General features: G+C 72.4%; 52 protein-coding genes and 1 pseudogene. 29 read left to right on the top strand and 24 right to left on the bottom strand.

Translation table 11 applies throughout. The features are described from left to right. Positions 1 to 63 precede the first annotated feature (63 nt). A complete protein-coding gene (locus tag ACZ7OY_RS20740; protein ID WP_471912709.1) occupies positions 64 to 798 on the bottom strand; it encodes a GNAT family N-acetyltransferase in 735 nt (244 codons plus the stop codon). 250 nt (positions 799 to 1,048) lie between these two features. Here ACZ7OY_RS20740 and ACZ7OY_RS20735 point away from each other — a divergent pair, with 250 nt between their 5' ends. Both ACZ7OY_RS20735 and ACZ7OY_RS20730 read left to right on the top strand, forming a co-directional pair. Beyond that, positions 1,049 to 1,366, top strand: a complete 318-nt coding sequence (locus ACZ7OY_RS20735; RefSeq protein WP_471912708.1) for a hypothetical protein — start codon at positions 1,049 to 1,051, stop codon at positions 1,364 to 1,366. Between the two features lie 81 nt (positions 1,367 to 1,447). Next, positions 1,448 to 1,921 carry a hypothetical protein gene (locus tag ACZ7OY_RS20730; RefSeq protein WP_471912707.1) on the top strand — a complete coding sequence of 158 codons (474 nt, stop codon included), beginning with the start codon at positions 1,448 to 1,450 and terminating at the stop codon, positions 1,919 to 1,921. Between the two features lie 90 nt (positions 1,922 to 2,011). On the opposite strand, the gene ACZ7OY_RS20725 is transcribed toward ACZ7OY_RS20730, so the two are convergent. From ACZ7OY_RS20725 to ACZ7OY_RS20710, 4 genes are all read right to left on the bottom strand, one after another. Continuing rightward, a complete protein-coding gene (locus ACZ7OY_RS20725; RefSeq protein ID WP_471912706.1) occupies positions 2,012 to 2,350 on the bottom strand; it encodes a hypothetical protein in 339 nt (112 codons plus the stop codon). A gap of 176 nt (positions 2,351 to 2,526) precedes the next feature. After that, a complete protein-coding gene (locus ACZ7OY_RS20720; protein ID WP_471912705.1) occupies positions 2,527 to 3,051 on the bottom strand; it encodes a hypothetical protein in 525 nt (174 codons plus the stop codon). 306 nt (positions 3,052 to 3,357) lie between these two features. Continuing rightward, positions 3,358 to 4,803, bottom strand: coding sequence for a glyceraldehyde-3-phosphate dehydrogenase (locus ACZ7OY_RS20715; RefSeq protein WP_471912704.1), 1,446 nt, complete (start codon positions 4,801 to 4,803; stop codon positions 3,358 to 3,360). An 81-nt stretch (positions 4,804 to 4,884) separates the two neighbouring features. Then, positions 4,885 to 5,793, bottom strand: a complete 909-nt coding sequence (locus ACZ7OY_RS20710) for an EamA family transporter (RefSeq protein ID WP_471912703.1) — start codon at positions 5,791 to 5,793, stop codon at positions 4,885 to 4,887. A 68-nt stretch (positions 5,794 to 5,861) separates the two neighbouring features. Here ACZ7OY_RS20710 and ACZ7OY_RS20705 point away from each other — a divergent pair, with 68 nt between their 5' ends. Both ACZ7OY_RS20705 and ACZ7OY_RS20700 read left to right on the top strand, forming a co-directional pair. Further along, entirely contained in the window at positions 5,862 to 6,725 is an 864-nt protein-coding gene (locus tag ACZ7OY_RS20705) for a LysR family transcriptional regulator (RefSeq protein WP_375971777.1), read from the top strand. Between the two features lie 128 nt (positions 6,726 to 6,853). Next, the gene (locus ACZ7OY_RS20700) at positions 6,854 to 7,261 is read left to right on the top strand and encodes an SseB family protein (RefSeq protein WP_471912702.1); all 408 of its coding nucleotides are present in this window, start codon (positions 6,854 to 6,856) and stop codon (positions 7,259 to 7,261) included. 267 nt (positions 7,262 to 7,528) lie between these two features. On the opposite strand, the gene ACZ7OY_RS20695 is transcribed toward ACZ7OY_RS20700, so the two are convergent. Continuing rightward, the gene (locus ACZ7OY_RS20695; RefSeq protein ID WP_471912701.1) at positions 7,529 to 8,512 is read right to left on the bottom strand and encodes an AraC family transcriptional regulator; all 984 of its coding nucleotides are present in this window, start codon (positions 8,510 to 8,512) and stop codon (positions 7,529 to 7,531) included. Between the two features lie 127 nt (positions 8,513 to 8,639). Between ACZ7OY_RS20695 and ACZ7OY_RS20690 the strand changes: the two genes are divergently transcribed. Together ACZ7OY_RS20690 and ACZ7OY_RS20685 are read left to right on the top strand one after the other, a co-directional pair. Further along, on the top strand, positions 8,640 to 9,734 hold the full coding sequence (locus tag ACZ7OY_RS20690) for a hypothetical protein (protein ID WP_471912700.1): 1,095 nt from the start codon (positions 8,640 to 8,642) through the stop codon (positions 9,732 to 9,734). Between the two features lie 593 nt (positions 9,735 to 10,327). Then, the gene (locus ACZ7OY_RS20685) at positions 10,328 to 10,729 is read left to right on the top strand and encodes a PQQ-binding-like beta-propeller repeat protein (RefSeq protein WP_471912699.1); all 402 of its coding nucleotides are present in this window, start codon (positions 10,328 to 10,330) and stop codon (positions 10,727 to 10,729) included. Here ACZ7OY_RS20685 and ACZ7OY_RS20680 read toward each other — a convergent pair. From ACZ7OY_RS20680 to ACZ7OY_RS20655, 6 genes are all read right to left on the bottom strand, one after another. After that, entirely contained in the window at positions 10,719 to 11,138 is a 420-nt protein-coding gene (locus tag ACZ7OY_RS20680) for a MarR family winged helix-turn-helix transcriptional regulator (RefSeq protein ID WP_471912698.1), read from the bottom strand. The genes ACZ7OY_RS20685 and ACZ7OY_RS20680 overlap by 11 nt on opposite strands. A gap of 92 nt (positions 11,139 to 11,230) precedes the next feature. After that, entirely contained in the window at positions 11,231 to 11,581 is a 351-nt protein-coding gene (locus tag ACZ7OY_RS20675) for a VOC family protein (protein ID WP_471912697.1), read from the bottom strand. A 285-nt stretch (positions 11,582 to 11,866) separates the two neighbouring features. Then, positions 11,867 to 12,898 carry a LacI family DNA-binding transcriptional regulator gene (locus ACZ7OY_RS20670; protein ID WP_471912696.1) on the bottom strand — a complete coding sequence of 344 codons (1,032 nt, stop codon included), beginning with the start codon at positions 12,896 to 12,898 and terminating at the stop codon, positions 11,867 to 11,869. Next, entirely contained in the window at positions 12,895 to 13,800 is a 906-nt protein-coding gene (locus tag ACZ7OY_RS20665) for a carbohydrate ABC transporter permease (protein WP_471912695.1), read from the bottom strand. Before ACZ7OY_RS20665 ends, ACZ7OY_RS20670 begins: the two co-directional genes overlap by 4 nt. Beyond that, positions 13,797 to 14,723 (bottom strand): carbohydrate ABC transporter permease, encoded by a 927-nt coding sequence (locus ACZ7OY_RS20660; protein ID WP_471912694.1) that lies wholly within the window; start codon positions 14,721 to 14,723, stop codon positions 13,797 to 13,799. The genes ACZ7OY_RS20665 and ACZ7OY_RS20660 overlap by 4 nt, the downstream gene beginning before the upstream one ends. Then, positions 14,720 to 16,039, bottom strand: coding sequence for an ABC transporter substrate-binding protein (locus ACZ7OY_RS20655; RefSeq protein WP_471912693.1), 1,320 nt, complete (start codon positions 16,037 to 16,039; stop codon positions 14,720 to 14,722). The genes ACZ7OY_RS20660 and ACZ7OY_RS20655 overlap by 4 nt, the downstream gene beginning before the upstream one ends. Before the next feature lie 251 nt (positions 16,040 to 16,290). On the opposite strand from ACZ7OY_RS20655, the gene ACZ7OY_RS20650 reads away from it, so the two are divergent. The 14 genes from ACZ7OY_RS20650 to ACZ7OY_RS20585 all read left to right on the top strand — a co-directional run bounded on the left by ACZ7OY_RS20650 (position 16,291) and on the right by ACZ7OY_RS20585 (position 31,688). Continuing rightward, positions 16,291 to 18,312, top strand: coding sequence for a beta-galactosidase (locus ACZ7OY_RS20650; protein ID WP_471912692.1), 2,022 nt, complete (start codon positions 16,291 to 16,293; stop codon positions 18,310 to 18,312). A 119-nt stretch (positions 18,313 to 18,431) separates the two neighbouring features. Next, complete coding sequence (locus ACZ7OY_RS20645; RefSeq protein ID WP_471912691.1) at positions 18,432 to 19,991, top strand: glycosyl hydrolase 53 family protein; 1,560 nt, start codon at positions 18,432 to 18,434, stop codon at positions 19,989 to 19,991. A 191-nt stretch (positions 19,992 to 20,182) separates the two neighbouring features. Next, entirely contained in the window at positions 20,183 to 20,470 is a 288-nt protein-coding gene (locus ACZ7OY_RS20640; protein WP_471912690.1) for an ArsR family transcriptional regulator, read from the top strand. Between the two features lie 174 nt (positions 20,471 to 20,644). Then, positions 20,645 to 21,607, top strand: a complete 963-nt coding sequence (locus ACZ7OY_RS20635) for an SMP-30/gluconolactonase/LRE family protein (RefSeq protein WP_471912689.1) — start codon at positions 20,645 to 20,647, stop codon at positions 21,605 to 21,607. Positions 21,608 to 21,788: 181 nt separating this feature from the next. Beyond that, complete coding sequence (gene crcB / locus ACZ7OY_RS20630; protein WP_471912688.1) at positions 21,789 to 22,244, top strand: fluoride efflux transporter CrcB; 456 nt, start codon at positions 21,789 to 21,791, stop codon at positions 22,242 to 22,244. Then, positions 22,241 to 22,633 (top strand): DUF190 domain-containing protein, encoded by a 393-nt coding sequence (locus ACZ7OY_RS20625; protein ID WP_471912687.1) that lies wholly within the window; start codon positions 22,241 to 22,243, stop codon positions 22,631 to 22,633. The genes crcB (ACZ7OY_RS20630) and ACZ7OY_RS20625 overlap by 4 nt, the downstream gene beginning before the upstream one ends. Beyond that, positions 22,630 to 23,004, top strand: a complete 375-nt coding sequence (crcB, locus tag ACZ7OY_RS20620) for a fluoride efflux transporter CrcB (RefSeq protein ID WP_471912686.1) — start codon at positions 22,630 to 22,632, stop codon at positions 23,002 to 23,004. Before ACZ7OY_RS20625 ends, crcB (ACZ7OY_RS20620) begins: the two co-directional genes overlap by 4 nt. 73 nt (positions 23,005 to 23,077) lie before the next feature. Continuing rightward, complete coding sequence (locus tag ACZ7OY_RS20615) at positions 23,078 to 23,914, top strand: undecaprenyl-diphosphate phosphatase (RefSeq protein ID WP_471912685.1); 837 nt, start codon at positions 23,078 to 23,080, stop codon at positions 23,912 to 23,914. Positions 23,915 to 24,118: 204 nt separating this feature from the next. Beyond that, on the top strand, positions 24,119 to 24,829 hold the full coding sequence (locus ACZ7OY_RS20610) for a FadR/GntR family transcriptional regulator (RefSeq protein ID WP_471912806.1): 711 nt from the start codon (positions 24,119 to 24,121) through the stop codon (positions 24,827 to 24,829). Positions 24,830 to 24,840: 11 nt separating this feature from the next. Continuing rightward, positions 24,841 to 25,857 (top strand): asparaginase, encoded by a 1,017-nt coding sequence (locus ACZ7OY_RS20605; protein ID WP_471912684.1) that lies wholly within the window; start codon positions 24,841 to 24,843, stop codon positions 25,855 to 25,857. Positions 25,858 to 26,044: 187 nt separating this feature from the next. After that, positions 26,045 to 26,980 (top strand): glutaminase, encoded by a 936-nt coding sequence (locus ACZ7OY_RS20600; RefSeq protein WP_351607512.1) that lies wholly within the window; start codon positions 26,045 to 26,047, stop codon positions 26,978 to 26,980. Between the two features lie 74 nt (positions 26,981 to 27,054). After that, positions 27,055 to 28,395 carry a hypothetical protein gene (locus tag ACZ7OY_RS20595; protein WP_471912683.1) on the top strand — a complete coding sequence of 447 codons (1,341 nt, stop codon included), beginning with the start codon at positions 27,055 to 27,057 and terminating at the stop codon, positions 28,393 to 28,395. A 390-nt stretch (positions 28,396 to 28,785) separates the two neighbouring features. Next, the gene (mptB, locus tag ACZ7OY_RS20590) at positions 28,786 to 30,180 is read left to right on the top strand and encodes a polyprenol phosphomannose-dependent alpha 1,6 mannosyltransferase MptB (protein WP_471912682.1); all 1,395 of its coding nucleotides are present in this window, start codon (positions 28,786 to 28,788) and stop codon (positions 30,178 to 30,180) included. Further along, positions 30,177 to 31,688: a glycosyltransferase 87 family protein gene (locus tag ACZ7OY_RS20585; protein WP_471912681.1), complete on the top strand. Its 1,512-nt coding sequence runs from the start codon at positions 30,177 to 30,179 to the stop codon at positions 31,686 to 31,688. The genes mptB and ACZ7OY_RS20585 overlap by 4 nt, the downstream gene beginning before the upstream one ends. An 11-nt stretch (positions 31,689 to 31,699) precedes the next feature. Here the strand turns inward: ACZ7OY_RS20585 and ACZ7OY_RS20580 are convergent. Together ACZ7OY_RS20580 and rho are read right to left on the bottom strand one after the other, a co-directional pair. After that, positions 31,700 to 32,680, bottom strand: a pseudogene (locus ACZ7OY_RS20580) (D-alanyl-D-alanine carboxypeptidase family protein); the annotation flags it as partial. 99 nt (positions 32,681 to 32,779) lie between these two features. After that, entirely contained in the window at positions 32,780 to 33,925 is a 1,146-nt protein-coding gene (gene rho / locus ACZ7OY_RS20575; protein WP_471912680.1) for a transcription termination factor Rho, read from the bottom strand. Between the two features lie 534 nt (positions 33,926 to 34,459). Here rho and ACZ7OY_RS20570 point away from each other — a divergent pair. Together ACZ7OY_RS20570 and ACZ7OY_RS20565 are read left to right on the top strand one after the other, a co-directional pair. Further along, entirely contained in the window at positions 34,460 to 38,287 is a 3,828-nt protein-coding gene (locus tag ACZ7OY_RS20570; protein ID WP_471912679.1) for a S8 family serine peptidase, read from the top strand. Between the two features lie 114 nt (positions 38,288 to 38,401). Beyond that, entirely contained in the window at positions 38,402 to 39,406 is a 1,005-nt protein-coding gene (locus ACZ7OY_RS20565; RefSeq protein ID WP_471912678.1) for a helix-turn-helix domain-containing protein, read from the top strand. A 75-nt stretch (positions 39,407 to 39,481) separates the two neighbouring features. On the opposite strand, the gene ACZ7OY_RS20560 is transcribed toward ACZ7OY_RS20565, so the two are convergent. Then, the gene (locus ACZ7OY_RS20560) at positions 39,482 to 39,931 is read right to left on the bottom strand and encodes a MarR family winged helix-turn-helix transcriptional regulator (protein ID WP_471912677.1); all 450 of its coding nucleotides are present in this window, start codon (positions 39,929 to 39,931) and stop codon (positions 39,482 to 39,484) included. Between the two features lie 126 nt (positions 39,932 to 40,057). On the opposite strand from ACZ7OY_RS20560, the gene ACZ7OY_RS20555 reads away from it, so the two are divergent. The 4 genes from ACZ7OY_RS20555 to ACZ7OY_RS20540 all read left to right on the top strand — a co-directional run bounded on the left by ACZ7OY_RS20555 (position 40,058) and on the right by ACZ7OY_RS20540 (position 43,295). After that, a complete protein-coding gene (locus tag ACZ7OY_RS20555; RefSeq protein WP_471912676.1) occupies positions 40,058 to 40,891 on the top strand; it encodes an alpha/beta fold hydrolase in 834 nt (277 codons plus the stop codon). Between the two features lie 105 nt (positions 40,892 to 40,996). After that, entirely contained in the window at positions 40,997 to 41,719 is a 723-nt protein-coding gene (locus ACZ7OY_RS20550) for a YciI family protein (protein ID WP_471912675.1), read from the top strand. Next, complete coding sequence (locus ACZ7OY_RS20545) at positions 41,716 to 42,042, top strand: YciI family protein (RefSeq protein WP_471912674.1); 327 nt, start codon at positions 41,716 to 41,718, stop codon at positions 42,040 to 42,042. The genes ACZ7OY_RS20550 and ACZ7OY_RS20545 overlap by 4 nt, the downstream gene beginning before the upstream one ends. Beyond that, positions 42,033 to 43,295, top strand: coding sequence for an RNA polymerase sigma factor (locus ACZ7OY_RS20540; RefSeq protein WP_471912673.1), 1,263 nt, complete (start codon positions 42,033 to 42,035; stop codon positions 43,293 to 43,295). Before ACZ7OY_RS20545 ends, ACZ7OY_RS20540 begins: the two co-directional genes overlap by 10 nt. 71 nt (positions 43,296 to 43,366) lie before the next feature. On the opposite strand, the gene ACZ7OY_RS20535 is transcribed toward ACZ7OY_RS20540, so the two are convergent. Continuing rightward, positions 43,367 to 43,765: a nuclear transport factor 2 family protein gene (locus tag ACZ7OY_RS20535; RefSeq protein WP_471912672.1), complete on the bottom strand. Its 399-nt coding sequence runs from the start codon at positions 43,763 to 43,765 to the stop codon at positions 43,367 to 43,369. 96 nt (positions 43,766 to 43,861) lie between these two features. Here ACZ7OY_RS20535 and ACZ7OY_RS20530 point away from each other — a divergent pair, with 96 nt between their 5' ends. After that, complete coding sequence (locus tag ACZ7OY_RS20530; protein WP_471912671.1) at positions 43,862 to 44,608, top strand: class I SAM-dependent methyltransferase; 747 nt, start codon at positions 43,862 to 43,864, stop codon at positions 44,606 to 44,608. Positions 44,609 to 44,665: 57 nt separating this feature from the next. Here the strand turns inward: ACZ7OY_RS20530 and ACZ7OY_RS20525 are convergent, their stop codons facing one another. The 6 genes from ACZ7OY_RS20525 to ACZ7OY_RS20500 form a co-directional block, all read right to left on the bottom strand. After that, a complete protein-coding gene (locus ACZ7OY_RS20525) occupies positions 44,666 to 45,541 on the bottom strand; it encodes a GntR family transcriptional regulator (RefSeq protein ID WP_471912670.1) in 876 nt (291 codons plus the stop codon). A 231-nt stretch (positions 45,542 to 45,772) separates the two neighbouring features. Continuing rightward, on the bottom strand, positions 45,773 to 46,942 hold the full coding sequence (locus ACZ7OY_RS20520) for a serine hydrolase domain-containing protein (RefSeq protein WP_471912669.1): 1,170 nt from the start codon (positions 46,940 to 46,942) through the stop codon (positions 45,773 to 45,775). 122 nt (positions 46,943 to 47,064) lie between these two features. After that, positions 47,065 to 48,033: an acetylxylan esterase gene (locus ACZ7OY_RS20515; RefSeq protein ID WP_471912668.1), complete on the bottom strand. Its 969-nt coding sequence runs from the start codon at positions 48,031 to 48,033 to the stop codon at positions 47,065 to 47,067. A 109-nt stretch (positions 48,034 to 48,142) separates the two neighbouring features. Further along, positions 48,143 to 48,730 carry an Rv1733c family protein gene (locus tag ACZ7OY_RS20510; RefSeq protein WP_471912667.1) on the bottom strand — a complete coding sequence of 196 codons (588 nt, stop codon included), beginning with the start codon at positions 48,728 to 48,730 and terminating at the stop codon, positions 48,143 to 48,145. 275 nt (positions 48,731 to 49,005) lie between these two features. Beyond that, positions 49,006 to 49,770, bottom strand: a complete 765-nt coding sequence (locus ACZ7OY_RS20505; RefSeq protein ID WP_471912666.1) for a ferredoxin reductase — start codon at positions 49,768 to 49,770, stop codon at positions 49,006 to 49,008. Next, on the bottom strand, positions 49,763 to 50,368 hold the full coding sequence (locus ACZ7OY_RS20500) for a sulfite oxidase-like oxidoreductase (protein ID WP_471912665.1): 606 nt from the start codon (positions 50,366 to 50,368) through the stop codon (positions 49,763 to 49,765). Before ACZ7OY_RS20500 ends, ACZ7OY_RS20505 begins: the two co-directional genes overlap by 8 nt. A gap of 351 nt (positions 50,369 to 50,719) precedes the next feature. Here ACZ7OY_RS20500 and ACZ7OY_RS20495 point away from each other — a divergent pair, with 351 nt between their 5' ends. Further along, positions 50,720 to 51,469, top strand: coding sequence for a GNAT family N-acetyltransferase (locus ACZ7OY_RS20495; RefSeq protein ID WP_471912664.1), 750 nt, complete (start codon positions 50,720 to 50,722; stop codon positions 51,467 to 51,469). 71 nt (positions 51,470 to 51,540) lie between these two features. Here the strand turns inward: ACZ7OY_RS20495 and ACZ7OY_RS20490 are convergent, their stop codons facing one another. After that, a complete protein-coding gene (locus ACZ7OY_RS20490) occupies positions 51,541 to 51,984 on the bottom strand; it encodes a MarR family winged helix-turn-helix transcriptional regulator (protein ID WP_471912663.1) in 444 nt (147 codons plus the stop codon). 292 nt (positions 51,985 to 52,276) lie between these two features. Here ACZ7OY_RS20490 and ACZ7OY_RS20485 point away from each other — a divergent pair, with 292 nt between their 5' ends. Further along, complete coding sequence (locus tag ACZ7OY_RS20485; protein ID WP_471912662.1) at positions 52,277 to 53,074, top strand: putative protein N(5)-glutamine methyltransferase; 798 nt, start codon at positions 52,277 to 52,279, stop codon at positions 53,072 to 53,074. Positions 53,075 to 53,098: 24 nt separating this feature from the next. Here ACZ7OY_RS20485 and ACZ7OY_RS20480 read toward each other — a convergent pair whose 3' ends face one another. After that, positions 53,099 to 55,177, bottom strand: coding sequence for a SpoIIE family protein phosphatase (locus ACZ7OY_RS20480; protein ID WP_471912661.1), 2,079 nt, complete (start codon positions 55,175 to 55,177; stop codon positions 53,099 to 53,101). Positions 55,178 to 55,449: the final 272 nt, after the last annotated feature.

The following is a 55,449-nucleotide window of genomic DNA, read 5'->3' as shown; positions in this document are numbered from 1 at the left end:
TTGGACAGTCCGTGGGCGTGTTGCATGTAGGCAAGCATTTCCATGCTTATTCGAACAGCAAGCTCACAGGTGACGCATCCAGACGTTCGGCTCGACATAGATACCGAGGTCGGCACGCCGATCGATGTCGAGTAGGGACAGCCCGTCGGGAATCACGTACGTGCCGGAGGCGGGGAAGCTCAGTCGCGTCCACTCCTCCCACTCCTGGACGGTCCCGGTCATCGTCTGTGAAGCGGGCGCCGGGGTAAGGATGGTGGCCCCCAGACGCTGGTGGGTGCGGATCCACGGGTCGAAGGAGGTGCCGTCCGGACGGGTCCAGGTGGCGTACTCAGTGATCGAGGTAAGTGGGTAACGGTGCTTGGCGGTGGGTCGCACGGGGGCGATCACCTGCGAGAGCCCCCGCTCGGCAGCCAGATCGCGCAGAGCTGTGAGCACCTCGCTGGCCAAGCCGCGCCCGGCGTGTTCCGGAGCGACGATGGCGCCGCAGATCACCAGGGTGTTGGGGGCAGTCCCCTGCTCGCGTCCCTCCACTGCGCGTGCAAGGGATGCTGTATAGCCGTCGGGCAGGCTCGCGGTCTTTCCGTCCCAAGCGAGAGGCACCCCCCAACCGGTGGCGACGGGCGTCCCGTCGTCGAGGACCATGACGTCGAAGTCGGCGAACCATGCCCGTATCCGACCCAGGAGCGGCTTAACGGCGTGGTCGGCAGTGATGAACGGCGGGAACCCCTCGGCAAAGAGAGCATCGAGCTGATGCTGGGGCCAATCGCGGGAGTAGGTGGGGACACGCATCAATGTCATAGCAACTGTGTACACCGAGGCGTTCAGCCCGCCGCGGACGGGATCGCTGTTGGCGCGAGCACGCTGCACTACGCGCTGATGGGCAACACGCGCTTCCGCTCTGCGTAACAGGCACTCACAGTTCTGGTCACCTGCCACCCGATCTGGCGCGGTTGTGGCATGAATGCTCCTCGATGCGATCTATGGGCGGGACGGTCGCTCGGGTCTGCCCTGCTGGCCGGACGGTCATACGGGGCAGCTGGGATACGCCTTGACCGGGCTGCGCAACCGCCCTGAAGGCTTCTGGATCGCGGGGCCCGATCCGCGGGCGGCCCATCACACCTTCACGGGCTCCGTGCCGCTGGAGTCCCTGGCTGCCGTTGCGCTGATGAGCGACGGGGCGATGCGCCTGGTAGACCGGTTCGAACTCGTCACGTGGGACGCCTTGTTCGTAACCCTTGCCGTCTTCGGTCCGGCTGAGGTGATCCGCCAGGTGCGGGAAGCGGAAGCCGGCGACCCCCAGGGCCAGCGGTGGTCACGCGGCAAGGCGCGTGGCGACGCGACCGTTCTGCACTGGCCGTTGGGGTAGGCCGAAGGTCATCGGCGAGTCGGCCTTGCGGCTGCGGTAATGCGGTCGCTGATGGTCTGAAGCGCACGTACATTCACTCCGGTGACTTACGACATCTCGTTCGTACGGGTGCGGCCGGGCCTGTCTCTTCAGGAGACACTCGACCTCCTCAACGCCGACTTCGACTACGACGCCGAGCTGCCCGTGTACCGGCCCTCCGCCGAGGAGCGGGCCGAGTGGAACCGCATCCTGGATCGGGTCTCGCGGGACATCGGATCGGTTGAGTCCGCGGAGTACCTGTACGGCCTGACCCTTGAGACGGTCGGCCCGCCGGGGCGGGTACAGCTCGAATACTGCGGAGACACAGCCCACATCGAGGTGGCATACGGCCGCTCGGGTCCGGAAGCGCTGGCACTCATGGAGCAGGCCTACCGTGTCGCTCGCATCGTCGAGGCGGAGAGCGGCCTGACCGGCCACGACTTCGAAGTGGATCAGTCCACCCGAACGGGCGATCCCGCCAAGGCTGCCGGCCGGCTGAGCCGCGTTACCGACTGGATGCAGAGCCAGTTCGGCTAGCTCCCAAGGTTTTTACAGAGACTCGCCGTTCACCGCCGAGATAGTGATGAAGCGGTGCGAATCCTCCTCAGGCGGTGCCCCTGTCGGCCTCTAGGAGGGCTCCTGCCATACCTCACTCACTGCGGCGATGAAATCAGCCTGGATGTCACGCTGCCACCACGTGTACACAATCGTCTGAGGGTTGACGCCGACTTTGGTCTTCGGGGGATCGGCCCAGCAGCCGAGATGCGCCGGGTCTGCATCCGTGGCGAGGTAGACCCAGCCGTTGAGCCGGAGTGTGGGCGTCCTCGATATGACCTTGACGAGTCGAGGGAACGGAATGCCGCTGCTCTTCGCGCCGCCGATCCTCGGGCCGAGCGCTCGCTTGATCTCGACTCGATCGGGATAGAGCACGGCTCTGCCGTTGAATCCCCTGAAGGTTCGCGGCATCGGCAGTTCCTCCTGAGTGAGGGTGGACCGCCAGGAACCTGGCCACCGCCCGGTCACACCGACAGCATGCACACTGCGGGGTTTCGTCGGCAGGCCCCGGATCGGAACATCGCGTACCTGGAACGAGCCTGCTCGCCGTCCGCCTGCACCTCTACGCCTGCAACCTCGGCAGGCGCTCACTCCCCGTCGGCCAGCGCCGGCACCTCATGTTCAGGGAACAGGCCGCTGGCTCGCATCGCCTCGGCCGCTCGCGGGTCCATCAGGAGGGCGAGTCCCTCGTTCCCGCCCGTGTAGAGGGTGTGGGCACGCAGCGGGCTGCGCCCGGTGGCGAGCAACTGGTTGACGACGGTCAGGGGGCGGACGGTCGACGAGGCCCAGGGATCCCCGCCCTCCCAGTCGTCGGGCCTCACCACCACGCAGCGGATCCCGTTGATCGAGACCGTGTAGTCGGCGACGTCCCGGATCGTCTCGACCTCCAGCGTCACGCCGCAGCGCGCCAGGGCCGGTGCCAGCGTTCGAAGGAATTCCTCGACCCCGCCCTCGGCCAGTTCCTCCCCGTCCGCGAAGAACTCGATCTGCCCGAGGAGAAGGTCGAGGTGCAGCGGATAGCTGCCGGTCACGACGTCGGCCATCGCGGACTCGCGCAGCTCGGCCGGCAGGTGGTCCCACAACCCGTAGCGGTTCAGGGCTTCGGCCAGCACGCGATGTCGCTCGTCACCCCGCCACGGTTCGTCGCCCGAGGCCCTGGACCGAAACCCTCCGGCCGTTTCGCCGTCAGATGTCATGGGCCGACCGTACCGCGATGATCCGACATGTAACGGCCCCTGGCCGCCTCTGTGTTGCGTCTGAACCCGGTATGTGGCTGAGGGCCGCCATCCGTAGTGCGGGTGGCGGCCCTCAGCGGGTGGTCGCGGCGAGTGCCTGTCGGACTGTGCCGGTCAGGTGTTCGCCGCGACCGGCCTGGCCCCCGCTCTCCGACCAGAGAGGGGCCTGGAGTCGGTCGACGTTCAGGCGGCCGGGGCCGGGAAGGTCGGGTACTCGACGCCGGAGACGTGCTGGACGACGCGGATGACCTGGCAGGAGTAGCCGAACTCGTTGTCGTACCAGAGGTAGAGGATCGCGTTGTCGCCGTCGACCTTGGTGGCGCCGGCGTCGACGATCGACGCGTGGCGCGAGCCGATGAAGTCGCTGGAGACCGCGTCGGGCGCCGTGGTGAAGTCGATCTGGCGCTTGAGCGGCGAGGTCAGCGAGACGTCACGGAGGTGGTCGAGGACCTCCTCGCGGGTGGTCTCCCGGCCCAGACGCAGGCTCAGGATCGCGATCGAGACGTCCGGCACCGGCACCCGGATCGAGCTGCCGGTGATCGGCGCCTTCAGGTCGGGCAGCGCCTTGGCGACGGCGGAGGCGGCGCCGGTCTCGGTGATCACCATGTTGAGCGGCGCGGAACGGCCGCGGCGGTCGGCCTTGTGGTAATTGTCCAGCAGGTTCTGGTCGTTGGTGAACGAGTGGACGGTCTCCACGTGGCCGCGCAGCACACCGTACTCGTCGGCCATCGCCTTCAGCGGCGGCACGATCGCGTTGGTGGTGCAGGACGCGCAGGACAGGATCTGCTCGTCCGGCTTGATGGTGTCGTGGTTGACGCCGTGCACGATGTTGGGGACGTCGCCCTTGCCCGGCGCGGTCAGGACGACCTTGTCGATGCCCGGACGCAGGTGCTGCGACAGACCCTCGCGGTCGCGCCAGCGGCCCGTGTTGTCGATGAGGATGGCGTTCTTGATGCCGTACGCCGTGTAGTCGACCTCCGACGGGTCGCCCGCGTAGATCACCTTGATCTCGTTGCCGTTGGCGGTGATGGTGCTGTTCGCCTCGTCCACGGTGATCGTGCCCTGGAACTGCCCGTGGATGGAGTCGCGGCGCAGCAGCGAGGCGCGCTTGACGATGTCCTGCTCGCCGCCCCGGCGCACGACGATGGCGCGCAGCCGCAGACCGTTGCCGGAGCCGGACTTCTCGATGAGCAGCCGGGCGACGAGACGGCCGATGCGGCCGAAGCCGTAGAGGACGACGTCGCGCGGCTCGCGGCGCTCGATCTTGTTGCCGCCGGTGGCGCCGGACACGGCCTCGGAGGTGAACTCCGCGACCGAGAGGCCTCGGTCGTCGGCGCGGTACGTCGCCGCCAGCATGCCGATGTCGATCTGGGACGGGCCGAGGTCGAGCGTGGTCAGCGCCTGGAGGAACGGCAGCGTCTCGGTGACCGAGAGCTCCTCGCCGGCTATCTGACGGGCGAACCGGTGGGTCTTGAGGATGCTGACCACCGACTTGTTGACCAGTGAGCGGCTGTGCAGCAGGACCGTGACGTCCCGCTCCCTGTGCAGCTTTCCGATCATCGGGATCATGGACTCCGCGATCTCCTCGCGGGTCTTCCAGTTCGTGAACGAGTCCTCGTTGACAGTCACAGGTCCATCTTTCGAGCTAGGCAGTGCTCAAATGATAACCCGTGGCTCATTCGAGCTCCGAGCGGGGGTTCGACACCCGGCCTACGGGGGTGAGGTGCGCGGCGTGCGTGGGCGTCCGGCGAGCATGCTGACCGCGTTGGCGACGACGACCGCGCCGATGCCCGCCGTCTCGGCCCAGCCCAGCCGCTGGCCCAGGACGACCAGGCCCGACAGCGCGGCCAGCACCGGATTGACGCTCATGAACAGGCCGAAGGCCTGCGCGGGCACCCGGCGCAGCGTGAACAGGTCCGCGAGATAGGGCACCGCGGACGACAGCACCCCGGCGGCCACCGCACACCCCACGGCGCCCACGGTCGGCGGATGCGCGACGGCGACCACGGCCCCGACGGGCAGGAACACCAGGGCGGACACACCCGCCGCGGCCGCCGACCCCTGCGCGCCGGGGATCCGGCGGCCGACCGTGCGGTTGAGGAGGATGTACGACGCCCAGCAGGCGGCGGCGAGCAGACCGAGCCCCGTCCCGAGGTAGTCCGCGGAGGGCCGGGGCCGCATCAGGACGGCGACACCCGCCGCGGCGACCAGGGCGCAGTACGCGTCCACCCGCCGGCGCGCCGCGGCCAGCGCGATGGCCAGCGGGCCCAGGAACTCCAGCGTCACCGCGAGGCCCAGCCCGATCCGGTCGATCGCGGTGTACAGGGACAGGTTCATCGTCCCGAACACCAGGGCGAGCAGCAGTACGGGCCACCACTGCTCGCGGGTGAAGCCGCGCAGCCGGGGCCGGGCCACCGTCAGCAGGACGGCCGCCGCCACGTACTGGCGTACCGCGACCACACCGACGGGGCCCAGCACGGGGAAGGCGAGGGAACCGACGGCGGCACCGACCTGGTTGGACAGGCCGCTGCCGACCATGGTGCCCACTCCGGCCAGGGAGGCGCGGGCACCCTCGGTGCGGTGGATCTGGGCCGGCGGACGCGGGGGAGCGTTGTGCATACCCCGAGCGTCGGCCAGGCCCCCGCTTACGAAAAATGCATAGGCTGATCGGTCTATACGCTTGGGTCATGGATGGCGTCCAGGTGGAGCTTCGGCAGTTGCGCTGTCTCGTCGCGATCGTCGACGAGGGCACGTTCACGGACGCCGGCATCGCGCTCGGCGTCTCCCAGGCGGCGGTCTCCCGCACCCTGGCCTCGCTCGAACGCGGTCTCGGCACACGGCTGCTCAGGCGCACCTCCCGCGAGGTGACGCCGACGCCGGCCGGTCTGCGGGTCGTCGCGCACGCCCGGCGGGTGCTCGCCGAGGTCGACGACCTGGTCCGGGAGGCCACCTCGGGCCACACCCGGCTGCGGGTGGGTTACGCCTGGGCGGCCCTCGGCCGGCACACCCTGGCCTTCCAGCGCCGGTGGGACGACACGCACCCGGAGACGGAACTGAGGCTGGTGCGCGCCAACTCCGCCACGGCGGGCCTGGCGGAGGGCGGCTGCGACCTAGCGGTGGTGCGCAGGGACCCGGGCGACCAGCGGTTCGACTCGGCGATCGTCGGACTGGAGCGGCGCCTGTGCGCCCTGGCGGCGGACGACCCGCTGGCCCGTCGGCGCTCGGTGCGGCTCGCCGAACTCGGCGGCCGCACCCTGCTCGTCGACCGGCGCACCGGCACCACCACGCCCGAGCTGTGGCCCGCCGACGCCCGCCCTGCCGTCGAGGAGATCCACGACGTCGACGACTGGCTCACCGTGATCGCCACCGGCCGGTGCATCGGCATGACCGCCGAGTCCACCGCCAACCGCTACCCGCGGCCCGGCGTCGTCTACCGGCCCGTACGGGACGCCGAACCGGTCGCCGTACGGCTCGCCTGGTGGCGCGACGATCCGCACCCCGCCACGCAGGCCGTGATCGAGGTGCTCACCGAGCTCTACCGCCAGGGCTGAGGGACCCGCTCCGTTTGTTGCGCCGACGGGCGCATGGCCACCGTCGTCGTGGGTACGCGAACCCAGCCGCGCCCGGTGCCCGTGCGGGCGGGGCAGGCCCGACGACCGCCGCTACCAGGGGACCCGAGATGGAGACACCCGCCCACCACGAGGCCGGCAGCACCGCCCGACGGGCGCTGACCGCGCTGGCCGAGAACACCCAGGACACGGTCGCGCTGGACGCACTCGCGCACAGCGACGTGCTCGTGCCGGTACCCGACGACGCCCCCGAGGAGAGCGCCGCCGATCTCACCACCGTTGCCCTGCCCGTCCTGGAGTACCAGGGCGGCGAGCCGGTGGTGCCCGTGTTCACCTCCGAACCGGAGATGACCCACCTGCTGCCGTTCGTCTCGCGCTACCGCCTGGTGCCGCTGGGCGCGCTTGCCGCGCAGTGGCCGGAAGGTGAGCTCTCGCTCGCCATCGACGGCGCCGCGGACCACGCCCTGACGCTCACGTCGGAGGGCGTGAGGACCCTGCTGGCCCGGCCTGGGGGCTGAGGGGCGCACCCCGGCGGTCGGCGGGACCCGACCGCCGGATTCGCGGGGGGAAACACCGGACTCGAAGAGCGTGGGCGGTCCGCGCGCCCTCGCGCGCCCAGGCCCTGCCGGGGTGGGGTGAGCGGCGCCGACCCCGTTCACCCCGCGGCGGTCTCCCTCGCCGTTCGATCAAGGTTAGGCGGGTGCGACGGCGCGCGTGCTCCGGAATGCGAAGCCGGTGTCCGCATTCCGCACCAAGTTGTTCCGCACCAAGTTCGCCGGCCGCCGTCAGCCGGCACGCAGCGTCTGCGACGGCGACTCCCCGAACCGGGTCCGATAGCGCTGCGCGAACCGCCCCAGATGGCTGAAACCCCATGCGTACGCCACGTCGGTGACCGTGGTCGTCCCGGGATCCGCGGCCCGCAGCTGCTCACGCACCCGCCGTAACCTCACCTCGTTGACGTACGACATCGGGGACATGCCCACATGCCGGCGGAAGGCGTCCTGGAGGGCCCGGACGCCGACCTGGGCGATGGCGGCGAGGCTCGTCGCGTCGTACGGTTCGGCCGGCCGGTCGTGGACGACGTCCATGACCCGTTTCACCGGCGCGGGCCGCAGCCGGGGGCCCGGAACCTCCAGCTCCTCCCGGTAGTTGTGCCCTGCGGCGTACAACACGCCTTCCAGCAGCGTCCGTTCGATCGAGGCGCGGATCAGCGGCTGGCCGAGCAGCCCGCCCGGCACGTCCTTCTCCGACAGGGACCACCGCGCCAGGTTCGCCCAACTCAGCCCGGGGCCCTGCGTGATGTCGACGTACGGCGCGAACCGGGCACGGCCCCCGAGCGGCCTGCCGAGCAGGCCCTCCAGCCGCCGGTGCACCGCCGCCCGGTCGAGCTTGACGGCCAGGGCCCGGCAGTCGCGGGACCAGTCGTCGACCTGGACCGGACGGTCGGGGTCGAGGAAGAGGGCCTGGTCGGGAGTCGCGTACGAGGAGGCCTCGCGCCCCTGTCCGACCCGGAACCGGCCGGTGAGCGGTACGGCCACGTGGTAGGCCCGCGGCTCGACGAACTCCATCGCCACCTCGGTGCCGAAACTGAGCTCCCCGACGGTGAGTTCACCCAGCTCGACCACACTCATCTCGGTGAGGAACGTGTCCGGGGAACCCGCCACGTCCAGGCTCAGATCGTAGTAATGGCTCGCGATCGCGTCATGGGACTCGTCCACGCATCGCGTGCGGTAGCTGCTGAACCGGACTGCCCGCTGCTCCTCGCCCATGGCTGCGCTCCCTGGTGCGGCCTTTGCCGTCCTGTGCGGCATTCGTGGAGCATGATGGCACCGCGGGCGGGCCGCGCCGACCCTCACGACGGCGTGTTCGTCACCGCCGGGGGTTCAGAATGATCTCATGCTCTGGATCTCCGGCGTGGCCGGCGGGCTCGTGCTCCTACTCGTCCTCAGCAGCATCCTGCGCACCCTCGTGGTGCCGCGGGGCCTCTACTCCGTGCTGGTCTTCCGGCTCTGGTGGCTGCTGCGCCGCCTGCTGCGGCTGGCCGCGCCGTCCGGCGGCTACCGTGCCGTCGACCGCGCCCAGACCTGGCTCGCCCCGCTCATACTGATCGGCATGCTCGCGACCTGGCTGGGCGGAGCCCTGATCGGCTACGGCCTGCTGCTGTACGCGCTGTCCCCGCTGTCCTGGGCGAGCGCCTTCCGCGAGGCCGGCTCCAGCCTGTTCACCCTCGGTTTCGCCAGCGGCGCGCGGATCAGCCTGTCGGCGCTCGACTTCGTCGCGGCGGCCACCGGCCCGGTCCTGATCGCCCTTCAGATCGCCTACCTGCCCACCCTCTACGCCGCCTACAACCGGCGCGAGCTGGAGGTCACGCTGCTCCAGTCCCGGGCCGGGGAGCCCGCCTGGGGCCCGGAGATCCTGGCCCGGCAGTGGCTCGTCGACACCGAGACGGCCCTGCCCGAGCTTTACCGGTCGTGGGAGCGACTGGCCGCCGACATGGGCGAGAGCCACTCCACCTATCCGGTGCTGCTCGCCTTCCGCTCGCCCCGGCCGTACCGCAACTGGCTGGTCGGACTGGTCGCCGTGATGGACGCGGCGGCCATGCAGCTCGCGCTCACCCCACGGATCGCCCCGCCGGAGGCCCGGCTGGTGCTGCGGGCCGGGTTCACCGCACTGCGGGACATCGCCCGCTCGGTACGCGTCCCGTTCGACCCCGACCCGGCCCCGGACGCCCCGATCCAGCTCACCTTCGCCGAGTTCGAGGAGGCGGTGGCGATGCTGGAGCGCACGGACTTCCGCGCCGAGCTCAGCCCCCGAGAGGCCTGGCCGCACTTCCAGGGCTGGCGGGTCAACTACGAGGCCATCGCCCACGCACTGTGCCGCCGCTGCGACGCGGTACCTGCGCTGTGGACCGGCCCCCGCGACTTCCGGGCCGCCTCGGTCTCCCCGCAGCGCCCGGCCGACCGGCGGCCGCAGTCGCCCGCGGCGGGTTAGGCCTCCGGACAGAAGCGGGGATCCGATCAGCGGGCGGCGCCGTCCGCCGGGCCCCGCTTCTGTCCGGAGCTCCCAGGCACTGCCCGGCGGATCAAGGCGCAGGAACGGGGTGGCGCGGCGGCGTTTCCGGTCGCCGGTACGCCGCTGACATGATCCGAACCGCCGCGTATGCTCCAGCGGCTTGCGACGGGGAGGTGGCACCGGTGGGTGCCGCGGTACGCAACAGTGCGGGGGCCACCTGCGCAGCGGCCGCAAGCTGTGGGAGCGGGGGATCAGCGGCGTTCCCGGGTTCACCACCGCCACGGACAGCCTGGTCACCGCCGACCACGGCGTGGCCGTGGCACTGGCGGACGGCGCGGTGCACGGCTACGCCCTCGCCGACGGCACGCCCCGCTGGACCACGAGCCTGCACGCGACGAGCGGCACCCCGGACGGCGCTGCGGACAAGGGCAAGGACATGGGCAGGGCGAGCGGCGCGGACAGCGGCGAGGCTGCCGCCGGGGCGGACAAGGGCGCCGACGCCGGCACCGGCGACCCGGTGGAGATCCCGCTCAGCGGGAGTGAGGAGGACCTGGCCGTCGTCCCGGCGTCCGATGCCTTCGCCGCGCGGCCCGCGCTGTCGGCGACGGTCGGCGACGGTCGGCGACGGCAGGCTCGTCGTGGCGGCCGCGCGGCCCGGTGGCGACGGGCCCGACCGGATCTCCGGCTACTCGCTGCGGGACGGAAAACGGCTCTGGCACCAGGACCTGGGCGGCACGGTCACCGCCCTCGCGCCCGCGGGCGACGGTCAGGTGGCGGTGCTCGCGGGCGCGGACCGGCTGTGGCGCCTCGACATGGGCGACGGGCACCGCCTGGGGGCGGACGCCGGGACCCCGGTGCGCGACGTCGACGGCAGCGTCGAGCCCACCGCCCAGCTCCTGAGGGCGGACGACACCTGGATCGTCGTCAACTCCGACGGCGACAGCCGTCCCCCGGTCTTTGGGATCAGGGGGTGACGGACAGGCCCTGGGCCCGGTCCTCGGCCAGCATCCGGGCCAGCACCGCGCGCTGCAGCGGCAGCACCTCGGCGTGCAGGTCGCGCCCCTTGCGGGTGAGGGCGACCCACACTCCGCGGCGGTCCTCCACGCAGACGGAACGCTCGACCAGACCGTCCTTTTCCAGCCGTCCGATGAGGCGGGACAGCGCGCTCTGACTCAGATGCACCCGCCCGACGAGGTTCTGCACACGGCAGTGGCCGCCCTCCTCGGGCGACTCGGCGTCGAGGATGTCGAGCACCTCGAAGTCGCTCGCGCCCAGGCCGTACGGGTGCAGCACACGGTCGATCTCGCACATCGTGCGCGCGTGCACCGACAGGATGTCCCGCCACTGTTGTTCGAGCCGGGTGGTCGCCGTGTTCACTGCCATACCCGCACGGTAACACCGAACCGGCCATTCGTTGAGTATGCAACTAGTGCATGCGCAAGTGCCGGATCCGGCGGATCCGGCGGAAGCCGGTCTCAGGCCACCGGGTCCTCGAGGAGCCCCACCATGTTGCCGTCGGCGTCCTTCACCGACGCGATCAGCCGGCCGTTGCCCACGTCGTGCAAGTCCTGCACGGTCTCGGCGCCCGCCGCCAGCAGCGCCGCCAGCTGCGCCCGGATGTCGGTGACGTGCCAGAACGGCACCGGTCCGGTCAGGCCCTGGGCGTGTCCGTTGGGGTTGAGGCCCACGTCCTGGCCGGCGTCCTTGAAACCGACGTAGTAGGGCTCGTCCGCGTACGGCTCGACCCCCAGCAGTGCGCTGAACATGGTCTTCGCCTGGGCGAGATCCTTGACGGGGTAGATGATCGTCTTCACGCCCGCGGTCATGGCGTACTCCTCGGTGAGGTGGGGGCGACGGACCGACGCGGCGCGCCGGTGTCGTACCGGCGAGTTCCGCCGGTGCACTCACGTTAAGCCGGGGGACCGCTCGGCGGCTTCTCCGATCCTGACCGGTCCGGGACCGTCCGGCGGACGAGGGCCCCGCCGCCGACGGGCCCCTCCAGAGGGCGCGGATCGTGCGCGACGTTCCCCCGAACGGTGTCCGGCCGGCCGCGCCACGTGCCGCTCACGTCGGCCCCGAACGGTGACCGGCCCGCCCCCGTCCCCGCCCGCTCACGTCGATTCGCGCTTGACCAGCTCGGTCGGCAGGATCACCGCGGCCGGGTCCTCGCCGCCGATCTGGGCGAGCAGCACCCGCACCATCTCGTTGCTGATCCGGTCCCAGGGCTGACGGATGGTGGTGAGGGCGGGCGTGGCCGCGACCGCCGCGGGGGAGTCGTCGAAGCCTCCGACAGCGATGTCATCCGGCACCCGCAGACCGGCCCGCCGCAGCGCGGCCAGCACGCCCTGGGCCATCAGGTCGGAGGCGACGAACACCGCGTCCAGGTCGGGGGCCTGCGCGAGCAGCCGCTCGGCGCCCGCCTCGCCGCTGGCCCGGCTGTAGTCGCCGGAGACGACGAGCCGCTCGTCGAGGTCGACGCCCGCCTCGGTGAGCACCTCCCGGTAACCGGCGAGCCGCTCCACACCGCCCGGGGTGTCGAGCGGACCGGTGACCACGCCGATCCGGCGGCGGCCGAGCGACAGCAGATGGCGCACCATGTCCCGGGCGCCGTCCCGGTCGTCGGCGGCCACGTAGCTCACCTTGGAGCCGAGCCCGATCGGCTTGCCGCACGCGACCAGCGGCACGCCCGCCGCGCACAGCTCCTCCGCCACCGGGTCGCCGGAGTGGCTGGAGACCAGCAGCACCCCGTCCACGTGACCGGCCGTGATGTAGCGCGCTATGCGCCGCCGTTCGTCCTCGGTGCCCGCCAGCATCAGCAGCAGCGGTATGTCGTGCGCGGCCAGCGCCTGGGTGCAGCCGCGCAGCAGGATGTTGAAGTTGGGGTCCTCGAAGAACCGCTCCTGCGGCTCGGTCAGCAGGAAGCCGACCGAGTCCGACCGTCCCGTGATGAGGGAGCGGGCGTGCCGGTTGACGACGTAGCCCGTGCGACGGATGGCGGCGTTGACCGCCTCCTGCGCGGTGGGGCTGACGTAGTGGCCGCCGTTGAGCACGCGCGAGACGGTGCCCCGGGAGACCCCTGCCTCGCGCGCCACGTCATGGATGGTCGGCGGCTTCCGTCGGCCCCCCGCATTGTTCATGGTCATGACTTTACGGCCCCGGACAGCAGGTCCAGGCTCCAGAACCGCTGAACGACCAGGAAGAGCGCGACCAGCGGGAGCACCGCGAGGAAGGCGCCCGTGATCACGAGGGTGTACAGGGCCGGGGTGTTCGACCCCTGTTCCAGCAGGGTGTACAGGCCGACGGTGATCGGGAACTTCTCGTCGTCGCTGAGCATGATGTACGGCAGCAGGAAATTGTTCCAGACCGCCACGAACTGGAACAGGAACACGGTGACCAGGCCGGGCACCATCATGGGCAGCGCGATCCGGGTGAAGATCCGCCACTCGCTCGCCCCGTCCATCCGTCCGGCCTCGACCACGTCGGAGGGGACCGCGGCGGCGGCGTAGATCCGGGCGAGGTAGACGCCGTAGGGGGCGAGGACCTGGGGCAGCAGCACGGACAGGTGGGTGTCCGTGAGGTCGGCCTTCGCCATCAGCAGGTACTGCGGGACGGCGAGGATCACCGGCGGCATGAGGACGCCCGCGAGCAGGATGTTGAACAGGGTCTCCCGGCCGCGGAAGCGGTAGACCGCCAGCGCGTAGCCGCTGACGGCGGAGACGGCCGTCGACAGCAGGGCGCCGAGGCCCGCGTAGAGGGCGGAGTTGCCCATCCACTTCCAGTACACGCCGTCGCGGTAGGTGCTCAGCTCCTTGACGTTGTCGGCGAAGCCGCTGCCCGGCAGGAAGGTGAACGTGGAGAACAGTTCGTGGCCGGACTTGGTGGACGCGATCACCACCCAGGCCACCGGGAGCAGGCAGTACAGCGCGCCGAGCAGCAGGGTCACGGTCGGGACCAGCGCGATCCGCCGGTGCAGCGGCGGTCCCTGGGCGGTGCCGGGGGTGGTGCCGGCGGCGGGTGCGGCCTTGCGGACGGCAAGAGAACTCATCGGGCGGCCTCCTGCTTGTTGCGGCGGTTCGCGGCCCGCAGGAACCCGAAGGACAGCACGAGCGTGACGAAGGCGATCAGTGTCGCCTCGGCGGCGGCCGCGTAGATGTCCCCCTTGCCGAAGGCGTCCTGGTACACCTTCATCAGCGGACTCCAGGTGGTGGGCAGGGAGTTGGTGAGCGGTTTGAGGGTGGTGGGTTCGTTGAAGACCTGGAGCGTGGCGATGATCGAGAAGAAGAAGGTCAGCACCAGCGAGGGCGCCACCATCGGGATCTTGATCCGCAGGGCGATCTGGAGCGGGGTGGCGCCGTCCAGCTCGGCCGCCTCGTACACCTCGGCGGGGATGGCCTGGAGCGCGGTGTAGATGACGATCATGTTGAAGCCGGTGCCGCCCCAGACCGCGATGTTGGACAGGGCGAGGTACAGCGGACCGCCGTCCAGCAGGTCCGGCTGAGGCAGGCCCAGCTTCTCCAGTACGAAATAGAAGGGGCTGACGTCCGGCAGGTACAGGAAGCCCCACAGCAGCGCGGCCACGACGCCGGGGATGGCGTACGGCAGGAAGATCGCGAGCCGGCTGAACGGGGCGAGCCGCACCTTGTCGGAGTCGAGCATCAGCGCGAACAGCAGGGCGAGCCCGAGCATCACGGGCACGACGATGCAGCCGTAGCCGAGGACGTGCAGCGCGCCGCCGAGCAGTTCGTCGTCCGTGAGGGCGGAGCTGTAGTTCCGGAAGCCGGCCCAGACCTCCTGCCGGGCACCCGACCCCAGGCCGAGCCCGGAGACGTGCACCTTGCGGAAGCTGAGCCAGACCGCGTACCCGATGGGCAGCGCGAAGAACAGGCAGAAGAGGATCGTCGCGGGAAGAAGGAAGGCGTACGGGGCCCCCTTGGCCCCGTACCGCCTCCGGTGTGCGGGGGTGGTCACTGAGCGACCCCGAAGCCCTGCTTCTCGAGGTCGGCCACCGTCTCGTCCTGCATGGTGCCCAGGGCGGCGGCGAAGTCCGACTTGTTCTTCGCGGCGGCGCCGAAGGCGTCGTTGAACGACGCGTAGGCGACGTTGACGTTCGGGCCCCACGCGGACGGCGCGGTGGTCTCGGCGATCTTGGCGGCCTGGGTGTAGAAGTCGGCCTGGTTGGAGAAGTAGTCCGGCGGCGTGAGGAAGGCGCCGCTGGTCTGGGCGGCCTTGGAGGCCGGGTAGATGCCGCTCTCCTTGGCCAGCGCGTTCAGCGCGTCCTTGTCGGTGTTGAGCCACGCGGCGAACTCCGCGGCGGCCGCCTGGTGCTCGGAGTCCGTGGTGACGGCGGTGGAGGAGCCGCCCCAGCTGCCCGTGACGTTCTCGCTCGCGGACCACTGGGGGAGCGGGGCCATGGCCCACTTGCCCTTGGTGTCGGGCGCCGCCGTGGTGAGCGTGCCCGGCGCCCACACGGCGCTGACCCAGGCGATCTGCTTGCCGGTGTCCAGGGCCTTGTTCCAGGCCGGGGTGTACATCGGCTGGTTGTCGATGACGCCCTCCTTGACGAGGCCGCCCCAGAACTTGGCGACCTTCTGGCTCGCCGCGTCGTCGATGCCGACCTTCCACTTGTTGCCGGAGGTCGTCCACCACTTGGCGCCGGCCTGCTGGGCCAGGCCCGCGAAGAGGCCCGAGTCGTTGGCGGAGAACGTGGTCAGGTCCGTGCCCGGCGAGGCCTTCTTCAGCTTGCGGGCGGTCTCGGCGAACTGGTCCCAGGTGGTGGGGACCGTCAGGCCGTACTTCTTGAACAGGTCCTCGCGGTAGTAGAACATCATCGGCCCGATGTCCTGCGGGATCGCGTAGACCGCGTCGGTGCCGAGCGTGGTCTGCTGCCAGACGCCGTCGGCGAACTCGCTCTTGGCGTCGCCGACGTTCTTGGATATGTCGGCCAGTGCGTCGTTGCTGACCAGGGTCGGCAGCGCCTGGTACTCGGCCTGCACCAGGTCCGGTGCCTGCTTGGCCTTGTGTGCGGTGAGGATCTTGGTGACCAGCGAGTCGCCGGAGGCCTGCTTCTTGACCGTGACGGTGATCTGTTCCTTCTTGCCCCGGCCCTTGTTCCACAGGTCGACGACCTTGTCCATGCCGGGCGTCCAGGTCCAGTACGTGAGCGAGACCGGCCCCGACGCGGCCTCGCCGGTGTCGTCGGACGAACCGCAAGCGGCGAGGGCGGTGGCGCCGAGGGCGACGGCGACGGTGGTTGCCACGAGGCGACGGCGCTTCGTGTTCGGCATGGATCTCTCCCCTGACCTGGGGCCCCCGCCCTGATGCGAGGGCCTGCCATGCTGCTGTGAGCCTGCTGTGAGCGTTCACATGATCATGGTCCTCATGCTTGATAAGGCCCTGCCATGCGTCTGTGAGCGTTCACAGTAGAGAAACATCCCAGACACTTGTCAATGGTTGTTGCTGTGCGGTTATGTTGGGCTCGCGCCGTCGATGATGTGTGTGCACGTTCCCAAATGATCGAATTAAACGGGAGAGATCCATGCCGGACACCACCCCCAGGGGCCTCACCAGGCTCGCCTTCGGTGGGGACTACAACCCGGAGCAGTGGCCGGAATCCGTCTGGCACGAGGACGTCCGGCTCATGCGGGAGGCCGGCGTCACCATGGTGAGCGTCGGGATCTTCTCCTGGGCGCTCCTGGAGCCCGCGCCGGGCGTCCACGACTTCGGCTGGCTCGACCGCCTCCTCGACCTGCTGCACGAGAACGGCATACGCGCCGACCTGGGCACCCCCACCGTGGTCCCGCCCGTCTGGTTCTTCCGCGCACACCCCGAGGCGCTGCCCGTGACGGCCGACGGCACGCGCTACGCGTTCGGCTCGCGCGGTGCCGTCTGCCACAGCAACGCCGCCTACCGGGCCGCCGCCGTGGACATCACCACCCGGCTCGCGACGCGCTACGCCGAACACCCCGCGCTCGCCCTGTGGCACGTGCACAACGAATACGGCGTCCCCGTCTCGGCCTGCTACTGCGACTCCTGCGCCACGCACTTCCGGCGCTGGCTGGCGGGCACGTACGAGACCGTCGAGGCGGTCAACGAGGCCTGGGGAACCGCCTTCTGGGGCCAGCGCTACGCCGCCTTCGACGAGATCGAACCGCCCCGGCTGACCCCCACGGTCGGCAACCCGGGCCAGGCGCTGGACTACAAGCGCTTCGCCGACGCCACGATGCGCGAGAACTTCATGGCCGAGCGGGACATCCTGCACCGGCTGGCCCCCGGCGTCCCGGTCACCACGAACTTCATGACGGCCCTCAGCCAGTGCGACTCGGTCGACTACTGGGCCTGGGGCCGCGAGGTCGACATCGTCAGCAACGACCACTACCTGATCACCGACGGCCGCCGCACCCACGTCAACCTCGCGATGGCCGCCGACCTCACCCGCTCGGTGGCCGGCGGAGCCCCCTGGCTGCTGCTCGAACACTCCACCTCGGGCGTCAACTGGCAGCCCCGCAACCCCGCCAAGGCCCCCGGCCAGATGGCCCGCAACTCGCTCGCGCACGTGGCCCGCGGCTCCGAGGGAGCCATGTTCTTCCAATGGCGCCAGTCGCGGCGCGGCGCCGAGAAGTTCCACTCGGCGATGCTTCCGCACGGCGGCACCGACACGCGCGTGTGGCGCGAGGTCGTCGAACTCGGCGCCGCGCTCGACTCGCTCGGCGCCGTCCGCGGCACCCGCACCCGCGCGGACGTGGCCGTCCTGTGGGACTGGCACTCCTGGTGGGCGCAGAACCTCCAGTGGCGCCCCAGCGAGGACCACGACCCGCGCGAGCGCGCCGACGCCTTCTACGCGGCCCTGTACGACCGCCACCTCACGGTCGACTTCGCCCACCCGGAAGCCGACTTGTCGGCCTATCCCCTTGTCGTCGTACCCGCCCTCTACCTGATGACCGAGGCGGCCGGGAACAACCTCCAGGAGTACGTCGAGAACGGCGGCACCCTCGTCGTGTCCTACTTCTCCGGCATCGTCGACGAGCACGACGCGGTGCACGAGGGCGCCCACCCGGGCGCGCTGCGGGACGTCCTCGGCCTGACCGTGGAGGAGTTCTCGCCCCTGCTGTCCGGCGAGTCGGTGCGGATCACCGGCCCCGACGGGAGCGAACTCGGCGCCGACGTGTGGACGGAGTTCGTCGTACCGCGCGGCGCCGAGACCGTCTGGACGTACGCCGACGGCCTGACCGCGGGCCGCCCGGCCGTCACCCGCCACCGCCTGGGCGAGGGCACCGCCTGGTACGTCTCCACCCGCCTGGGCCCCGAGGGTCTCGACGCGCTCCTCGGCCGGGCCGCCCAGGACGCGGGCGTCGCCCCGTACGCCGAACTGCCCCGCGACGTCGAGGTGGTGCTGCGCACCGGCGAGACGGGCGAGTACCTGTTCGCCGTCAACCACACCGCCACGGACGCCAAGGTGCCGCTCCACGCGCACGGCACCGAACTGCTCACGGGCGAACGCGCCGCCGGCTGCCTCGCGCTCCCGGCGGGAGCCGTCCGGGTCGTACGACTCGACGGCTGAGCCGAGTCTCCCCTCCGCCCGTGCGAGCCGCGAGCCGCGGGCGGAGGGGTGGCGCCCCCTCCCCACCGCACCACCGGGGGCGCTTTCACCCCACCACGTCGAAGGGACGACGGACGAAGATGTTCCATCCCAGACGCACCATCAGGGCCCTGCTGCTCCCGCTCGTCGCCGGGCTCGCCCTCCTCGCGCTGCCCGCCCAGAGCGCGACCGCCGCCAGTACCCTCGCCAACGGCGGCTTCGAGACCGACGGCACCGGCACGGCCATCCCCAGCGGCTGGTCCGAGTCCGGCTCCACCGGTGCCTCGTACGTGGAGGCCGGCGGTCACGGCGGGAGTTACCGGCTGAGCCACTACGCCTCCGCCGCCTACAAGGTGGAGACGTACCAGTACCTCTCCGGGCTGACCAACGGCACCTACACCCTCACGGCCTGGGTCCGCTCGGGCGGTGGCCAGAACTCCGCCTATCTGGCCCTGAAGAACTGCGGGAGCTCCGAGCAGCGCACCGATCTGCCGGTCTCGACCAGCAGCTGGATACGGATCGTCACGTCGATCAATGTGACGAACAACCAGTGCACGATCAGCATCAACAGCGACGCGAACGCGGGCAACTGGATCAATGTGGACGACCTGACCTTCGCGTCGGGCACCACCGGACTGTCGATCAAGGGATCCGACATCTCGTCCCTCGCCAAGAGCGAGGCCTACGGCGGGGTCTACAGGACCAGCTCCGGCACCACCGGGGACGCACTCGCCATCCTCAAGTCCGCCGGCATGAACTACGCGCGCCTGAAGGTCTGGGTCGACCCGGCCGACGGCTACAACAACAAGACCCGCGTGCTCGCCATGGCCAAGCGCATCAAGGCGCAGGGCATGAAGCTGCTGGTCGACTTCCACTACTCGGACTCGTGGGCCGACCCGGGCAAGCAGACCAAGCCGGCCGCGTGGGCGGGGCACTCGTACAGTCAACTGAAGACCGACGTGTACAACCACACGTACGACGTGTTGAACGCGTTGAAGGCCCAGGGCACCACGGCCGACATGGTCCAGGTGGGCAATGAGATCAACGGCGGCATGCTGTGGTCCGAGGGTTCGACCGACAACTGGTCCCAGCTCGCCGGCCTGATCAACTCCGGCTACAGCGCGGCCAAGGCGGTCTCCTCCGGCACCCAGGTCGCCCTGCACCTGGCCAACGCAGGCGACGACGCCACCGTGCGCTGGTGGTTCGACAACGCGGCCGCCTACGGGATCAACTACGACGTGATCGGCCTGTCGTACTACGGCTACTGGCACGGCACGCTCGCCGCGGCGCAGACCACGCTCGACGACGTCGCCTCGCGCTACGGCAAGCCCGTCTTCGTCGCCGAGACGGCCTACCCGTTCCGTCTCGACAGCGACGACTCGCTGACCAACCAGATCGACACCACCGCCGAACTGGTCTCCGGTTACCCGGCGACGGCGGCGGGACAGCTGGCCTGGATGAACAGCGTGGCGAACATCGTGGAGGCCGTCCCGAACGGCCGCGGCCTCGGCGTCTTCTACTGGGAGGCGACCTGGACCGCGGTCTCCGGCAACGGCTGGGACCCGGCCGACGCCACCTCCGGCAACGGCTGGGAGAACCAGGCACTGTTCGGCTTCGACGACAAGGCGCTCTCGTCGATGGCGTGGTTCAGCCACCGCTGAGCGGGTGCGGGGGGTCCGGCCGTGTCCACGCGGCCGGGCCCTTTCCCGTCCCACCAGTCCCGTACTCGAACTCCCTTACTGTGCAGTGGAGTTCGATACCGGTCAGGAGTGACCGGCAGGGGGACGGAACGGTCCGGGCTGCGCCACAGTGGGAGGACGCGGTTCGGGCGGGCTCGGACGGAGGGGACGAGATGCTGAGGGCTCCGGTCGGCGACAGGCGTCTGGACATCCTGGAGTGGCTCAAGGATCCTGCCGCGCACTTTCCTCCGCAGCGGCATGGCGACCTCGTCGAGCACGGCGTCACCGCCCACGCCGTCGCCGTGAAACTCGGCGTACGACGCAAGGTCGCCGAGACCCACCTCGGCCTGCTGGCCGGCATCGGAGTGCTGCGCACCACCCGGATCCGGCGCCGCACCTACTACCGGCGGGACGAGGTCCGGATCGCCGAGGTGGCCCGGATGTTCGAGAAGGGCTGGTAGGCCCCGAGTCCTCCGGGCTGGTGGGCCCCGAGCTCTTCGGGCTGGTGAGCCCCGAGCTCTTCGGGCTGGCGGGCCCCGAGTCCTCCGCCCCTTCCTCTGCCGCCCTTCCGGCGCGTCTGCGATGATCCGGTGGCTCCCACCGACAGGCCATACCCAACGAAGAGGCAGGCGCCCGTGGACCGTTCCACCGCTCTGGTTCCCGTCCGCCGTGTCGCCGTCGGCGGCCGCGGACCCGAGGACGTCGTCGTCGATTCCCGCGGCCGGGTGCTGACCGGTGTCGAGGACGGCCGCATCCTGCGCCTGGACGGACTGACCGGCCGGGCGCCGGCCCGGGTCGAGGTGCTCGCCGAGACCGGCGGCAGGCCCCTCGGCCTCGAACTCCTGCCGGACGGCGCCCTGCTGGTGTGCGACGCGGAACGCGGACTGCTCACCGTCGACCTCGACGCCGGCACCGTCCACGTTCTCGCCGACTCGGTGGCGGGGGAGCGGCTGCGGTTCGCCAGCAATGTCGTCGCCGGGCCCGACGGCACCGTCTACTTCACCGTCTCCAGCCGCCGCTACCCCCTGGGCCAGTGGATCGGCGACCTGGTCGAACACACCGGCACCGGGCGGCTGCTGCGGCTGGCTTCCGGCAGCCGGACGCCCGAAGTGCTGCTGGAGGGACTCCAGTTCGCCAACGGGCTCACCTTCGGCGGCGACGGCTCCTTCCTGGTGATCGCCGAGACCGGCGCCCGACGGCTCATCCGCTACCGGCTCACCGGCCCGCAGGCGGGCCACGCCGAACCGTTCGCCGAGGACCTGCCGGGGATGCCGGACAACATCGGGCGCGCGGGCCCCGACGGCCCGATCTGGGTGGCGCTGGCCGGCCCGCCCGTCCCGCCGCTGGACCTGCTGCACCGCGCCGCGCCGGCCGTGCGCCGGGCCGCCGCCGCGGTGGCCGTGCGCGCACCGTTCCGTCCGATCGGCACGTCGGGCGTCCTCGCCGTGGACGACGAAGGGCGGGTGCTGCACCACCTCGCCCACCGCCGTCCCCCGTTCCGCATGATCACCGGCGTGTGCGAGACCGAGGGGCACCTGATCCTGGGGAGCCTGTGGGAGCGCGGCGTCGCGGTGTGCGAGGCACCGGCGCGGGGGTGATCCGGTTCCTCGGCGGTGAACCGGCTCCCTGACGGTGATCCGGGCCCTCGACCGGGGGTGATCCCGGCCGAGGAGCGGTCCCGCCTCGGGTGAACCCGCCCTCGGCACCCGGCGTTACCCTGTTGACCGGCCGTGGTCACGGTTCTGGTGCGACGAGGTGCCCCAGCGGGAGACGTACGACATGACAGCCAGACGAGCCGTGGGCGTCCGCACCGCCGCCGTGCGGCGCGACGCCCTGCGCGGACAGCTCCCGGTGGTCGGGGTGGTCGCCGTCGGCGGAGCCCTCGGCGCCGTCGCCCGCTACGCGGTCTCGCTGTGGTGGCCCGCGCGGGCCGGCGGCTTCCCCTGGGCGACCTTCTCGGTCAACGTCGTCGGCTGCGCCGTGATCGGCGTGTTCCTGGTGCTCGTCACCGAGGCGTGGCGCCCCCACCCGCTGCTGCGCCCGTTCTTCGGCACCGGGGTGCTCGGCGGCTTCACCACCTTCTCGACGTACGCGGTCGACATCCAGAAGCTGCTCCAGGCGGGGCATCCGGGCACGGCGTTCGGCTATCTCGCCGCGACCCTGTGCGCGGCGCTCGCGGCGGTCTGGCTGGCCGCGACGGCGACCCGCCGCGTCCTGACCTGGAGGCAGCCATGACGGAACCGACCCGGGGCGCGCTGCGCCTGACCGTCCTCATCGGCGAGAGCGACCGCTGGCACCACAAGCCCCTGTACAGCGAGATCGTCCACCGGGCCCACCGGGCCGGTCTCGCGGGCGCCAGCGTCTTCCGGGGCATCGAGGGCTTCGGCGCCTCCTCCCGGATCCACACCGCCCGGCTGCTGTCGCTGAGCGAGGACCTGCCGGTGGCGGTCGTGGTCGTGGACACCGACGAGCGGGTACGGGCCTTCCTGCCGCAGCTCGACGAACTGGTCACCGAGGGGCTGGTGACCCTCGAACCCTGCGAGGTGGTCCGGTACGTCGGACGCACCGCAGAACCGTGCAGACCGGACGAAGGCGGCGAAACGGAAGGTAAGAAGTCGTCGTGAACTGGGTGCTCGTCGTCATCGGTGGCATGCTGGGTGCCCCGCTGCGCTATCTGACCGACCGGGCGGTGCAGTCCCGTCACGACTCGGTCTTCCCCTGGGGCACCTTCGCCGTCAACGTCGTCGGCTGTCTGGTCCTGGGCCTGCTGACCGGCGCCGCGACGGCCGGTGCCGCCGGGCCCCACCTCCAGCTGCTGCTGGGTGCCGGTCTGTGCGGGGCCCTGACGACGTACTCGACCTTCTCGTACGAGACACTGCGGCTGGCCGGGACGGGCGCCGGGTTCTACGCCCTCGCCAACGTCGTCGCGAGTGTGGCGGCGGGCCTCGGCGCGGCCTGCGCGGGGGTGTGGATCGCCCAAGGAACGTGGGCGTGACTGTTCCGGGCGGCCCCGGACGTAGTAAGACTGTCTACAGCACTGTCGACCAACCTCCCAAGAACTGGATTCCATGAGCGCCATCTCCGTCGGCCAAGCCGTCATCCTCGGAGTAGTCGAGGGAGTGACCGAGTTCCTCCCCGTCTCGTCCACCGGCCACCTGAAGATCACCGAGGGGCTGATGAACATCCCCGTCGACGACGACGCCGTCGTCGGTTTCTCGGCCGTCATCCAGGTCGGCGCGATCGCCGCCGTGCTCGTGTACTTCTTCAAGGACATCGTGCGGATCGTGTCCGCGTGGGGCCGCGGACTGGCCAACCGTGAGGAGCGCCACCACCACGACTACAAGTTCGCCTGGTGGGTCATCTATGCGACCATCCCGATCGTCGCCGTGGGTCTGGCGGCCAAGCCGCTCATCGAGGGGCCGCTCGCCTCGCTGTGGGTGGTCGCGGGCTCGCTGATCGCCGGCAGTTTCGTGATGTGGGCGGCGGACCAGATGGGCCGCCACAAGCGCGGTGAGGACGACACCTCGTTCAAGGACGCGATGCTGGTCGGCAGCTCCCAGATCCTCGCGCTGCTCTTCCCGGGCTTCTCGCGCTCCGGCGCCACGATGTCCACGGCGCTCATCCTGGACCTGGACCGGGTGGCCGCCACCCGTCTGTCGTTCTTCCTCGGCATCCCCGCCCTGACCGGCGCGGGCCTGTACGAGCTGAAGGACGCCCTGGGCGCGGGCGTGGGCGCCGCCCCGCTGGTGGTCGGCACGGTCGTCTCGTTCGTGGTGGCGTACGCCTCCATCGCCTGGCTGCTGAAGTTCGTCGCCAAGCACTCCTTCAACGCCTTCGTGATCTACCGGATCGTCGTCGGCCTGGCGCTGTTCGGCCTGCTCGCCGGCGGTGTGATCGACGCCTGAGCGGTCCGGCCGTGCTCGACGGCCGCCGGACAGGCCCTGGTGCAGCGAGACAAGGGTGCGGGGTGTGAAGCGGGTTTTCAGGCTTCACACCCCGCACCCTTGTTTTCGGCTGCTTGACAGGTTGCTCCCGTCAACCGCAGGATCGTTCCTGTGAACCTGTCAGACAGCCAGACAGGTGGTACGACACCGCGGCGCGTGAGCGCCATGGAGGCGGTGCTCGGCCACCTCCGCGGTGCCATCGAGAGCGGCACCTACGCCATCGGCGACAAGCTCCCCTCCGAGGCCGAGCTGTGCCGCACCCTCGAAGTGTCCCGGCCGGTCCTGCGCGAGGCGCTGCGCGCCCTCCAGACGATGGGGCTGACCGTCTCCAGGACCGGAAAAGGCACCTTCGTGGTCGCGACCGCGGTGGAGGACCCCACCTTCGGCGACTACGCGGCCAGCGACCTGCTGGAGGTACGCCGCCACGTCGAGATCCCGGTCGCCGGGTACGCGGCGCTGCGCCGCACCCCGGAGAACCTCGACCATCTGGCCCATCTGCTGGACCGTATGGAGCGGGAGACGGACACCACCGCGTGGGTCGCGATGGACACCCTCTTCCACCTCGCCGTGGCCGAGTCCGCCCAGAACCCGGTCTTCCGCCGGGTCATCGAGGAGATCCGCGACGCGCTGGCGCGCCAGTCCGCGTTCCTGACCGAACTGGCCGGCCGGCGCGAGCAGTCCAACCGCGAGCACCGGGCCGTCCTCGAAGCGCTGATCGACGGCAGCGAGTCCGACGCGGTGGACGCCATGTCCCACCACCTCGACCGCGTCGAGACCAGCCTCACCGACATCGTGCGCCCCACCCGTACGGGCCACCCCACCGAGAGCCGACCCGGGGCGATCCCCGCGGGCCGGTCCCCGTCCCTCCACCAGTGAGTCAGCCAGTGATGCACAGCAACGACCTCGCGGACGCCCCCGCGACCCGTGAACCCCTCCACGCCCCCGTCGCCCACCTCATACGCGCCGGGATGATCGAGGGCACCCACTACGGTTCCGTCGTCGTCCTCGGCCCCGAGGGCGAGGTCCGGTTCCAGCTCGGCGACATCGAGGCCGCCTTCTATCCGCGCTCGGCCCTCAAGCCCGTCCAGGCCGTGGCCATGGTGCGGGCCGGGCTGCCGCTGGAGGGCGAACTGCTCTCGCTGAGCGCCGCGAGCCACTCCGGCGAGGAGCGCCACCTCGCCGGCACGCGCCGGATCCTGGAGCGGGCCGGTCTCACCGAGGACGACCTGCGCAACGTGCCCGACCTGCCCTACGACCCGGTCGTGCGCGACAACTGGGTGCGCGAGGGCAGGCTGCCGTCCCGGCCGGCCCAGAACTGCTCCGGCAAGCACGCGGCCATGCTGTACACCGCCAGGCTCAACGGCTGGTCCCTGCACGACTACCTCGACCCCGGTCACCCCCTCCAGCGGGCGATCGCCGCGAGCGTGGAGGACCTGACCGGCCAGCGCGTCGCCCGGGTCACGGTCGACGGCTGCGGCGCCCCGCTGTTCGCCGTGTCCCTGCACGGCCTGGCCCGCGCCGCCGCCCGGATCGCCTCCGCGCCGGCCGGCAGCCCGGAGCGCCGGGTGGCCGACGCGATGCGCGAGCACGCCGAGATGGCCTCCGGCAGCGGCCGGGACGTGGCCGGGCTGATGCGGGCCGTCCCCGGTCTGCTCGCCAAGGACGGCTTCGAGGGCGTCCAGGTCGCCGCGCTCCCGGACGGCCGGGCCGTCGCCGTCAAGATCGCCGACGGCGCGAACCGCGCCCGGGTCCCGGTCGCCGCGGCCGCTCTCGCCCACGCCGGCGTCGACCCGGAGCTTCTCACCGCCTTCGCGGGCGAGACCCTGCTGGGCGGCGGCGAGCCGGTCGGCTGCGTACGACCGGTCCGCGCACTGGATCCGGCACCGCTGTCGGCCTGCGCCTGAGCGGTACCGGACCGGCTGCCGCCGCCGGCCCGCGCCCGGTCGCATCCGGCCGACGACGCCTCCGCACCGGAGGCGACCAGGGGCCGAGGGGCTGAGGTCGGGGATCCGAGGCCGGGGGCGGGGAGCGGGCTCGATGGCGGGCCCGGTCCGTCCCGTGGTGGCGCGTCCGGAGCGGTCCGGAGGGAGAATGGCGATCATGACGACGTCGTCCCTCACGTTCCAGCCGGTGCTGGAGCGCATCGCCGACGAGATCGAGCGCACCCCCGGCCGCGGCCGGCCCGCCGACTACATCCCGGCACTGGCCGCCCGCGACCCCCGCAGCTTCGGGATGGCGGTGGCGGAACTGGACGGCACGGTGTACGGGGTGGGGGAGTGGCGCGAGCCGTTCTCCACCCAGTCCGTCACCAAGGTCTTCACCCTCGCCCTCGACCTGGCCCGCGAGGGCGACGCCCTGTGGGAGCACGTGGGCCGCGAGCCCTCGGGCAACCCCTTCAACTCGCTGGTGCAACTGGAGTACGAGCACGGCATCCCGCGCAACCCGTTCATCAACGCCGGGGCGCTCGTCGTCACCGACCGCCTGCTGACCCGTACCGGCGACGCGGCGGGCGAACTGCTCACCTTCCTGCGGGCCGAGAGCGGCAACCCCGGTCTGTCCTTCGACCAGGAGGTCGCCGCCTCCGAGACCGCGTACGGCGACCGCAACGCGGCTCTCGCGCATTTCATGGCGTCCTACGGCAACATCGACAACCCGGTGCCCCTGCTGCTCGACCAGTACTTCCGCCAGTGCTCGATCACGGCCTCCTGCGCCGACCTCGCCCTCGCGACCTCCTTCCTGGCCCGGCACGGCATCCGGGCCGACGGCACCCGGCTGCTCACCCGCAGCCAGGCCAAGCAGGTCAACGCGGTCATGCTGACCTGCGGCACCTACGACGCGGCGGGCGACTTCGCCTACCGCGTGGGCCTGCCCGGCAAGAGCGGGGTGGGCGGCGGCATCATCGCCGTGGTACCGGGCCGCTGCACGCTGTGCGTATGGAGCCCGGGGCTGGACGAGCGCGGCAACTCGGTGGCCGGGGTGGCCGCGCTCGACCGCTTCACGACACTCACCGGCCTGTCGGTCTTCTGATCTCACAGCAATCCCGAAGTCCGCGCACAGAAAAGCAGTTGAGCGGGTTTCGGACGGTCGGCGAAGATCGCGGTATGTTCTCGCGCCGGAATCGCCGTCCCAAGTCCGCGGAGCCCCGTCCGAACTCTCCCGAGCTGACCGAGGCCTGGGAATCCCTGGACCAGGGAGACATCCCCGGCGCCCTGCGCTCACTGCGGGCGCACGCCGAGCCCCTGCCGCCTGGCGAGGTCGCCGTCGTCGTCGCACGGGCCGCCCGCGAGGCCGGCTTCGACGACCTGCACACCGCCGCGACCGCGCTCGCCGCCCGCCCCGACCGGGCGCAGGAGCTCTACTCCTACGGATACGCGTGCGTCGAGCGCGGCGTGTCCTATCTGGCGATACCCGCCCTGCGCCAGGCCCTCGACCGGGTGCCCGACTCCGGGGCGGTGCTGCGTGAACTCGTCTCCGCGTACGAGCGCGAGGGCAGGCATCCCGAGGCCGCCGACGCGCTGAACGCACGTGAGAGCGCCCTGAACGACTGGCCCGACCGCTATCTGCTGGTCTACAACGCCCTCATGGCCGGCGACCTGGAGCTGGCCCGCCGTCAGCACGCGCTGCTGCCGGACCCGGAGGACGAGATCTGGCTGGGCGCCCAGGACCGCCAGCGGCGCATGCTGGAACGGGCCGCGGTGGCCGGGCCGGTCACTCCGCTGGACCCCCGCGACCTGCGGGGCTGGCAGTTCGTGATGGGCGGCACGGTCCTGGGGACGCTCTCCCCGTACGGCTTCGACGTCGGGATGACCGGACGGTTCGCCTGGCTCCAGGACAGCCACGACCTGTGCCTGCGCGGGCTGCTGCGGCTGCGCACGGTGCTGGCGGCCGCCGAGGTGGGTCCGCGTTCGGTGTCGCTGCTGCCCGGCCGCGGCAGCCGCATCCTGGGCCTGGCCGCCGCGGAGATACTGGACCTGCCGGCCGTGGAGTTCGCCGCCGACCGGCAGGACACCGTCGTCATCGCGTACGACCTCGACGAGGTGGCCCGTGCCGACCAGGGCCCCGAGATCATCGGGCAGCTCCTGGAACGGACGCCCGGCCAGGTGCTGCACGAGCACGCGAGCTCCTGGACCGACTGGCCGGTCGTCACCGCGGACAGCGTCACCCTGCTCCACCAGTCGGTGCGGGCGCCGTGGGACGGACAGCTGGCGGCGGGGCAGGACGGCACGCCGGAGCACGGTGCGCCCGACGACCGTCCCGCGGAAGAGGTCTGCGCGGAGATCGTGGCGGCCGACCCGACGCCCGACGAGGGCGACGGCGCCACACCCGCCGACCCCGACGACCGCTTCGCGGACTTCGTGACCGCCGTGCGGGGCATCTGGCTCCAGGGGAACAGGACCGGCCTCCGCTCGGCCGGCCCGGTCCGCAGCTCCCGGTTCGTCTGACGGCCCCGGCCCGTCCCGCACCGACGCCTCGTCTGACGGCCCCGGCCCGTCCTGGACCGACGCCTCGTCCGAGGACCTCGGTCCGTCCGGCGTCCTCGGTTCGCCCGCCGCTCTCCGCCGTTCGATGTCTTCGGTCCGTCCGGAGCATTCGGTCCGTTCGCTGCCCTCGGTCCGTCCGGCGGACCCCGCTCGCCGGGTGCCGGCGGTCTGTCCGACGGACCCGGTTCGTGCGGCGTTCGCGGTCCGTCCGGCGTTACGGGGGCGTGAAGTTCGAGGTCGTCCGGTGATCCCGGCAGCCGATCACGCGGCGGTCACGCGTAGGTCGCCGGGTGGCAGGCGGTGTGTCGCCTTCCGGCCATCCGGCGTTGACACGCTGACCGAGTGTTGGCCATGGCATTTCCCGTCGATCTCCGCCGCTGCCAGGCTCTGGGCCTGGCCGGTACCGCCGTCCTAGCGTTGGGCGGTGAGACGGCCGGTGCGCTGCCGGCCCGGGAACTGCCCGCCCCGGCTTCGATCCAGGCCGCTGTCGGCCTGGTCGGTGTGTACTTCGGCGTCGTCCTGCTCATAGCGGCCTGGGTGCTGCTGGGCCGTCTGGTCCGCAGCGCCGACCCGCCGAGCCCGCGCGCCCTGCTGCTGGTGCTCGCCGTCTGGGCGGCGCCGCTGCTGATCGCGCCGCCGCTGTTCAGCCGGGACGTCTACAGCTATCTGGCCCAGGGCGCGATGGTCGACGCCCACATCAACGTCTACACACACGGCCCCGCACAGCTGGGCGGCCCGCTCGCGGAGGAGGTCGCCCCGCTGTGGCAGCACACCGCGGCCCCCTACGGTCCGGTGTTCCTCGGCGTCGCCTCCGCGCTGTCCGGCCTGACCCGGGGCGAACTCCCCGCCGGACTGATCGGCATGCGGCTGGTCGCCCTGTTCGGGGTGGCCCTGATGGCGGCCGCGCTGCCCCGCCTGGCCCGCCACTGCGGGGCCGATCCGGGCGCCGCCCTGTGGCTGGGCGTACTGAATCCGCTGGTCCTGCTGCACCTGGTCGCGGGCGCCCACAACGACGCGATCATGCTCGGGCTGCTGGGGCTCGGCCTGGTCGCGGCCCTCGGTGCCTGGCCGATCCTGGGGGCGGTCCTGGTCACCCTCGCGGCGCTGGTCAAGGCACCGGCGGCGCTCGGACTCGCCGCGGTGGTGATGCTCCAGATCCGGGCGGGCCGCCGTCCGGCCCGCGCCCTGGTGACGACGACGGCCGCCTGCGCCGCCACCACGGTCGCCGCGACCGCGGTCGCGGGCACCGGATACGGCTGGACCGGCGCCCTGGGAACCCCGGTCTCCCCGCACAACTGGGCGCTGACCAGCCTGTTGGGCAGCGCCACCGGAGCCCTCCTGAAGCGGCTCGGCAGCGACCTGGCGCCGCTGGCGATGCCCGCCTGGCACGTGCTCGGCCTCGCCGTGACCGGGATAGTCGTCCTCGCCATCTGGTGGCGGCTGCGCCCGCACCCCGTGTACGCGCTCGGCCTGAGCCTTGCCACGGTGGCCGCCTTCGGCCCGGCGATCCGCCCCTGGTACGCCCTGTGGGGCCTGTTCCTCATAGCCGCCGCCGCGCCCAGCACCTCGGTACGCCACCGGGTGGCGGCCGTGACCGCGGTGCTGGCGCTGGCCGTGCTGCCCAGCGGCGGACCGGCCGACGTCGGGCAACTGGTGCTGGCGGTCTCGGGCGGGGCCCTCGCCCTGGTCGTCCTGTGGCAGGCCCATCTGGCGGCACACGCACCGGCTCTCGGACGGACGGCATGAGATCACCTCGCACCGACGCGGCCCGGCTCCTGGTCGTCCTGGCCCTCGCGTCCGCCGTGGCAGTCTTCACCGCCACGGTCCCCCTGCTGCGCGACTGGTTCGACCTGCGCGTCTACTACGGCACCGTGGACAGCTGGATGCACCACGGCGGCCGGATCTACGACTACCAGGTGCCCGGCACGACCTACGGCTTCACCTACCCGCCGTTCGCGGCCGTCGTCATGCTGCCGATGGCCGTGCTCGGCCTGCACACCGCGGTCGTCGTGGCCCTGCTGCTGAACCTGCTGGCCCTGGCGGCGGCCCTGCGGATGCTCACCGGCCGGGCGTGGCGTCGCCACGGCTGGTACGGCTGCGCCCTGGTGCTGTGCGCCCTGGCCCTGTTCGAGCCGCTGCGGGACACCTTCAGCTTCGGCCAGGTGAACCTGCTCCTACTGGCGCTCGTCCTCGCCGACGGCTGGCTGCTGGCCACCGGGCGGGGCCGCTGGGCCGGTGTGGGCATCGGTCTCGCGGCGGCGGTCAAGCTGACGCCCGCGCTGTTCATCGGCCTGCTGCTGGTGGCCCGGCGGTGGCGGGCCGCGGCGGTGGCGACGGCGGTCGCGGCCGCGGCGACCGCGCTGGCCGCCCAGGTGGACCCGGACGCCTCGCGTTTCTACTGGACCGAGGCGCTGTGGGACACCACTCGGGTGGGCCGTCTCGACTACATCTCCAACCAGTCCCTCCAGGGGATCCTGGCCCGCCTGGGTGTCCTGGACCGCGCGGTCTGGGCGGCGCTGGTGCTGGCGGTGCTGGCCGTGTGGGCGCTGCGGTCCCGGCGCGCGGTGGCGGCCGGTGACTGGCAGGCGGCCTTCGCGCTCACCGGGCTGACCGCCTGCCTGGTCAGTCCGATCACCTGGGTGCACCATCTCGTGTGGCTGCTGCCGTCCTTCGTGATCCTGGTGCGCAGCGGGCGCCCGCGGGTCGCGGGCGCCCTCTACGCGGTGCTGTGCAGCAGTGTGGTGTGGCTCTGGTTCGACGACTCCTCCGGCGTGGACGGCTTCGTCGGCGGCAACACCTACGCGTGGATCACCCTGGGCCTGCTGCTCTGGCTGCCGGTCGGTCAGACCTGCGGCGGACGCGATTCCTTCGACCGCAGCAGCGTCAGCGTCAGCACCATTGCCAGCGCGCCCGCGCCGAGGCCCGCGGCTCCCGGGATCACCCAGGTCCGCAGCCACCTGGCACGGTCCTCGGAGACGACGGGACGGGCGAGCGGCACCGCCGTGGAGCCGGCGCGCGGTACAGCCGTCGATCCGGCGCGCGGTACAGCGGTCGATCCGGCGCGCGGTACCGCGGTGGAGCCAGGGCGCGGTAGCGCGGTGGAGCCGGCGTTCGGTAGCGCGGTGGATCCGTCGTTCGGCGCGGGCCGCGGCACGTCCAGCGACCCCACGGGGTCGACCCGGCCGGCCGCCTCGAACCCCCAGTCGAGCAGTTCGCGGGCCTCCTCGTACACCGCCAAACCGCCGCCCTCCTGAGGGTTCATCACCGTGACGACCAGGGTCCGTCCGTTCCGCTTCGCGGCGGCGACGAGCGTGTTCCCGGCGTTGCTGGTGTAACCGTTCTTGATGCCGATCAGCCCCGGGTACGGCGCCACCCCGTCCTTGCCGGTGAGCAGCCGGTTGGTGTTCGCGATCCCGAACGACGAACCGGCGCGGCCCGGGAAGCGGGCCTCGACCGTGCGGCAGTACTGCGCGAACTCCTTGTTGCGCAGCCCCTCCCGGCCGAACACGGCCAGGTCGTACGCGGAGGAGACCTGGCCCGGTGTGTCGTAGCCGTCGGGGGAGACGACGTGGGTGTCGCGGGCGCCGAGGGCGCGGGCCTTCGCCTGCATCAGGGCGGCCGTGGTGTCCCAGCCCCCGCTGAGCGAGGCCAGTACGTGCACGGCGTCGTTGCCGGAGTTGAGGAACACACCGCGCCACAGGTCGGCGATCCGGTAGGTGTCTCCTGCCTCGACCCCGACGAGGCTGCTGCCCGATCCGATGCCTTCCAGCTCCTTCGGCTGCACCGTGTGTTCCAGGCTGTCGGGCAGCAGCGGCAGCACCGTCAGGGCGAACAGGGTCTTCAGGGTGCTGGCGGGCGGCAGCCGGCGGTGCGCGTCGTGGGCGGCGAGGACCTCGCCGGTGCGGGCGTCGGCCACCGTCCAGGACAGCGCGGAGACCTCCGGGACCTCGGGTGCTCCGGGACGGAGCCGGACCTGCGTGCCGGACTGTCGCAGCAGATCGGGCTGCTCCGCCCCGGTCCGCGCACCTCCCGCGACCCCGGGGCCGGCTCCGGGTGCCGAGCTCGCCCCGGAGTTCGTTCCGGTCCCGGAGTTCGTTCCGGTCCCGGAGTTCGTTCCGGTCCCGGAGTTCGTTCCGGTCTCGGAGTCCGTTCCGGCAGCCGTCGCCACGGGTGCGAGGGCGAGCACGCCCGCGGCACAGAGCGCGCAGACCGATCGAGCCAACCGAGGTGAGAATCCGATTGTCATACTGCAAACCTAGAAACGGACCGCTCCGGGGTCGCGCTGTGAGGGCCGAACGCGCCCCGCGAGCACCCGGATGCCGCACGCGGGGGAGGATCGGACGGCTCAGGCGTCGGGCAGCGTCGGCTGGATCCGGCGCAGGAAGGCCGCGTTGTCCGGGGTCGTGCGCAGCCGCTCCAGGAGGGTCTCCAGGTTCGCGTGGCCGTCGCGGGTCAGCAGGGCGCGTCGCAGCCCGCGCGTCGCGGCCAACTCGGCCGGGGACAGCAGGAGTTCCTCGCGACGGGTGCCGGAGGCGGCGATCTCGACCGCCGGGAACACCCGGCGTGCGGCGAGTTCGCGGTCCAGGCGCAGTTCCATGTTGCCGGTGCTCTTGAGCTCCTCGAAGAACAGGTCGTCGGCGCGGGATCCGGTCTCGACCAGGGCGGTGGCGAGGATGGTGAGCGAGCCGCCCTCCTCGGCCTGGCGGGCGGCGCCGAAGAGCCGCTTGGGCCCGTGCAGCGCGGCCGCGTCGACACCGCCGCTGAGGGTGCGGCCGCCCGTGCCGGCGGCGTTGTTGTGCGCCCGGCACAGCCGGGTCAGCGAATCGAGCAGGACGACGACGTCCTCGCCCGCCTCGACCAGCCGCTTGGCCCGTTCGACGACGAGCTCGGCCAGCGCGATGTGCTGCCGGGGTGTCCGGTCGAAGGTCGAGGCGTACACCTCGCCGCGCACGGAGCGCCGCATGTCGGTGACTTCCTCGGGGCGCTCGTCGAGCAGGACCACCATCAGGCGGCACTCCGGGTGGTTCCCGGCGACCGCGGCGGCGATCTGCTGGATCAGCACGGTCTTGCCGGTTTTCGGCGGAGCCACGACGAGCCCGCGCTGGCCCTTGCCGACGGGGGCGAGCAGATCCATGACCCGGCCGGTGAGCCCGGACGCGGGGTGCTCCAGCCGCAGCCGCTCGCGCGGATGCAGCGGGGTGAGGTCCGCGAAGTTCCGGCGGCGGCGCGGCTCTCCGGGCGTACGGCCGTCGACGCGTTCGACCTCGGCGAGGATGCGGCTGTCGCCGCGCACCCCCTTCACGAGGTCGCCCTTGCGCAGGCCGTGGCGGCGGATCAGGGCGGGGGAGACCTGGAGGTCCTCGGGGGTGGGCAGGCAGTCCGCGGCACGCAGGTGCCCCTTCCCGCCCGCGTCGATGTCGAGGACACCGGTGACGGCCGGGGCGGCAAGGGTCTGCTGCCGGAGGGGAGGGTGCGGAAGTGTGGTGGTCATCGGGTGCGGTCCTTTCGCGGACGGCGGCATGGGACATGCGTGAGGGAGAGGGGAAGGGCCGCGAAGGGAGAGGCGGTCGTGCGCGTCTCCGGGCGGCGGGAACCGCGCCTCGGGCGGCGGAAGAGCCGTCTGCGCGAGCAGTACGGCCGCGTCGGCGAGGTGCTGCGGAAGAGCTGGCGCGCCTGCCGGCAAGGGGAGGGGCGGAGCAGCAGAGAGAGATGGATCGGCATCGGCTCCCATGAAGGGCGTGCACTGATGCTCGCTGCACTGTAGCACACGAAGGGTTGACAGGGCGTCGGAACGTAGGGGCCGCGGGGCATCGGAACGTCGGCCGCGGGGCATCGGCGGGCGGCTGCGGACCGACGGTGGGGGCAAGTCCGGAGTCGGCCGGGAAGGGCCGCGGAAACAGCCCTCAGCAGGCAACTCCCTTGGCCCGCAAGCACGTAGAGCACGGTGGCACATGTGGGACGTGGCGCTTTCGCGCCACAGGTCTGCTGTTCCCCCCGCAGGTTTCCGACCGGTAGGAACCGCAGCATGACTTCCCTCATACCTCCCCGCCGCAGACGTCGGCGGGCACTCGCGGCGGCGGTCGGCACCGTGGCCGTCCTGACGTCACTGGCCGGGCCGACCGGCCCCGCGGTGGCGAGCGTGGCGACGAGTGCGGACGCGGCCCACCCCGCCGCGGCGGCGGACACCACGGACACCGGCGTACACACCGTCACCCTCCTCACCGGTGACGTCGTACGCGTCACGCAGGCCGGCGGCGGCCAGCAGACCGCGGACGTGACCCGACCGAGCGGCGCCACCGGCGGCGTGCGCACCGAGACCGTCGACGGCGACCTCTACGTCTACCCGGACGAGGTGCTGCCCTACCTGGCCGCGAACCGCCTCGACAAGCGGCTGTTCGACGTGACCTCCCTCATCGAGCAGGGCTACGACGACGCCCACAGCGACGGCATCCCGCTGATCCTCAGCTACGGCGCCAGGGCCACGACCGCCGACCGGACCACGCCCACCGGCGCCACCAAGGTGCGCTCCCTGCCGACCATCCGCGGCGCGTCCGTCCGGGCCGCGAAGAAGCGCGCCCGGACGGTGTGGAAGTCGGTCGCCCCCGCGGCCGCCGCAGCCGACGCGGCCGACACCCCTGCGCCCAAGCTCGGTGACGGTCTGTCCAAGATCTGGCTGGACGGCCGGGTCAGGGCCACCCTGAAGGACAGCACCGCGCAGATCGGCGCGGACACCGCCTGGGCGAAGGGCTACGACGGCAAGGGCGTCAAGGTCGCCGTACTCGACACCGGCGCCGACCTCAACCACCCCGACCTCAACGGCCGGATCGGCGAGTCGCAGAGCTTCGTGCCGGACGAGACGGTCCAGGACGGTCACGGCCACGGCACGCACACCGCCTCCACCGTCGGCGGCAGCGGCGCCGCCTCCGACGGCGCCGAGAAGGGCGTGGCGCCCGGCGCCGACCTGCTGGTCGGCAAGGTGCTGGCCGACGGCGGCTACGGCCAGGACTCCTGGATCATCGCCGGCATGGAGTGGGCCGTCGACCGGGGTGCCCGGGTCATCAGCATGAGCCTCGGCTCGTCCGAGCCGTCCGACGGCACCGACCCGATGAGCCAGACGGTGAACGAGCTCACCGAGAAGAGCGGCGCGCTGTTCGTGATCGCGGCGGGCAACTCCGGCTCCGAGGCGAGCATCGGCAGCCCCGGTGCCGCCGACGAGGCACTGACCGTCGCCGCCGTGGACTCCGCCGACAAGCGGGCGTCGTTCTCCTCGCAGGGCCCGCGCCTGAACGACTACGCCCTCAAGCCCGACATCTCCGCCCCCGGCGTGAACGTGCTCGCGGCCAAGGCGGGCGGCAGCGCCGCGACCGGCTGGTACCAGACCATGAGCGGCACCTCCATGGCGACCCCGCATGTCGCCGGAGCCGCGGCGATCCTCGCCCAGGAACACCCGGACTGGAAGGCACGGCAGCTCAAGGACGCGCTGATGAGCACGTCCAAGGAGCTGACGGCGTACACCGCCTACCAGGTGGGTTCCGGCCGCGCCGATCTCACCGCCACGACCGCCGCCACGGTGACCGCGACCGGCTCGGCCTACTTCGGCCTCGACGCCTGGCCGCACACCGGCACGGCGCCCGTCGACCGCACGGTGACCTACACCAACACCGCTGACTCCGACACCGAGCTGCACCTGGCGCTGAACGCCACCGTCGCGGGCGGCCCGTACGACACCGACCCGACCGCCGGCAAGGGCACCCCGGCCCCCGAGGGCATGTTCACCCTCTCCGCCGACACCGTGACCGTACCCGCCCACGGCACCGCGACCGTCACCACGACCGCCAAGCCGGGCCTGGGCGCCGACGGCCGCCGCTACCTCGGCCAGATCACCGCGAAGGACGGCTCAGGCGCGACGCTCACCCGCACCCAGGTCGGCCTGTACCGGGAGGACGCCCGCCACAGCCTGAACATCTCCCTCAAGGACCGTTCCGGCAAGCCCACCGCGGGCTGGGTCGAGATCCAGCGCCTCGGCAGCGACGAGGACCCGTACCCCGTCACCATCGACGACAGCGGCAAGTTCACCCTGCGGATGCGTGAGGGCTCCTACAGCCTGCTGACCTACCTGCCCGTGGCCGGCAGCCACGGCCCCGACTCGGTCGGCATGGCCGTGATGGGTGACCCGGAGGTCACCCTCGACCAGGACCGCGACGTCGACCTCGACGCGAGCCAAGCCCGTGAGGTCACCGCGGAGGTCCCGCGCCGGACCGAGGACCGGACGCTGTCGATGAACTGGTACCGCGCGGACGGCGGGCCGAACAACCAGTACGGCTACGGCACCTTGGAGGTGCAGTACCTGCTGGCGCCCACGTACGACAGCATGTTCGTGCTGCCCACCCGCAAGGTGAAGACGGGAACCTTCGAGTACGAGACCCGCTGGCGCAAGGCGTACCCGCTGATCAGCCTCACCGACGACGGCCGTCCGGTCCAGGTCATGGGGCAGACGCGTTCTGTCGCGTACGACGGGAACAAGCGCCTGGACGCCGTCTGGGCGGGCACCGGCACCCCCGACGAGTACGCGGGATTGAAGGTCAAGGGCAAGGCCGCCCTGGTGACCCGCTCGGACGCGATCACCGCCTCGGCACGCGCGCAGGCGGCGGCCGACGCCGGGGCCGCACTGCTGGTCGTCGTCAACGACCGGCCGGGCAAGCTGCTGGAGTCCGTCGCAGGCTCCGGTGCCAAGAGCGCCGTGCCGGTGGTCTCCGTGACCGCCCGGACCGGGGCGCCGCTGATCGCCGACGCCGAGCGCGGTCGGCTGCGACTGGATGTCGCGGGGGTGCCCAACTCCCCCTACCTGTACGACCTGTCCGACCCGCACACCGGACAGATCCCGTCGACCGGACTGACCTACCGTCCCCGCCCGTCCGACCTGGCCACGGTGGACATGCGGTTCCACGGCGCCACCACCACGCCGAGCGGCGAGTACCGGTCGGGCTTCCGGCCGTACCGCAAGTACGGATCCGGGACGTACCTGCCGCTGGACGTCCCCGGCACGCGCATCGACTACCTGTCGGCGCAGCCGGGAACGGAGTGGGTGGAGACCGTGGGCACCGGGCCTTCGATGATCCTTTCCTCGCAGGAGACGCGGACCGCGTACAAGCCGGGTTCGCGTCAGGTCCGCGACTGGTACGGGCCGGTGACGCACCCCGCCAATGGCGGCACCTACTGGTGGTCGTACCGGCAGAAGAGCTTCCTGGCGTTCAACGTCCAGCCATGGTCGGACAGTGGCGCGGGCCACGGCGGCGTCATCCAGAGCGGCTTCGACAACACCACCGTCCGCCTGAAGGCGTCCCTGGACGGCACCCTGCTCAAGACCATCAACTCGTCGGCCGTCACGTTCTCCGGCCTTCCGGCCACGCCGTCGGTCTACACCTTCGACCTGACCGCCGACCGAGCCGCGGCCACCTACCGGCTGTCCACCCACACCCACACGGTCTGGCAGGTGCACTCCGACCCGGTCACCGACCCGACGGTGATCGACCGGATGGCCGTGCTGCAGATGGACTACGGGGTCGACACCGACATGGCGGGTGACGCTCGTGGCGGCCGCCAGACGCTCCGGCTCACCCCGCGTCACCTCGACGGCGCGGCAGGCGCCGGGAAGATCCAGGGCGCGACGCTGTCGGTGTCGTACGACGACGGCGCGACCTGGAAGCCGGTTACGGTGACCGGCAAGTCTGGTACCTGGACCGCCTGTTACGACGCTCCGCACCAGGGCTTCGTCTCGCTGAAGGCCGAGGGCTGGGACGACGCGGGCAACCGCATCAGCCAGGAGGTGATCCGCGCCTACGGTCTGAAGTAGGGCGCCACAGAACGGATCCGGAGGCTGTCGGACCCCGTCGAGTCACCCCCGGTGACTGACGGATCGACAGCCTCCGTATCCTCGTCGGGACTTCACCGAACACGAGGAGGTCCCGTGCTCTCGGTGCTCGGGCTCGGCCCGGCCGAGGAGGAGATCTACCGTCTCCTGGTGTCGCGGGCAGGCGCGACCGCCGACCGGCTCGCGGACGAGACCGGCCGTGCGCCCGACGAGACACTGAAGCTGCTCGCCGCGCTGGCCGGCCGCGGCCTGGCCGCGGCGGCCACGGACGCCGACGACGGCGCCGACGGCGAGCCCGGTCCGGCCACGGTCTTCACCGCCGCACCCCCGGCCGTCGCCCTCGGCGGAACACTGCGGCAGCGCCGTGACGACCTGCGGGCCGCCGAGGAGGCGCTGCTCGCGCTCACCGAGGAGTACCGCAACGCGGCGTCCGGCGGCAGCATCGTCGAGGTCATCACCGACCCCGGTGCGGTACGGCACCGCTTCATGCAGCTCCAGGAGTCCGCCCGGCACGAGATCCGGGCCATGATGGTGCCCGAGTCCACCGTCGTGCGGCGCGAGCACAACACCGCCGAGGACGCCGGGGTGCGCCGCGGGGTGCTCTACCGCACCATCGTGCAGCGCGACATGCTCGGCCAGCCCGGCATGGTCGGCGAGGCCCTGGCCGCCCTGGCGTCCGGCCAGCAGGTCAGCGTCGCCGACTCGGTCCCGGTGAAATTCATGATCGCCGACCGTGAGCTGGCCATGCTCCCGCTGCTGCCCGGCCGCCGTACCGCCCCCGCCTCGATCCTGGTGCACCACTCCGGGATGCTGGAGGCGTTGATCGCCTACTTCGAACTCGCCTGGGAGCGGGCCTATCCGCTGTCGCCCAACACGGTGGACGGGGACGGCGTCACGGAGGCCCGCCCGGACGGCCTGGACGAGATGGACACCCGCGTCCTCGCCCTCGTCCTAGCCGGTCTCACCGACCAGGCCGCCGCGGGCCAACTCGGCGTCTCCCGGCGTACGGTGCAGCGCCGTATCGGCGAACTGATGCTCAAGGCGGGGGCGGAGAGCCGCATCCAGCTCGGCTGGATCGCCGCCCGCCGGGGGTGGGCCTGACGGCCGAGAGGTCCGGCGGCGGCCCGTCCGACGTGGACCGGCGGGCCCGGCGTACGCGCCGGCCCACTGACGGACTCAGTGCGCGCGGCCCGGGATCCCGGGTGACAGCCGCGCGGCGAGCTGCTCCAGCAGGGCCACCGTCCGCGCGATGTCCTCCGCGTCCTCGGTGCCGAGCGCGGCGCCGAGCGCCCCGTCGACCGGTGTGGCCGCGACCTCCGCGCGACGGCCCTCGACCTCCGGGTTCTGGCGCAGCAGGGTGCGCCGACGGTCGGCGGGGTCGGGCGTGGCGAGCACCGATTCCGTCTCCCTGAGGCGGGCCGTGCAGCCGGAGACCGCGCTCTGCGGCAGGCCCGTACGGGCCGCGATCTCGCCGACGGTGGTGTCCGGGTGGGCGTACACGTCGAGCATCACGACCAGCATCGACCGGGTGCCGGTGGCGTAGTCCTCCAGCCCCTCGGTGGGGATGGCCTCTTCGCCGATCTTCATCAGGGTGCGGCCGAGAAGGAACAGTTCCACTCCGTTCATGGCCCCAGATTACATCAAGACTGATGCATCGAAGCTGATGCATCAGTCTTGATGCATCAGAAAAGATGGACTACTTTCGGAGTGCCACCTCGACGTCCGGGGGGCAAGTCGACGAAGGAGTCCGTCATGACCGCCGTGCACAAGGCCGCCCTGGCCGTCCCCGGCGCCACCCTCCACTACGAAGTCCGCGGCAGCGGTCCGCTGTTGCTCGTCTCCCAGAGCGGAGAGGGCGACGCCAACCGCAGCGACGCGATGGTCGACCACCTCGTCGACCGCCACACCGTGGTGACGTACGACCGCCGCGGTCTGTCCCGCAGCGTCCTCGACGATCCGGCGCGCGGCGCCTCCCTCGACGAGCACGTCGACGACGTGAACCGGCTGCTCGCCCACCTCACCGACGAGCCCGCCCGGATGCTGGGATGCAGCATGGGGGCGGTCATCGGGCTCCGCCTCGCCCGGCGCCACCCCGGCCGGCTGGCCGTGCTCGTCGCCCACGAGCCCGCCGTTCCCGGTCTGCTGCCGGACGCCGAACGGCTGCGCACGCACCGCGAGCTGGACGAGATGCGCCTCGTCTTCCAGCGCGACGGCTGGCTCGCCGGGGTGCGCCGGATCGGCGAGCTGCTCGGCATCGACCTCGCCCGCCAGGAGAGCGAACCCGGCGCCCGGCTCGCCCCGTTGGACGCCTCACGCGAAGCCGACTTCCGCTTCTTCATCGAGCACGACGCGCCGACCATGCGGAACGCCGAACTCGCCGCCCACGAACTGACCGCTCTGAAGAACGGACCCGTCCGCATCGTGCCGGGAGCCGGACTCACCGCCCCGCGCACGGTCTTCGACTACCGCTGCGCAGAGGAACTCTCCGCCGGACTCCGCACCGGACTCGTCCACTTCCCCGGCGGCCACAACGGCAACATCACCCACCCCAAGGGCTTCGCCGAGGTGCTGCGCGGGCTGCTGTGAACCGGGGGAGCACCCGGCCTCCCGCTTTTTTCCGCCCCGGTGTCGATCCGGCGGCATGCCGTTCGTCGGTGGGGTGTAGGAAGCTCGTGAGTACCGGGAGGAACCATGAAGTACATGCTGCTGGTCTGCGGGGACGACACCGTCGACGCCTCGGACATGGCACCCGTCGAACCCTGGGTCGAGGAACTCGGTGCCGAACGCGGCGTACGGCTGCACGGCCATCGTCTCGCCAGTCCCGCGGACGCGGTCACCGTGCGGGTGCGCGGCGGCGAGGTGCTGCGCACCGACGGCCCGTTCGCGGAGACGAAGGAGTACGTCGCCGGTTACGACGTCCTGGAGTGCGACAGCCTGGAGGAGGCGGTCGAGGCCGCCGCGAAGCACCCGGTGGCCACGATCGGGGCCATGGAGGTACGCCCCTACTGGGAGGACGAGGACGCCGAGGGCGCGATCCGCCGCCTCGACGCCGAGCTGACCGAGGCCGCCGGGCAGCGGGACGTCGAGCGGGCCCTGGCCTGCTACACGGCCGACGCCGGGATCGTCCTGCCGGACGGCGGCCCCAGCCCCCTCGACACCGAGGCCCTGCGCAAGACCCAGCAGGCCGCCTACGCGGATCTCGTCGGCCCGGTGCGCCGCGAGGTGCTCTCCTTCCGTCTGCGCGTCGACGAGAGCGTCGCCTTCGCCCACGCCCTGGTCCGGATCCGCGCCGGCCGGGCCGACGGCACCCCGCTGGACCGGACCCTGCACGTGACCACCGGCTACCGCGCCGTCGGCGAACGCTGGCTGATCGCCCACGAGCACGTCTCGGCCCCCGCGGACGGCGGGTCGTGAGGTACGCCCTGCTGGTCTGCGTGCCGCCGGCCGACGACGGGCGGACCGGGCCCGGCCGGATGCGCGGCGGCACCTGGCTGCGCCCGGCCGCCGACGCCACCACCGTGCGTGTCGAGGCCGACGAGATCCTGCTCGGCGACGGCCCGTACCGGGACCTCGGCGACGGCACGTCCGGCCCGTTCCCGGACCGCGGCCCGGCCGGTCATGTCGCCGGGCTCGATCTCGTCGAAGCCGCCGACCTCGACGAGGCCATCGCCCTCGCCGCCGCGCACTCCCGGGCGTGCGGCGGTGCCGCGGTGGAGGTGCGGCCGGTGTGGGAGTGACGGACCAGGACGTCACGGAGGCGGTCGCCGCCGCCTTCCGCGAGGAATGGGGCCAGGTCGTCGCCGGGCTCATCCGGCTGACCGGTGACTGGGACCTCGCCGAGGAGTGCGCCCAGGACGCCTTCGCCCAGGCCCTGGACCGGTGGCGGCGCGACGGTGTGCCGCGCCGCCCCGGTGCCTGGCTGACCACCACCGCCCGCCACCGCGCCCTCGACGTGCTGCGCCGGGAGGCGGTCGGGGCGCAGAAGTTGGAGGAGCTGGCCGTGCTCACGCGCACCGACGACCCGTACGGCCCCGAAGACCCCGACGAGGGCAGCGGGGTCACCGACGACCGGCTGCGGCTGGTCTTCACCTGCTGCCACCCGGCCCTGCCGATCGAGGCCCGGGTGGCCCTGACCCTGCGCACCCTCGCGGGGCTCACCACGGCGGAGATCGCCCGTGCCTTCCTCGTCCCGGAGGCGACGATGGCGCAGCGCCTGGTCCGGGCCAAACGCAAGATCCGCAACGCGGGCATCCCGTACCGGGTGCCGCCCGCGCATCTGCTGCCCGAGCGCACCACCGGCGTCCTCGGCGTGCTCTACCTGCTCTTCAACGAGGGGTACGCGGCGACCGACGGCACCGACCTGGTCCGTACCGACCTGTGCGCGGAGGCGATCCGGCTGGCCCGGCTGCTGGCCCGGCTCATGCCCGACGAGCCCGAGGCGCTCGGTCTGCTCGCCCTGCTGCTGCTGCACCACGCCCGCCGGGCCACCCGGGTGGACGCGGCCGGCGACCCGGTCGGCCTGGAGGACCAGGACCGCACCCGATGGGACCGGGCGGCCGTCGAGGAGGGCACGCGTCTCCTGGAGAGCGCCCTGCGCCGGGGCCGTCCCGGCCCGTACCGGATCCAGGCGGCCATCGCGGCCTGCCACACCACCGCGGCCACCGCCGCCGAGACCGACTGGGCCGACATCGCCGCGCTCTACGGCGAACTGCTGCGCCAGGTGCCCACCCCGGTGGTCCGGCTCAACCGCGCGTTCGCCGTCGGCATGGCCGAAGGACCGGACCGGGGCCTGGCACTGGTCGCCGAACTCGAGCGGGAGGGCGACCTGGCGGACTACCACCTGCTCCCGGCCACCCGCGCCGACCTGCTGCGCCGCGCGGGGCGCCCGCTGGAGGCCGCCGAGGCCTACGAGCGGGCGCTGGAGCTCGTACGGAACGCGCCGGAGCGCCGGTTCCTGGAGCGACGGCTCACCGAATGCCGCCCGGCGTGACACCCGCGGTGCGGGACCGCACCGGAGCCGTCACCCCCACGGTGGCCCGGGAGCCGGCGGAGGCGCGCTGATCAGACGGAGCGCGCCTCCGCCTCCTTCGCGATCCGGTCGAACTGCGCGCCCATGGCCGCCGCCAGGGCCTGGAGGCCGGACAGCGGGCGCACCATGACCGTGAACGCGTCGATCAGACCGTCCTCGTCGACATGGATGAAGTCGCAGCCGCTGAGCTCGCGGTCGTCCACGCGCGCGTTGAAGACCAGCGCGTGGTCACGGCCGTCGGCCGACGTGAGCTCACGGTCGTAGCGGAAGTCCTCGAAGACACCGGCGACGGTGCGCAGGATCGCCGCGGTGATCGCCTTGCCCTGGTACGGCTTGAACACCGCCGGGCTGCTGAAGACGACGTCCTCGGCCAGCAGTGCCTCCACGGCGTCGAGATCGCCCGCCTCGACCGCCTCGCGGAACGCGCGCATCGGATCACCCCATAGTCAATTAGTTGAGTATTGGTGGGTCAGAGTAGTCACCGGTCGTCAGCGTGTCCACGGACGGGTTCCTCTACGCTGATCGGGATGTTCAGCCCCGAAGGCCCCAGCCTGCGAGAACTCGCCGTCCAGGCGCTGTCCTCCGTCGAGCACGGCTACGACCTGCTCGCCCCCAAGTTCGACCACACCCCGTTCCGCACCCCGGACTCCGTGCTCGACGCGGTGGCGTCCGCACTGGAGTGGGACGGCCCCGTGGACGACGGCCTCGACCTGTGCTGCGGCACGGGCGCCGGGGTGGACGTGCTGACCCGGGTGTGCCGCAGGAGCGTCACCGGCCTCGACTTCAGCGCGGGGATGCTCGCGCAGGCCCGCGGGCGCACCGCGGGGGCGGGGCCGCGGGTCTCCTGGGTGCGGGCCGACGCCCGCGCCCTGCCGTTCGGCCCCGCCTTCGACCTGGTGGTGAGCTTCGGGGCGTTCGGGCACTTCCTGCCCCCTGAACTGCCGGGCCTGTTCGCCCAGGTCCACTCCGTGCTGCGGCCCGGCGGCCGCTTCGTGTTCCCCGTGGTCGCCCCGCCGCGCCCGTCGTCCCCGGCGTTCTGGACGCTGGCCGGTTTCGACGCGGCGATGCGGGTGCGCAACGCGGTGTGGCGGCCGCCGTTCGTCATGTACTACCGCGCCTTCGGGCTCGGGCGGATACGGCGGGAGCTGGCGGGCGCCGGGCTGCGCATGAGCCTCCAGGCGCTGCCCGAGTTCGGGCGACGGCACGACGGCAGCCCGCGCGCCCGGCTGGTCACGGCCGAGCGGCCCCGCAGGGCGGCGGCCGTCCGGCCGTGAGGGTCCGGCCGCGGCGCCCGGGGCCGATCGGAAGCGCGCCCCCGCCCGGCCGGTCCGTCAGCCAGCCGCCGGCACCGTGAACTCGTACACCAGGGCGTCCTGCCGTGCGTCCACGACCAGGTCCGTGATCTCCAGCGGGCGCGCGTACTGGTCGTGGACGCGCCGGGTCACCCGCACCGAGGGCGCGCCGTCCAGCCGGGTGATGGAGTCGCGGTGATGCAGGGTCAGGCCCGCCCTGCGCATCCAGTCGTAGGCCCGGCGCAGCTGGGCCGCGGCGGTACCGTCGGCCCGGTAGCGATAGCGGCCGAGTTCCGCCACCTCGGACAGCGCCACGGCGGAGAACGAGGTCACGGCCGAGCGTCCGCCGCCCCCGTCCGCGGCGGTCCACTCGTAGCGGTGCACGAGGGTCGGATGGTGCGGGGCGAGGCCCAGGGCGTGGGCGTGGTCCGGCGGGGGCGGCTCCCAGGCGACGGTGGCCCGGTCGACGGTGCCGGGATCCGGGCTGCGGACGCCGACCGGGAAGGCGAGCGAGGCCGGGTCCTCCAGCGGGCGGCCCGTCAGGGTGGCGTGACTGCCGCGCCGGTCGGTGGCGACCAGGCCGTCGTGCCGCAGCACCTCCAGCGCCTGCCGGACGGTCAGCCTGCTGACGCCGAAGCGCTCGGCGAGCCGCCGCTCGCCCGGCAGACGTCCACCGGGCGGGATGGTCCCGTCCCGCAGCTCGCCGAGCAACGCGGTGGCGACCTGCCAGTACAGGGTCCCGCCGTCGGCCGGTGTCGGGTCCCCGGTCCGTGCGCGGTCGTCGGTCCGTGCACGGCTGTCGGCCGGTGCGAGGCTGTCGGTCCATGCGTGGCTGTCGGTCCGTGTGCGGACCGCGGTCGGCGTGCGGTCGTCGGTTCGCGGGTGGGCGGGGTCGCGGGGGGTGGTGCGGGCCATGCCGCGCCTCCTATGGTGACAAGACGTAGCCGTACGGGCTCATTGCGCGACCAGATCTAGCATTGGTCTAAACCAGTTGGGAAGGCCGGTCCGCAGGTTCGGCCGAAACCGACCCACGGCCGACCCGCGCGGCCCATCCGTCACACCCGTCACGCCACCCCCGTGGGCATCACCACGCGCCCCGACGGACGCGACGGTGCGACGACGTGACGCACACGGCCCCGGCAGCCGTCACAGCGCGCCGTACACGGCCTCGACCAGCGCCATCTTCCGCGGGTCGTCGGCGATCCTCGACCCCATCCGGTTCATGACGTATCCCAGGGACAGCCCCGCCTCCGGATCGGCCAGGCCGCACGACCCGCCGAAGCCGTCGTGTCCGACGGCTCTCGGGTTCGGCCCGTACGAGCCGTTCGGGCCGCTGAGCCACAGCCCGAGCCCGGCCTCGGTGTCCTGGGCGAAACCGGCCCCGATGACCAGGTCGCGGCAGCTGCCCTGCCCCTCGCGCACCCGCTCGGCCGCCTCAGGGGACAGGATGCGACGGCCGTCGAAGGTGCCCCGGCCCGCGAGGATCCCGTACAGCGCGGCGACGGCGCGGGCCGTGCCGTGCCCGTTCGCCGCGGGGATCTCCGCGGCCCGCCACTCGGGTGAGTTGGCCTCCGCCGCACCCACCGGCGGATTGGTCAGGGCGGCGACCGCCGCGGGTGCCAACTGGCTGAAGACCGCCGCCCGTTCGCTGCTCGGCGCGGCCGGCGCAGGTACCAGCTCGGCCGCCCGTCCGGCCTCCTTCTCCGGCAGCCCGACGGTGAAGTCGACCCCCAGCGGCCCGGTCAACTCCCGCTCCAGGAACGCGCCCGGCAGCAGCCCGGACACCCGCCGCACCACCTCGCCGACCAGGTGCCCGAAGGTCAGCGCGTGATACCCCGACCGCGTCCCAGGCTCCCACCACGGTTCGGTCGCCGCGAGCCGGCGGGTGGTCAGCTCCCAGTCGTACAAGTCGGCGGGAGTGTGCCGCTCGCGCAGACCGGCCAGGCCCGCGCGATGCGACAGCAGATGCCGTACGAGCACCTGCTCCTTGCCCGCCGCCGCGAACTCGGGCCAGTACGCGGCCACCGGCGCGTCGAGGTCGAGCAGTCCCCGGTCGGCGAGGACGTGCGCGCACAGGGCCACCGGCCCCTTCGTCGTCGACCATACGTTGACCAGGGTGTCCCGCTGCCACGGCCGGGTGCGCGCCGGGTCGGCCCAGCCGCCCCACAGATCGGCCACGGTCCGGCCGTCGAGGGTGACGGTCACCGCGGCGCCCAGCTCGCCGCGCTCGCGGAAGTTCTCCTCGAACGCCGTGCGCACCGCCGCGAAACGTGCGTCGCAGTGGCCGTGGACCCGTGGCTCGTGCTGCTCGGACATGTGTCCTCCGTCGTCCTGCGGATCGCCGGACCGCACCGCCGCGGCCCGGGCCTCCAGAACGTACCGACTGGTCGGACTGGAGGGAAGGCCGCCTGCGGACGTCCCCGTCCCCGCCCGGAGGCTCAGGCGTACGACCGCAGCCAGCGCACCTTGGCCGCTTCCTGGTACGGGCCGCCGCCCTCGTGGTCGTTGAAGTCGTACACCTCGATCGCCTTGTCGTCGTGCGCCCAGGCGTTGAAGGCCGCGAAGACCGTCGAGGGCGGGCAGGTCTGGTCCTCCAGGGCCGCCGAGAACAGCGCCGGAGCCCGGCCCCGGGCCGCGAAGTGCACACCGTCGAAGTAGGACAGGGTGCGCAGGGCGTCCTCGCCGCGGCCGCGGTGCGTCTTGAGGAAGAGGCCGATCTCCCGGTAGGGGTGACGGTCCGTCAGCGTCGCCGCGCGCGGGAAGTCGCACAGGAACGGCACGTCGGGGGCGACCGCGACCAGGTCCGGGACCAGTCCGCCCACGGCGAGGGTGATGCCGCCGCCCTGGCTGGCGCCGAGCGCCACCGTGCGCGCGGCGTCGGCCAGCGGGTGCGACCGGGCGGCCTCGACGGCCCGCACCGCGTCCGTGAACACCCGCCGGTAGTAGTAGTTCTCGGGCGCGTCGATGCCCCGGGTCATGAATCCGGGGTACGCGGGCGCCCCGCCCACCGGGTCGGCGGTGCCACCGCCGCCGCCCCACGCGCTGCCCTGGCCGCGGGTGTCCATGACGAAGTGGGCACGGCCCGTCGACGCCCACAGCAGGTGCTCGTGCGGCAGGCCGCGCCCGCCGCCGTACCCGATGAACTCCACGACCAGCGGCAGCGGCTCCTCGGCCGCGGCGGGCAGCGTCAGCCAGGCTTTCACCGGGTGCCCGCCGAACCCGGCGAACGTCACGTCGTACACCCGCACCGTGGAAAGGCCCGTGTCGACCGGCTCGAAGCGGGCGTCCAGGTCGTGCTCGCGTGCCTGCTGCAACGTCTTCGACCAGAACGCGTCGAAGTCGGCCGGCTCGGTGGATTCGCTGCGGTACTCACGGAGCTCGTCGAGAGCGAGGTCGAACAGGGCCATCGAGAACCGCCTCGGGTGCGAACGGAACGTACGGGTGATCACACCGTACGTGCGCGCGAGCGGCGGGCGCCAGACCTCGTGAAACGGTTCAACGGAGAGGGGGCCGGGGTCACGACTGGTGCCGTCGTGTCCACTCCGGCTCGGTGCGCGCCCAGTCCTGTTCCCACTCGGCCATCCGGTGCCGCATGGCCACCCGGCGGACCACGCCCTGCCCGAGGAGCACGAGAGCGGCGGCGCCGCCCGCCGCGCACACCCCCGAGGTGAGCGTGTGCTGCCAGACGGCCGTCCGGCCCTGCGGCGGCCCGACGCTGCGGCCCTGCGCGTCGAACCACACGTCGACCACATCGCCGCGGAGCGTCCCGGCCGGAACCCGCGCCATGGCGGTGCGCACCCCGCCGTCGTGCTCCGTCCAGCGCACGGCCACGCGATACGTCTGCCGCCGCCCGGCGTCCAAGGACGGCAGGGTGTCGGGCGTCTGTCCGGTCACCTCGGCGCGCACCCGGTGGCGCTCCGCGCGCTGGGCCGCGGCGAGCGCCCGCGCCTCGCCGTGCGCCCACCAGCCGGCGCCGATCCCGGCCAGGGGCGCGCCCAGGCACAGCAGGACCGTCACGAGCAGCGCCGTCCACACCTCGACGACGTCCGAGCGCCGCCGCAGCGCACTGCGCCGCAGGCGCCGCAAGCGTATACGGGTTCGCATGTCGGCCGACCTCCTCGCCGTCAGCGGTGCCGAGGGGCCGGAAGGAGCCGTACCCGTCGGCCGGTGCGCCACTCCTTCCGTGCCGCGTGCGAGAGCCACAGGGTGTTGTACCCCATTCGGCGGACATTGATCCCAAATCTGTACAGATCGGAACAAGAGGTGAGGGAGAGGTGAGGCGGAGGCGATCCTGAGACGGGGTGGAGGTGAGGCCGAGGCGGGGGGACGCTCGGGGCCGGGGACCGCCCCTGCGAGAGAGGCCGGCCGCGGTCCCGGCGTCAGCCGAAGCGTTCGATCCGGATGCGGTCCACCGGCTGGCCCGCCGCCACGAGCAGCCGCGAGGCGTGCTCGGCGAAGGCGTTGGAGCCGCACACGTACGCCTCCCACCCGCCGTCGGGCCGCTCGGCCAGCAGCGGCGCCACATGCGCGGCCGTCATCCGCCCCACCGGCACCCCGGCGGGCGCGGTCCGGGTGAACACGGGCGTGGTCTCCGTGCCGTACTCGCGTGCGTAGACGAGCTCCTGCGGACCGCGCGCCGACACCAGCAGCCGCAGCGGCACCGACAGGCGGCGCTCGCGGTGGTGGCGCACCATCGACATCAGCGGTACGACGCCGGAACCGGCCCCGATCAGCAGGGCGGGCCGGTCGCCGGGCCAGGCGAAGAAGCCGCTGAGCGGGCCTCGCACCCGCACCTGGTCGCCGGGCCGGGCCTCGGTGTGGAACCAGCCGGACACCTCGCCGCCCTCGATGTGGTCCAGGGTCAGCTCGATGTGCCCCGAGCGGTCCGGCGCCGAGGCGATCGAGTAGTGCCGCTGGGCCACGTACCCGTCCGCGGCGGTCAGCCGCAGCATCAGGTGCTGCCCGGGCAGGTGCCCCGTCCAGGCGGGCATCGCGAACCGGAACGTGGCCGCGCGCGGGGTCTCCCGCCGGATCTCCGTGAGGGTGGCCGTCTGCCACTCCGCCGCGGCCTCGCCGGCGTCGATGCGGCCGGGCACCGCGAAGCGCGTGGGCGGGACGAACGCCGTCCGTGTCGTCTCAGTCACCGGAGTACCGCTGCTCTTCCCAGGGGTTGCCGCGCGCGTGGTAGCCGTTCTGCTCCCAGAAGCCCGGCTCGTCGTGGTCGAGGAGGGTCAGTCCGGCGATCCACTTCGTGCTCTTCCAGAAATACAGGTGCGGCACCAGCAGCCGGGCCGGGCCGCCGTGCTCGGCGGCCAGCGGCTGCCCGTCGTACTCGAACGCGATCCAGGCGCGCCCGCCGGTCAGGTCCGCGAGCGGCAGGCTCGAGGTGTAGCCGGTGTGCGCGTAGGCGACGGCGTGGGTGGCCGACGCGTGCGGGCCCGCGGCCGCCAGGAACGTGTCCAGCGACACGCCCCCGAACCGCACCCCGAACTTCGACCAGCTCGTCACGCAGTGGATGTCGCCCTCGTAGGCGGAGGCCGGCAGCGCGTGCGCCGCCGCCCAGTCCCAGGTGTGCGGCCGCTCCACCAGACCGTCCACCCGGAACGTCCAGTCCGCGGGCGCCAGGTCCGGCGTGACCTCGGCGGAGAGCACGGGCCAGTCGTCGCCCGCGTCGTACTGGCCGGGTGGCAGCCCGGGATTGTGGACGCGAGGGCGCCCGGTGAAGCCTCGGGTGACGTTCATGGGGGAGACGGTGCCTGCCTACGAGCTGATGCGTACGGATCGCTTGCTCATTCAACCGTACGTGCAAGCCGGACCCGTCCCGGTATTGGTCCGTCCGCCCCGGTACCGGCCGGCGTCCGGGGAATAGCGGGCCGGAGATCGACCTTGCACCTGGAGTGCCCTGTGCCGGTCTTTCCGCACGACCGGCGGGCCCGCGGCAGCGAAGGACGACAGCGAAGGAGAGTGGGAGCGGATGCCGAAGGCGTACGTCTTCACGAGGCACGGCGACCCCCGGACCGGCGGGGCCTGGATCGGTGCTGGTGCCGGTGCCGGGAGCGCGGCGTCGGCCGCAGCCGTCCCGGAGGCCGCCGTATGAGCGCCGTCCGCCCCACGGGTACCGACGGACCGGCACAGCCGCACGTCCTGGACAACCCCGCCCGCGCCGCCCTCACCGGCCCGCACGCCCACTTCGCCGAACGGTACGGCCGGGTGCTGCGCTACCCGGTCGACGTCACTCCCTGGCTGGCCCTGTCCGACGAGCCGGACGCCGAGGACTGGGAGGATCTCGCCGCGCTGGCCGGCCCCGGGGCCGAGGTCCCGCTGCTCGGCTTCCGCGGCCGGATCCCGCCCGGCTGGGAGATCACCTTCCGCATGGCGGGCGTCCAGCTGGTCGACGACGGCCTGGCCGCCGCCCCGGACCCGGAGGCGGTACCGCTCGGCCCCGCCGACGTGCCCGAGATGCTCGACCTGGTCGCCCGCACCCGGCCGGGACCCTTCGAGCGCCGCACCATCGAAATGGGTTCCTACCTGGGCATCCGGCGCGACGGAGCGCTCGTCGCCATGGCGGGGGAGCGGTTGCGCCCGCCGGGGTGGACCGAGATCAGCGCGGTCTGCACCGACCCGTCCGTACGCGGCCAGGGCCTGGCGAGCCGGCTGATCCTGGCCGTCGCCCACGGCATCCGCGAACGCGGCGACACGCCGTTCCTGCACACCGGCGCGGACAACACCGGCGCCCTGCGGCTGTACGAGTCACTGGGTTTCCGGCTGCGGATGCGGACGGCGTTCCTGTCGGCGCGCGTGCCGGAGCGGATGACGCAGGAGCGGACGGTGGGGGTGGCCTAGGGCCTGTCCCGCCGTCCGCCGCTGCGGGCGGGCGGCGGGAACGGTCGTGGAGGAGCCGCCGCGAGGGGTGCTCAGCCGTCCTCGGTGTCCGGTGCCGTCGCCGCGGCGTTGTAGCGCTCCAGATACCCGGCGAACCGCTCCAGATCCTCCTCCGGCCAGTCCGCGAGCCGTTCCCGGAAGGCGGCCCGGCGGCGCTGCGTGACCTGGTGGAGGATGCCGCACCCGGCCGCGGAGACATGGAGCACCTGGACCCGGTGATCCTCCGGGTCCTGCCGGCGCTCGATCAGACCGGCCCGCTCCAGCGCGGCGACCTGGCGGCTGACGGTGGACTTGTCGAGGGCGTAGTGGGCGGCCAGGTCGGTGGCCCGGCAGCCGCCCATCTCCTCCAGATGGCCGAGCAGCGTGTACGAGACGAGCGACAGCTCGGGGTGCATCCGGCCGGCCGAGGCACGGGCGCGACGGGCGAAGGTCGTCATTTCCCGCTGGATGGTCTCCACGGCCTCGGTCGCTGTCACCTGGTCTCCCTCACGTGCATCTTCCGTCCCCTCTGGTTGCAGAATACAACTTGATCCCGAGGGGGCGACCCGGGCCGACTTCCCCCGGGGAGGCCGAGAGGGCCGTCCGGCGCGCACCGCTGCGATAGGGTGGCCGTCCGGCTGCGGACCGCCACAGCCGACGCAGACCTAGGAGGTGAGACCCATTACCGCTTGTCAGGTCGGGTGCTCTCACCTCGCCACCATGGCACGGTCCACCGACTGCGGGTGACCGCGAGAGCGCCCTTCGGCTTCCGAAAGGCTCTCGGCTTCCATGCCCTCCTCCCTTCCCTCGCCCATGCCCTCGTCCTCCGCCCTGCGCCCCCGGACCGTCGCCGCACTGCGCGCCGCCGGATGCGTCTTCGCCGAGGACGAGGCGGAGCTGATCCTCACCACCGCCCGTACGCCGGACGAGGTCACCGCGATGGTGGACCGCCGCGTGGCGGGACTTCCCCTCGAACACGTCCTGGGCTGGGCCGAGTTCCACGGTCTGCGCATCGCCGTGGAGCCGGGTGTCTTCGTGCCCCGACGCCGTACCGAGTTCCTCGTCGGCCAGGCCGTCGCCCGGGTCCCGCGGGCCGCCGTGGTCGTGGACCTGTGCTGCGGCTCCGGCGCGGTGGGCGCGGCACTGGCCGCCGCCCTGGGGCCGGTAGAACTGCACGCCGCCGACATCGACCCGGCCGCCGTGCGCTGCGCCCGCCGCAATGTCACCGGTCACGTCCACACGGGTGACCTCTTCGCGGCGCTCCCGGACGGACTGCGCGGCCGTGTCGACGTGCTCGCCGCCAACGTGCCCTACGTTCCCACCGGCGAGGTGGCGCTGCTGCCCGCCGAGGCGCGTGAGCACGAGCCGCTGACCGCGCTCGACGGCGGCGCCGACGGACTCGACCTGTTGCGCCGTGTCGCCGCCGGGGCGCCCGACTGGCTCGCTCCCGGCGGCTGTCTGTTCGTCGAGACCAGCGAGCGCCAGGCGCCGGCGGCCGTCGAGGCCTTCACCCGTGCCGGGCTGACCGCCTCCCTCGCCGAGTCGGAGGAGCTGTACGCGCACGTGGTGACCGGGACCAAGTCCTAGGGCACGGAGAGCCCCCACGGCCGGTCAGGGTTCCTGTCGTGCCCGGGCGACCAGCAGGGCCACGTCGTCGTGGTTGTCGGGGTGGTGCAGGGTGTCCAGCAGGTGGTCGCACATGCTCTCCAGCGGGCGGGCCGGGTCGTCCAGGAGGGCGAGCAGCCTGGCCAGGCGTTCGTCGAGGGAGTGCCGGCGTGTCTCCACGAGCCCGTCGGTGTAGAGGACGAGCTGGTCGCCGGGCGCGAAGTCGACGGTGACGGTGGTGAACCCGACACCGCCCACGCCCAGCGGCGCCCCGGTGGGCAGGTCGAGCAGTTCCGGGGCCCGGCCGGGGCGCAGCCGGGCCGGCGGCAGGTGTCCCGCGTTGGCGATCCGGCACTCGCGCCGCCGGGGGTCGTGGACGACGTACACGCAGGTCGCGATGTAGTGGTCGAGGCCCGCCGTGATGCGGTCGAGGTGGGCGAGCAGGACGGCGGGGTCGAGACCGAGCGAGGCCAGCGTGTTGGTCGCGGTGCGCAGCCGGCCCATCGTGGCGGCGGCGCTGATGCCGCTGCCCATCACGTCGCCCACCACGAGCGCGGTCCTGCCGCCGTCCAGCGGGATGACGTCGAACCAGTCGCCGCCCACCTCGGTGGTGGCGCCCGCCGGCCGGTAGCGCGAGGCGACCTCCAGGCCGCCGGTGACGGCCGGGTGGCTGGGCAGCAGGCTGCGCTGGAGGGCCAGTGCGGTGTTGCGGGCGCTCTGGTACCAGCGGGCGTTGTCGATCTGCACGGCCGCCCGTGAGGCCAGCTCCCGGGCGAGCAGCAGATCGTCCTCGCCGAACGGCAACGGGTTGCGGACCCGCTTGAGGTCCAGCGCACCGAGCACCTCGCCGCGGGCGATCAGCGGCACGGCCAGATACGAGTGGACGCCCGCCCGGGCCAGCAGCTCGGCCGCCGCGGGGGAGCGGGCGATGCGCGGCAGGTCCTCGTCCTTGACCTCCGCCACCATGACCGCCTCGCCCGTGCGGACGCACTCCGTGACGAGCCGGTCGGGTCCGTACCGGGCCACCTGGCCGGCCGGGTCGGCCGCCGCCAGCGCTTCAGGAGCGTCCTGCGCCTGTACGGCCAGGGCCCGGATGACCGCCGCCTGCGCGGGGCCCAGCATGCTGCGGCGGCCCTCCACCACCGCTTCCAGCAGGTCGACGGCGGCGATGTCGGCGAGCTCCGGCACGGCGACGTCGGCCAGTTCACGAGCCGTCCGGTCCAGTTCCAGGGTGGTGCCGATCCGGGTGGTGGCGTCCGCGATGAGGGCCAGCCGCCGCCGCGCCGCCTCCGCCTCGACGCCCGCCCGGTACTGCTCCGTGACGTCGATGGTCGAGGCGGCCACCCCCAGCACGGTGCCGCGGGCGTCCTCCAGCCGGTACAGGGACATCGCCCAGGCGTGGTCCTCGTCCGGGTCGGCCGGGGTGCGGCCCATGATCCGGCGGTGGGTGACCGGCTGTCCGGTCCGCAGCACCTGACGTGCCTCGGACTCCAGGGCGTCGGCGTCCAGCAGCGGCAGCACCTCGTGGAACGTCCGCCCGAGGTGCTCCTCGGCCGGGATGCCGTCGATCCGCTCCAGCGCCGGGTTGACCGACACGAACCGCAGTTCGGTGTCGAGCACGGCCAGCCCGGTCGGCGACTGCTGCACCATCCGTGCCGTCATGGCCACGTCCCGCTCCAGCCGGCGTACGGTCGACCGGTCGGTCGCCAGCCCCAGGGCGTAGACATCGCCCCGTTCGTCCAGCAGCCGCATGTTGCGGAACTCCACGAGCCGCGTGGTGCCGTCCTTGCGGCGGATCGGGAAGGCGCCGGCCCAGCCCTCGCCGGTGGCCATGACGTCGGCGAACAGCTTGACGACCAGGTCGACATGCTGTTCGTGCACCATCACATGGGCCGCGTACCGCCCCAGCGCCTCACGCGCCGGGTAGCCGAAGAGCTCCTCGGCCTGCGGGCTCCACAGCGCGATGCGCCCCTCGGTGTCCAGCACCACAGAGGCCACGTTGAGCACGTCGAGCAGTCCACTCGGCTGTTCCGGCCCGCGTACGGGCTCGTCGCCGCGGTCCGCCGGTGATCCGGCTGCATTCATCAGATGCACCGCCTTCGGGCGTCCGCGCGGCACGTCGTCCTCGATACCGACTCCCCTGTTCTACCGCGCACAACCCCTTCTCCTACGCCTCCCGGGCCCTCCTCCACCATCCCTCGGCACGGACGGATCGTCCGCCGGAGAGAAAACCGCGCGCAGTGTCCGGACGGGCACGGTGGGTCGCCGAACGGGCGGCGGGCGTTCCGGTACCGGGCGACCAGCGTTCCGGTACGGGACGGCAGCCGTTCCTCTCGTTGGCCTGTACATGGTGAAAG

The sequence above is a fragment of the Streptomyces sp. NPDC107559 genome, from assembly GCF_055657365.1.
Note: the sequence above shows the minus strand (reverse complement) of the source record. Positions and strands in the feature narration are given on the sequence as shown.

Excerpts from the sequence above, each read along its gene's own strand:
- ACZ7OY_RS20740 (WP_471912709.1), bottom strand. The coding sequence starts at position 798 with ATGACATTGATGCGTGTCCCCACCTACTCCCGCGATTGGCCCCAGCAT.
- ACZ7OY_RS20725 (WP_471912706.1), bottom strand. The coding sequence starts at position 2,350 with ATGCCGCGAACCTTCAGGGGATTCAACGGCAGAGCCGTGCTCTATCCC.
- ACZ7OY_RS20710 (WP_471912703.1), bottom strand. The coding sequence starts at position 5,793 with ATGCACAACGCTCCCCCGCGTCCGCCGGCCCAGATCCACCGCACCGAG.
- ACZ7OY_RS20705 (WP_375971777.1), top strand. The coding sequence starts at position 5,862 with ATGGATGGCGTCCAGGTGGAGCTTCGGCAGTTGCGCTGTCTCGTCGCG.
- ACZ7OY_RS20700 (WP_471912702.1), top strand. The coding sequence starts at position 6,854 with ATGGAGACACCCGCCCACCACGAGGCCGGCAGCACCGCCCGACGGGCG.
- ACZ7OY_RS20695 (WP_471912701.1), bottom strand. The coding sequence starts at position 8,512 with ATGGGCGAGGAGCAGCGGGCAGTCCGGTTCAGCAGCTACCGCACGCGA.
- ACZ7OY_RS20690 (WP_471912700.1), top strand. The coding sequence starts at position 8,640 with ATGCTCTGGATCTCCGGCGTGGCCGGCGGGCTCGTGCTCCTACTCGTC.
- ACZ7OY_RS20685 (WP_471912699.1), top strand. The coding sequence starts at position 10,328 with ATGCCTTCGCCGCGCGGCCCGCGCTGTCGGCGACGGTCGGCGACGGTC.
- ACZ7OY_RS20680 (WP_471912698.1), bottom strand. The coding sequence starts at position 11,138 with ATGGCAGTGAACACGGCGACCACCCGGCTCGAACAACAGTGGCGGGAC.
- ACZ7OY_RS20675 (WP_471912697.1), bottom strand. The coding sequence starts at position 11,581 with ATGACCGCGGGCGTGAAGACGATCATCTACCCCGTCAAGGATCTCGCC.
- ACZ7OY_RS20670 (WP_471912696.1), bottom strand. The coding sequence starts at position 12,898 with ATGACCATGAACAATGCGGGGGGCCGACGGAAGCCGCCGACCATCCAT.
- ACZ7OY_RS20665 (WP_471912695.1), bottom strand. The coding sequence starts at position 13,800 with ATGAGTTCTCTTGCCGTCCGCAAGGCCGCACCCGCCGCCGGCACCACC.
- ACZ7OY_RS20655 (WP_471912693.1), bottom strand. The coding sequence starts at position 16,039 with ATGCCGAACACGAAGCGCCGTCGCCTCGTGGCAACCACCGTCGCCGTC.
- ACZ7OY_RS20650 (WP_471912692.1), top strand. The coding sequence starts at position 16,291 with ATGCCGGACACCACCCCCAGGGGCCTCACCAGGCTCGCCTTCGGTGGG.
- ACZ7OY_RS20645 (WP_471912691.1), top strand. The coding sequence starts at position 18,432 with ATGTTCCATCCCAGACGCACCATCAGGGCCCTGCTGCTCCCGCTCGTC.
- ACZ7OY_RS20640 (WP_471912690.1), top strand. The coding sequence starts at position 20,183 with ATGCTGAGGGCTCCGGTCGGCGACAGGCGTCTGGACATCCTGGAGTGG.
- crcB (WP_471912688.1), top strand. The coding sequence starts at position 21,789 with ATGACAGCCAGACGAGCCGTGGGCGTCCGCACCGCCGCCGTGCGGCGC.
- ACZ7OY_RS20625 (WP_471912687.1), top strand. The coding sequence starts at position 22,241 with ATGACGGAACCGACCCGGGGCGCGCTGCGCCTGACCGTCCTCATCGGC.
- ACZ7OY_RS20615 (WP_471912685.1), top strand. The coding sequence starts at position 23,078 with ATGAGCGCCATCTCCGTCGGCCAAGCCGTCATCCTCGGAGTAGTCGAG.
- ACZ7OY_RS20610 (WP_471912806.1), top strand. The coding sequence starts at position 24,119 with ATGGAGGCGGTGCTCGGCCACCTCCGCGGTGCCATCGAGAGCGGCACC.
- ACZ7OY_RS20605 (WP_471912684.1), top strand. The coding sequence starts at position 24,841 with ATGCACAGCAACGACCTCGCGGACGCCCCCGCGACCCGTGAACCCCTC.
- ACZ7OY_RS20600 (WP_351607512.1), top strand. The coding sequence starts at position 26,045 with ATGGCGATCATGACGACGTCGTCCCTCACGTTCCAGCCGGTGCTGGAG.
- ACZ7OY_RS20595 (WP_471912683.1), top strand. The coding sequence starts at position 27,055 with ATGTTCTCGCGCCGGAATCGCCGTCCCAAGTCCGCGGAGCCCCGTCCG.
- mptB (WP_471912682.1), top strand. The coding sequence starts at position 28,786 with ATGGCATTTCCCGTCGATCTCCGCCGCTGCCAGGCTCTGGGCCTGGCC.
- ACZ7OY_RS20585 (WP_471912681.1), top strand. The coding sequence starts at position 30,177 with ATGAGATCACCTCGCACCGACGCGGCCCGGCTCCTGGTCGTCCTGGCC.
- rho (WP_471912680.1), bottom strand. The coding sequence starts at position 33,925 with ATGACCACCACACTTCCGCACCCTCCCCTCCGGCAGCAGACCCTTGCC.
- ACZ7OY_RS20570 (WP_471912679.1), top strand. The coding sequence starts at position 34,460 with ATGACTTCCCTCATACCTCCCCGCCGCAGACGTCGGCGGGCACTCGCG.
- ACZ7OY_RS20560 (WP_471912677.1), bottom strand. The coding sequence starts at position 39,931 with ATGAACGGAGTGGAACTGTTCCTTCTCGGCCGCACCCTGATGAAGATC.
- ACZ7OY_RS20555 (WP_471912676.1), top strand. The coding sequence starts at position 40,058 with ATGACCGCCGTGCACAAGGCCGCCCTGGCCGTCCCCGGCGCCACCCTC.
- ACZ7OY_RS20550 (WP_471912675.1), top strand. The coding sequence starts at position 40,997 with ATGAAGTACATGCTGCTGGTCTGCGGGGACGACACCGTCGACGCCTCG.
- ACZ7OY_RS20535 (WP_471912672.1), bottom strand. The coding sequence starts at position 43,765 with ATGCGCGCGTTCCGCGAGGCGGTCGAGGCGGGCGATCTCGACGCCGTG.
- ACZ7OY_RS20530 (WP_471912671.1), top strand. The coding sequence starts at position 43,862 with ATGTTCAGCCCCGAAGGCCCCAGCCTGCGAGAACTCGCCGTCCAGGCG.
- ACZ7OY_RS20525 (WP_471912670.1), bottom strand. The coding sequence starts at position 45,541 with ATGGCCCGCACCACCCCCCGCGACCCCGCCCACCCGCGAACCGACGAC.
- ACZ7OY_RS20520 (WP_471912669.1), bottom strand. The coding sequence starts at position 46,942 with ATGTCCGAGCAGCACGAGCCACGGGTCCACGGCCACTGCGACGCACGT.
- ACZ7OY_RS20515 (WP_471912668.1), bottom strand. The coding sequence starts at position 48,033 with ATGGCCCTGTTCGACCTCGCTCTCGACGAGCTCCGTGAGTACCGCAGC.
- ACZ7OY_RS20510 (WP_471912667.1), bottom strand. The coding sequence starts at position 48,730 with ATGCGAACCCGTATACGCTTGCGGCGCCTGCGGCGCAGTGCGCTGCGG.
- ACZ7OY_RS20500 (WP_471912665.1), bottom strand. The coding sequence starts at position 50,368 with ATGAACGTCACCCGAGGCTTCACCGGGCGCCCTCGCGTCCACAATCCC.
- ACZ7OY_RS20495 (WP_471912664.1), top strand. The coding sequence starts at position 50,720 with ATGAGCGCCGTCCGCCCCACGGGTACCGACGGACCGGCACAGCCGCAC.
- ACZ7OY_RS20485 (WP_471912662.1), top strand. The coding sequence starts at position 52,277 with ATGCCCTCCTCCCTTCCCTCGCCCATGCCCTCGTCCTCCGCCCTGCGC.
- ACZ7OY_RS20480 (WP_471912661.1), bottom strand. The coding sequence starts at position 55,177 with ATGAATGCAGCCGGATCACCGGCGGACCGCGGCGACGAGCCCGTACGC.